Annotated in this window: 53 protein-coding genes, 2 tRNA genes and 1 riboswitch (2 of these 56 cut by a window edge); of the genes, 32 read left to right on the plus strand and 23 right to left on the minus strand. The window is 49.2% G+C overall.

From position 1 onward, the window contains the following. From lptA to hpf, 4 genes are all read left to right on the plus strand, one after another. Positions 1 to 398, plus strand: partial view of a lipopolysaccharide transport periplasmic protein LptA gene (lptA, locus tag ACTHTS_RS06805; RefSeq protein WP_049328829.1) — the 3' portion only. It extends 133 nt beyond the left edge of the window; the window shows 398 of its 531 coding nt (coding positions 134–531); its start codon lies off the left edge, out of view; it ends in the stop codon at positions 396 to 398. 70 nt (positions 399 to 468) lie between these two features. After that, complete coding sequence (gene lptB, locus ACTHTS_RS06810; protein WP_003679854.1) at positions 469 to 1,203, plus strand: LPS export ABC transporter ATP-binding protein; 735 nt, start codon at positions 469 to 471, stop codon at positions 1,201 to 1,203. A gap of 182 nt (positions 1,204 to 1,385) precedes the next feature. After that, positions 1,386 to 2,741, plus strand: a complete 1,356-nt coding sequence (gene rpoN / locus ACTHTS_RS06815) for an RNA polymerase factor sigma-54 (protein ID WP_440369599.1) — start codon at positions 1,386 to 1,388, stop codon at positions 2,739 to 2,741. Between the two features lie 49 nt (positions 2,742 to 2,790). Beyond that, positions 2,791 to 3,105, plus strand: coding sequence for a ribosome hibernation-promoting factor, HPF/YfiA family (gene hpf, locus ACTHTS_RS06820; protein ID WP_003686778.1), 315 nt, complete (start codon positions 2,791 to 2,793; stop codon positions 3,103 to 3,105). Between the two features lie 73 nt (positions 3,106 to 3,178). Here hpf and ACTHTS_RS06825 read toward each other — a convergent pair whose 3' ends face one another. Then, entirely contained in the window at positions 3,179 to 4,456 is a 1,278-nt protein-coding gene (locus tag ACTHTS_RS06825; RefSeq protein WP_254342760.1) for an AmpG family muropeptide MFS transporter, read from the minus strand. A 1,342-nt stretch (positions 4,457 to 5,798) separates the two neighbouring features. On the opposite strand from ACTHTS_RS06825, the gene ftnA (ACTHTS_RS06830) reads away from it, so the two are divergent. Together ftnA (ACTHTS_RS06830) and ftnA (ACTHTS_RS06835) are read left to right on the plus strand one after the other, a co-directional pair. Then, positions 5,799 to 6,284, plus strand: a complete 486-nt coding sequence (gene ftnA, locus ACTHTS_RS06830; protein ID WP_440369600.1) for a non-heme ferritin — start codon at positions 5,799 to 5,801, stop codon at positions 6,282 to 6,284. A gap of 16 nt (positions 6,285 to 6,300) precedes the next feature. Further along, positions 6,301 to 6,798, plus strand: a complete 498-nt coding sequence (ftnA, locus tag ACTHTS_RS06835) for a non-heme ferritin (protein ID WP_003686798.1) — start codon at positions 6,301 to 6,303, stop codon at positions 6,796 to 6,798. A gap of 171 nt (positions 6,799 to 6,969) precedes the next feature. On the opposite strand, the gene pgi is transcribed toward ftnA (ACTHTS_RS06835), so the two are convergent. Beyond that, positions 6,970 to 8,610, minus strand: coding sequence for a glucose-6-phosphate isomerase (pgi, locus tag ACTHTS_RS06840; protein ID WP_440369601.1), 1,641 nt, complete (start codon positions 8,608 to 8,610; stop codon positions 6,970 to 6,972). Positions 8,611 to 8,867: 257 nt separating this feature from the next. Between pgi and ACTHTS_RS06845 the strand changes: the two genes are divergently transcribed. The 7 genes from ACTHTS_RS06845 to ACTHTS_RS06875 all read left to right on the plus strand — a co-directional run bounded on the left by ACTHTS_RS06845 (position 8,868) and on the right by ACTHTS_RS06875 (position 18,811). Then, complete coding sequence (locus ACTHTS_RS06845) at positions 8,868 to 9,911, plus strand: LacI family DNA-binding transcriptional regulator (RefSeq protein ID WP_440369602.1); 1,044 nt, start codon at positions 8,868 to 8,870, stop codon at positions 9,909 to 9,911. 200 nt (positions 9,912 to 10,111) lie between these two features. Next, complete coding sequence (locus ACTHTS_RS06850; protein ID WP_440369603.1) at positions 10,112 to 11,434, plus strand: MFS transporter; 1,323 nt, start codon at positions 10,112 to 10,114, stop codon at positions 11,432 to 11,434. Between the two features lie 208 nt (positions 11,435 to 11,642). Next, complete coding sequence (gene parC, locus ACTHTS_RS06855; protein WP_440369604.1) at positions 11,643 to 13,946, plus strand: DNA topoisomerase IV subunit A; 2,304 nt, start codon at positions 11,643 to 11,645, stop codon at positions 13,944 to 13,946. 70 nt (positions 13,947 to 14,016) lie between these two features. Then, the gene (locus ACTHTS_RS06860) at positions 14,017 to 15,603 is read left to right on the plus strand and encodes a two-component system sensor histidine kinase NtrB (protein WP_222570818.1); all 1,587 of its coding nucleotides are present in this window, start codon (positions 14,017 to 14,019) and stop codon (positions 15,601 to 15,603) included. Continuing rightward, positions 15,596 to 17,224 (plus strand): sigma-54-dependent transcriptional regulator, encoded by a 1,629-nt coding sequence (locus ACTHTS_RS06865; RefSeq protein WP_440369605.1) that lies wholly within the window; start codon positions 15,596 to 15,598, stop codon positions 17,222 to 17,224. Before ACTHTS_RS06860 ends, ACTHTS_RS06865 begins: the two co-directional genes overlap by 8 nt. A gap of 48 nt (positions 17,225 to 17,272) precedes the next feature. Continuing rightward, positions 17,273 to 18,025, plus strand: a complete 753-nt coding sequence (locus ACTHTS_RS06870; protein WP_371460337.1) for a class I SAM-dependent methyltransferase — start codon at positions 17,273 to 17,275, stop codon at positions 18,023 to 18,025. A 102-nt stretch (positions 18,026 to 18,127) separates the two neighbouring features. Next, complete coding sequence (locus tag ACTHTS_RS06875; RefSeq protein ID WP_003679823.1) at positions 18,128 to 18,811, plus strand: 2,3-diphosphoglycerate-dependent phosphoglycerate mutase; 684 nt, start codon at positions 18,128 to 18,130, stop codon at positions 18,809 to 18,811. A 135-nt stretch (positions 18,812 to 18,946) separates the two neighbouring features. Here the strand turns inward: ACTHTS_RS06875 and ACTHTS_RS06880 are convergent, their stop codons facing one another. Beyond that, complete coding sequence (locus tag ACTHTS_RS06880) at positions 18,947 to 19,738, minus strand: DsbC family protein (protein ID WP_004518838.1); 792 nt, start codon at positions 19,736 to 19,738, stop codon at positions 18,947 to 18,949. A 135-nt stretch (positions 19,739 to 19,873) separates the two neighbouring features. Here ACTHTS_RS06880 and ACTHTS_RS06885 point away from each other — a divergent pair, with 135 nt between their 5' ends. Then, positions 19,874 to 22,063, plus strand: a complete 2,190-nt coding sequence (locus ACTHTS_RS06885; protein WP_440369606.1) for a primosomal protein N' — start codon at positions 19,874 to 19,876, stop codon at positions 22,061 to 22,063. 79 nt (positions 22,064 to 22,142) lie between these two features. On the opposite strand, the gene ACTHTS_RS06890 is transcribed toward ACTHTS_RS06885, so the two are convergent. The 3 genes from ACTHTS_RS06890 to ACTHTS_RS06900 all read right to left on the minus strand — a co-directional run bounded on the left by ACTHTS_RS06890 (position 22,143) and on the right by ACTHTS_RS06900 (position 24,310). Beyond that, positions 22,143 to 22,817 (minus strand): hypothetical protein, encoded by a 675-nt coding sequence (locus ACTHTS_RS06890; protein ID WP_440369607.1) that lies wholly within the window; start codon positions 22,815 to 22,817, stop codon positions 22,143 to 22,145. Positions 22,818 to 23,152: 335 nt separating this feature from the next. Next, a complete protein-coding gene (gene erpA / locus ACTHTS_RS06895; protein ID WP_003680162.1) occupies positions 23,153 to 23,491 on the minus strand; it encodes an iron-sulfur cluster insertion protein ErpA in 339 nt (112 codons plus the stop codon). 132 nt (positions 23,492 to 23,623) lie between these two features. Next, entirely contained in the window at positions 23,624 to 24,310 is a 687-nt protein-coding gene (locus tag ACTHTS_RS06900; protein WP_003680158.1) for a S24 family peptidase, read from the minus strand. A 261-nt stretch (positions 24,311 to 24,571) separates the two neighbouring features. Between ACTHTS_RS06900 and ACTHTS_RS06905 the strand changes: the two genes are divergently transcribed. Then, positions 24,572 to 24,847, plus strand: a complete 276-nt coding sequence (locus ACTHTS_RS06905; protein WP_003748371.1) for a hypothetical protein — start codon at positions 24,572 to 24,574, stop codon at positions 24,845 to 24,847. A gap of 77 nt (positions 24,848 to 24,924) precedes the next feature. On the opposite strand, the gene argC is transcribed toward ACTHTS_RS06905, so the two are convergent. Then, positions 24,925 to 25,971 carry an N-acetyl-gamma-glutamyl-phosphate reductase gene (argC, locus tag ACTHTS_RS06910; protein WP_070645868.1) on the minus strand — a complete coding sequence of 349 codons (1,047 nt, stop codon included), beginning with the start codon at positions 25,969 to 25,971 and terminating at the stop codon, positions 24,925 to 24,927. Positions 25,972 to 26,018: 47 nt separating this feature from the next. Further along, positions 26,019 to 26,204: a hypothetical protein gene (locus ACTHTS_RS06915; protein ID WP_440369608.1), complete on the minus strand. Its 186-nt coding sequence runs from the start codon at positions 26,202 to 26,204 to the stop codon at positions 26,019 to 26,021. Positions 26,205 to 27,107: 903 nt separating this feature from the next. On the opposite strand from ACTHTS_RS06915, the gene serB reads away from it, so the two are divergent. Beyond that, complete coding sequence (gene serB, locus ACTHTS_RS06920; protein WP_440369609.1) at positions 27,108 to 27,938, plus strand: phosphoserine phosphatase SerB; 831 nt, start codon at positions 27,108 to 27,110, stop codon at positions 27,936 to 27,938. A 71-nt stretch (positions 27,939 to 28,009) separates the two neighbouring features. On the opposite strand, the gene lpxH is transcribed toward serB, so the two are convergent. From lpxH to rpsT, 6 genes are all read right to left on the minus strand, one after another. Next, positions 28,010 to 28,720 carry a UDP-2,3-diacylglucosamine diphosphatase gene (lpxH, locus tag ACTHTS_RS06925; protein WP_440369652.1) on the minus strand — a complete coding sequence of 237 codons (711 nt, stop codon included), beginning with the start codon at positions 28,718 to 28,720 and terminating at the stop codon, positions 28,010 to 28,012. 152 nt (positions 28,721 to 28,872) lie between these two features. Next, a complete protein-coding gene (locus tag ACTHTS_RS06930; protein ID WP_440369610.1) occupies positions 28,873 to 30,258 on the minus strand; it encodes a PIG-L deacetylase family protein in 1,386 nt (461 codons plus the stop codon). A 239-nt stretch (positions 30,259 to 30,497) separates the two neighbouring features. Continuing rightward, entirely contained in the window at positions 30,498 to 32,306 is a 1,809-nt protein-coding gene (gene aspS / locus ACTHTS_RS06935) for an aspartate--tRNA ligase (protein ID WP_440369611.1), read from the minus strand. Positions 32,307 to 32,370: 64 nt separating this feature from the next. Continuing rightward, entirely contained in the window at positions 32,371 to 33,072 is a 702-nt protein-coding gene (locus ACTHTS_RS06940; RefSeq protein ID WP_314765825.1) for a DUF502 domain-containing protein, read from the minus strand. 153 nt (positions 33,073 to 33,225) lie between these two features. Continuing rightward, positions 33,226 to 34,365 (minus strand): phospholipase A, encoded by a 1,140-nt coding sequence (locus ACTHTS_RS06945; RefSeq protein WP_440369612.1) that lies wholly within the window; start codon positions 34,363 to 34,365, stop codon positions 33,226 to 33,228. Between the two features lie 167 nt (positions 34,366 to 34,532). Then, a complete protein-coding gene (gene rpsT, locus ACTHTS_RS06950; protein WP_002212556.1) occupies positions 34,533 to 34,796 on the minus strand; it encodes a 30S ribosomal protein S20 in 264 nt (87 codons plus the stop codon). Positions 34,797 to 35,104: 308 nt separating this feature from the next. Between rpsT and ACTHTS_RS06955 the strand changes: the two genes are divergently transcribed. Beyond that, positions 35,105 to 36,247 (plus strand): extracellular solute-binding protein, encoded by a 1,143-nt coding sequence (locus tag ACTHTS_RS06955; RefSeq protein WP_036492029.1) that lies wholly within the window; start codon positions 35,105 to 35,107, stop codon positions 36,245 to 36,247. Between the two features lie 74 nt (positions 36,248 to 36,321). On the opposite strand, the gene ACTHTS_RS06960 is transcribed toward ACTHTS_RS06955, so the two are convergent. Next, a complete protein-coding gene (locus ACTHTS_RS06960; RefSeq protein WP_003680126.1) occupies positions 36,322 to 36,753 on the minus strand; it encodes an EamA family transporter in 432 nt (143 codons plus the stop codon). Between the two features lie 178 nt (positions 36,754 to 36,931). Here ACTHTS_RS06960 and ACTHTS_RS06965 point away from each other — a divergent pair, with 178 nt between their 5' ends. Then, entirely contained in the window at positions 36,932 to 38,608 is a 1,677-nt protein-coding gene (locus tag ACTHTS_RS06965; protein ID WP_070608530.1) for a formate--tetrahydrofolate ligase, read from the plus strand. Positions 38,609 to 38,673: 65 nt separating this feature from the next. On the opposite strand, the gene ACTHTS_RS06970 is transcribed toward ACTHTS_RS06965, so the two are convergent. Both ACTHTS_RS06970 and fba read right to left on the minus strand, forming a co-directional pair. Continuing rightward, positions 38,674 to 39,603: a glycosyltransferase family 2 protein gene (locus tag ACTHTS_RS06970; protein WP_440369613.1), complete on the minus strand. Its 930-nt coding sequence runs from the start codon at positions 39,601 to 39,603 to the stop codon at positions 38,674 to 38,676. 128 nt (positions 39,604 to 39,731) lie between these two features. Beyond that, a complete protein-coding gene (gene fba, locus ACTHTS_RS06975; protein WP_003686828.1) occupies positions 39,732 to 40,796 on the minus strand; it encodes a class II fructose-bisphosphate aldolase in 1,065 nt (354 codons plus the stop codon). Positions 40,797 to 40,946: 150 nt separating this feature from the next. Here fba and ACTHTS_RS06980 point away from each other — a divergent pair, with 150 nt between their 5' ends. The 8 genes from ACTHTS_RS06980 to ACTHTS_RS07015 all read left to right on the plus strand — a co-directional run bounded on the left by ACTHTS_RS06980 (position 40,947) and on the right by ACTHTS_RS07015 (position 47,653). Continuing rightward, positions 40,947 to 41,375: an acyl-CoA thioesterase gene (locus ACTHTS_RS06980; RefSeq protein ID WP_440369614.1), complete on the plus strand. Its 429-nt coding sequence runs from the start codon at positions 40,947 to 40,949 to the stop codon at positions 41,373 to 41,375. Position 41,376: 1 nt separating this feature from the next. Continuing rightward, positions 41,377 to 42,273, plus strand: coding sequence for a tyrosine recombinase XerC (locus ACTHTS_RS06985; protein WP_440369615.1), 897 nt, complete (start codon positions 41,377 to 41,379; stop codon positions 42,271 to 42,273). Positions 42,274 to 42,624: 351 nt separating this feature from the next. Then, positions 42,625 to 43,554, plus strand: coding sequence for an energy transducer TonB (locus ACTHTS_RS06990; RefSeq protein ID WP_440369616.1), 930 nt, complete (start codon positions 42,625 to 42,627; stop codon positions 43,552 to 43,554). A 99-nt stretch (positions 43,555 to 43,653) separates the two neighbouring features. Next, positions 43,654 to 44,313, plus strand: a complete 660-nt coding sequence (locus tag ACTHTS_RS06995) for a MotA/TolQ/ExbB proton channel family protein (RefSeq protein WP_049332314.1) — start codon at positions 43,654 to 43,656, stop codon at positions 44,311 to 44,313. A 3-nt stretch (positions 44,314 to 44,316) separates the two neighbouring features. Continuing rightward, the gene (locus ACTHTS_RS07000; RefSeq protein ID WP_003686804.1) at positions 44,317 to 44,754 is read left to right on the plus strand and encodes an ExbD/TolR family protein; all 438 of its coding nucleotides are present in this window, start codon (positions 44,317 to 44,319) and stop codon (positions 44,752 to 44,754) included. Positions 44,755 to 44,886: 132 nt separating this feature from the next. Then, positions 44,887 to 46,548 (plus strand): electron transfer flavoprotein-ubiquinone oxidoreductase, encoded by a 1,662-nt coding sequence (locus ACTHTS_RS07005; protein ID WP_285071206.1) that lies wholly within the window; start codon positions 44,887 to 44,889, stop codon positions 46,546 to 46,548. Between the two features lie 84 nt (positions 46,549 to 46,632). Next, on the plus strand, positions 46,633 to 47,484 hold the full coding sequence (gene folP / locus ACTHTS_RS07010; protein ID WP_440369617.1) for a dihydropteroate synthase: 852 nt from the start codon (positions 46,633 to 46,635) through the stop codon (positions 47,482 to 47,484). Positions 47,485 to 47,577: 93 nt separating this feature from the next. Further along, positions 47,578 to 47,653: transfer RNA gene (locus tag ACTHTS_RS07015), tRNA-Ile, on the plus strand. Between the two features lie 600 nt (positions 47,654 to 48,253). Here ACTHTS_RS07015 and ACTHTS_RS07020 read toward each other — a convergent pair. Continuing rightward, positions 48,254 to 48,712: an RrF2 family transcriptional regulator gene (locus ACTHTS_RS07020; RefSeq protein WP_004518811.1), complete on the minus strand. Its 459-nt coding sequence runs from the start codon at positions 48,710 to 48,712 to the stop codon at positions 48,254 to 48,256. A 146-nt stretch (positions 48,713 to 48,858) separates the two neighbouring features. Between ACTHTS_RS07020 and ACTHTS_RS07025 the strand changes: the two genes are divergently transcribed. Further along, positions 48,859 to 49,239, plus strand: a complete 381-nt coding sequence (locus tag ACTHTS_RS07025; RefSeq protein WP_070459407.1) for a hemerythrin domain-containing protein — start codon at positions 48,859 to 48,861, stop codon at positions 49,237 to 49,239. Positions 49,240 to 49,325: 86 nt separating this feature from the next. After that, complete coding sequence (locus tag ACTHTS_RS07030; protein WP_440369618.1) at positions 49,326 to 50,483, plus strand: NnrS family protein; 1,158 nt, start codon at positions 49,326 to 49,328, stop codon at positions 50,481 to 50,483. 102 nt (positions 50,484 to 50,585) lie between these two features. On the opposite strand, the gene ACTHTS_RS07035 is transcribed toward ACTHTS_RS07030, so the two are convergent. The 3 genes from ACTHTS_RS07035 to ispB form a co-directional block, all read right to left on the minus strand. Continuing rightward, positions 50,586 to 50,660: transfer RNA gene (locus ACTHTS_RS07035), tRNA-Arg, on the minus strand. Positions 50,661 to 50,678: 18 nt separating this feature from the next. After that, positions 50,679 to 51,125 (minus strand): DUF441 domain-containing protein, encoded by a 447-nt coding sequence (locus ACTHTS_RS07040; RefSeq protein WP_070504343.1) that lies wholly within the window; start codon positions 51,123 to 51,125, stop codon positions 50,679 to 50,681. A 4-nt stretch (positions 51,126 to 51,129) separates the two neighbouring features. Next, a complete protein-coding gene (gene ispB, locus ACTHTS_RS07045; protein ID WP_440369619.1) occupies positions 51,130 to 52,104 on the minus strand; it encodes an octaprenyl diphosphate synthase in 975 nt (324 codons plus the stop codon). A gap of 263 nt (positions 52,105 to 52,367) precedes the next feature. Here ispB and rplU point away from each other — a divergent pair, with 263 nt between their 5' ends. From rplU to ubiM, 3 genes are all read left to right on the plus strand, one after another. After that, complete coding sequence (gene rplU / locus ACTHTS_RS07050) at positions 52,368 to 52,676, plus strand: 50S ribosomal protein L21 (RefSeq protein ID WP_002216394.1); 309 nt, start codon at positions 52,368 to 52,370, stop codon at positions 52,674 to 52,676. Positions 52,677 to 52,703: 27 nt separating this feature from the next. Next, positions 52,704 to 52,976, plus strand: coding sequence for a 50S ribosomal protein L27 (gene rpmA, locus ACTHTS_RS07055; protein WP_002212328.1), 273 nt, complete (start codon positions 52,704 to 52,706; stop codon positions 52,974 to 52,976). A 274-nt stretch (positions 52,977 to 53,250) separates the two neighbouring features. Beyond that, complete coding sequence (ubiM, locus tag ACTHTS_RS07060) at positions 53,251 to 54,435, plus strand: 5-demethoxyubiquinol-8 5-hydroxylase UbiM (protein WP_440369620.1); 1,185 nt, start codon at positions 53,251 to 53,253, stop codon at positions 54,433 to 54,435. Positions 54,436 to 54,503: 68 nt separating this feature from the next. On the opposite strand, the gene ACTHTS_RS07065 is transcribed toward ubiM, so the two are convergent. Together ACTHTS_RS07065 and queF are read right to left on the minus strand one after the other, a co-directional pair. Continuing rightward, a complete protein-coding gene (locus ACTHTS_RS07065) occupies positions 54,504 to 55,181 on the minus strand; it encodes a 7-cyano-7-deazaguanine/7-aminomethyl-7-deazaguanine transporter (RefSeq protein WP_440369621.1) in 678 nt (225 codons plus the stop codon). Positions 55,182 to 55,281: 100 nt separating this feature from the next. Further along, on the minus strand, positions 55,282 to 55,755 hold the full coding sequence (queF, locus tag ACTHTS_RS07070; RefSeq protein ID WP_254322376.1) for a preQ(1) synthase: 474 nt from the start codon (positions 55,753 to 55,755) through the stop codon (positions 55,282 to 55,284). Positions 55,756 to 55,758: 3 nt separating this feature from the next. Further along, a riboswitch (PreQ1 riboswitch) is annotated at positions 55,759 to 55,803 on the minus strand. A gap of 147 nt (positions 55,804 to 55,950) precedes the next feature. Here queF and rfaQ point away from each other — a divergent pair. Further along, a protein-coding gene (gene rfaQ / locus ACTHTS_RS07075) for a putative lipopolysaccharide heptosyltransferase III (RefSeq protein ID WP_440369622.1) crosses the window boundary here: on the plus strand, positions 55,951 to 56,931 show its 5' portion. 102 nt of this gene lie beyond the right edge of the window; 981 of the gene's 1,083 nt are visible here — the first part of the coding sequence; the start codon lies at positions 55,951 to 55,953; its stop codon lies beyond the right edge, outside the window.

A 56,931-nucleotide genomic window follows, 5' to 3' on the forward strand; every position in this document is an offset into this window, starting at 1 on the left:
AAAGCACCACCTTCTCCGGCAACGTCATCATCAAACAAGGCACGCTCAATATCCGTGCCGGCAGCGTAACCGTTTCACGCAACGACAAAAGCGAGCAGTTGATGAAAGCTACCGGTTCGCCCGTCAAATTTAGCCAAGAGTTGGACGGCGGCAAAGGCGTGGTCAACGGCCAAGCCAATACTGTAACGTATTCTTCCGCAGCCAGTCTGGTTACCCTGACCGGCAATGCCAAAGTACAGCGCGGCGGCGATGTGGCCGAAGGTGCGGTCATCACTTACAACACCAAAACCGAGGTTTACACCATCAACGGCAGCGCCAAATCCGGTGTTAAATCCGCTGCGAAATCCGGCCGCGTCAGCGTGGTCATCCAGCCGTCCAGCACGCAGAAAAACAAATAAGAAAACACACAAAAAGGCCGTCTGAAAAGGGTTCAGACGGCCTGAGGTCAATATCGAAAGTCAACAGAATATGAGCGCAAACAACAGCCGTCTTGTAGTTCAAAACCTGCAAAAAAGTTTCAAAAAACGCCAAGTCGTCAAAAGCTTCTCCCTTGAAATCGAAAGCGGCGAAGTCATCGGCCTGCTCGGCCCCAACGGCGCGGGTAAGACCACCAGCTTTTACATGATTGTCGGCCTGATTGCCGCCGATGCAGGCAGCGTGATGTTGGACGGACAAGAGTTGCGCCACCTGCCCATTCACGAACGCGCCCGCCTCGGTGTCGGCTATCTGCCGCAGGAAGCCTCGATTTTCCGTAAAATGACCGTGGAACAAAATATCCGCGCCATTTTGGAAATCAGCATGAAAGACAAAAGCCGCATTGATGCCGAACTGGAAAAACTGTTGGCCGATTTGAACATCGAACGCCTGCGCAACAACCCTGCGCCGTCCTTGTCGGGTGGCGAACGCCGTCGTGTTGAAATCGCACGCGTGCTGGCCATGCAGCCGCGTTTCATTTTGTTGGATGAACCTTTTGCCGGCGTTGACCCGATTGCCGTCATCGATATTCAGAAAATCATCGAGTTCCTCAAATCACGCGGTATCGGCGTATTGATTACCGACCACAACGTGCGCGAAACCCTCAGCATCTGCGACCGTGCCTACATCATCAGCGACGGTACGGTATTGGCTTCAGGCAAGCCGGATGATTTGGTCAACAATGAACAAGTCCGTTCGGTTTATTTGGGTGAAAATTTCAAATATTGAATGCATATTTGACAGCAATCGTAAAACCGGTTTCACATGAGGCTCTCATTTCAATTGAGGGTATCTGTAAATATTGAAATAATTACTAAGAATACAAATATAATACCTATAACCTAGTTTTTCAGACGGCCCTCCGTACAAAGGCCGTCTGAAAAACTATCCATACACTTCGAAAAAACGCTATGTCTTCACTCGTCCTTAAACTCAAACAGACCCAGCAGCTCAACCAGCGGCTGCAGCAGTCTCTGCGCATCTTGCAGATGTCGGGTCTTGAGCTTGAGCGCGAAGTGGAAGACTGGTTATTAGACAATCCTCTGCTTGAGCGTCCGGAAACCGATGAGTTTGCCGATAGCGGACTCAACCGTGCCGTCACCATGCCGCGCGCAGGTCAGCAGTTGAGCGGCGACGATGCCGAAGATATTTGGAGCAACATCGCCGAAGAAAAGGATTTCAAACACTATCTGCATGCCCAAGTGTGCGAGCATCCGCTCTCGCAAGTGGAAGCGGCCTATGTTCACGTCTTGATTGATTTTTTGGACGAACAAGGCTACCTCACCGACAGCCTCGAAGAAATCATCGACCACACGCCGTTAGAATGGATGCTGGACGAAGAGGCCCTGCAAAATGCACTGGATATATTGCAAACCTTTGATCCGCCCGGCGTGGCGGCGGCCGATTTGACCGAGTCGCTCATGCTGCAGCTGATGCGTTTACCGGCTTCTCCTGCCCGACAGATGGCCGCACATTTAGTGCAAAGTTCGCTTCAAGATTTAGGCAAAAACCGCAAACAAAACGTTCTGCGTTTCCGCAAACTCTATCCCGATACCGACAGCGAAACCATAGAAGCCGCGCTCGATATGATTGCCAAGCTCAATCCCTATCCGGCCTACGGTTTCGCCTCTGCCACGCCTACGCCTTATATTCAGCCTGACGTTTGGGTCAAAGAGGGCAAGGACGGCTGGGAAGTCATCAGCAATGAGGCGGCTTGGCCGAAGCTACAGCTCAATCAGGAGTATTGCGACCTGATGAAATCAGCGGAAGAGGGCGCACCGGAGTGGAAGGAAAAAATCAACGAAGCCAAGCAGCGCATTGATTCTTTGGAGCTGCGTAAAAGCACTGTCCTCCGCCTTGCCGAGTATATCGTCAAAAATCAGGAAGATTTTTTCATCTTCGGAGAAATCGGACTGTCGCCCATGCTGATGAAAGATGCCGCCGCCGAATTAGGTTTGGCAGAAAGTACCATCTCGCGCGCCGCTAATCAGAAATATTTGTCTTGCTCGCGCGGCCTGTTTGCGTTACGCTATTTCTTCACACAGGCAGTGAATGCCGATGATGACGGCGAAGGGTTCAGCCAAGGCGCAATCAAAGCCGTATTAAGCCAGCTGATTGAAAGTGAAGACAGCAGCAAACCCTATTCTGACGAGACCCTCGTCAAATTATTAAAACAACGCGGCATTGAAATCGCCAGACGTACAGTTGCTAAATATAGAGAATCATTAGACATACCACCGGCACACAAACGAAAATTTACCGAGTAGATATATTCCGATCCGTTTTGACGGACTAATCAACCGAAGGAGCTGTATCATGAATCTGAAAATCACCGGTCTGAATTTTGATGTTACCGAAGCCATCAAAAACTATGTTTCCGACAAGTTGGCACGAATCAATCGCCACGCCGACAACATCATCTCCGTGACCATTACACTCTCGGTGGAAAAAGTCAATCAAAAAGCCGAAGCCGATGCGCATCTGGCAGGCAAAGATTTGCACGTTGAAGCGATCGAACAGGATATGTACGCCGCGATTGATGTTTTGATGGACAAGCTTGACCGCGCTGTTTTGAAACATAAAGAAAAAAGCGGTGATGTCCGCAGTACTGTCAAACCTGAAGCAGAATAAAATTTTTGTATGATAAAGGCCGTCTGAACATTCAGACGGCCTTTTGTTTTACTAGAAGTTTTAGACTGGCAATCTAGTTACTCACTTTTTCGCCATTCCATGGTGCCACTTTAAACAGCAGCAACATGCCCGGTATGCCCAAAGCAAAACACAGCCAGTAAAAATTAAAGTAACCCATCGCTTCAATCAGATAACCTGCCGAAGCATTGATAAATGTACGCGGTACAGCGGAAAGGCTGGTGAAGAGGGCTAATTGAGTGGCCGTAAATACTGGATTGGTTTCACGAGCCATATAGGCAACAAATGCTGCTGTACCTAAACCAACACCAGCTGCTTCTGCACCAATCACGGCCGCAAGCATCATTTGCTCTGCCAGGGTGATGGTTTCAAACTTGCCAAAATTTGCCAGCCAAGCAAAGCCTAGAATCGTTACCCATTGGGCTACACCGAAAACCCATAATGCCCTGTTGATACCGAGTTTCAACATCCAAATGCCGCCTACAATACCGGCAATGACAGCAGGCCATAGGCCGGCATTTTTAGCAATGAGGCCGATGTCGGTTTTGCTGAAGCCCATGTCCAGATAAAACGGCGTTGCCAGAGATGTTGCCATGCTGTCGCCCAGTTTGTAGAGAAAGATAAACAGCAATACCAATATGGCCTGTTTGATTCCTTTGCGGGAGAAGAACTCACTGAAAGGGTCGGAAACTGTTTGGGCAAATGTACGCGACGCAGATGGGGGAGTGTCAGGCTCTTTAGCTAAAAACAGGGTCATCAGCAGACCTGGCAGCATAAATAGTGCAGTAATGATGAATACGTTGTGCCAAGGCATCAAGTCGGCCAAAATCAAGCTGAGCGAGCCGGGTACCAAAGCGGCGATACGGTAGGCATTGACGTGGATGGAGTTGCCCAAGCCTAATTCTTCATCTGACAAAATTTCGCGGCGAAATGCATCCAATACAATATCTTGGCTGGCAGAGAAAAAGGCAACCACCAACGATAAGCCCATAATTACATATAAATGCTGAGCAGGATTTAGGAAGGCGTAAATGAGCAAGGTCAGCAGCAAACCAATTTGCGTAACCAGCATCCAACCGCGCCGCCGTCCTAAAAAAGGTAATCTGACCAAATCAATGACGGGAGACCAGATAAATTTCCAAGTGAAAGGCAGCCCGATAAGTGCCATCAGGCCGATGGTTTTCAAATCGACATGTTCGCTGCGCAACCATGCAGGAATAAGGTTGATCAGAAAATAAAGCGGCAGCCCCGAAGTGAAGCCTGTAAAGATACAAATCAGCATACTGCGCGAGAAAATCTTGCGCCAAGTGCTGGTTTGGGGTGCGGTGGTCATAGTGGAATCAATAAAAAAGGAAAGGGATATTGTAGCAAAGATGGGGGATATGGCGAATTAACTTCTGCTATCTTTATTGAATAAAGGCCGTCTGAAACTTTGACAAATTAAGTTTCAGACGGCCTTTTGTTGGAACAACTGGTTTGGCGGGCAACGGAGACTTCAGGACGGAAGAAGGGTTGCTTGGGTGTATTCATAAAATTGAAGTTAAGAAAGTTTCAGACGACCCCTAGAGATCGTTTGAACGATGAGAAATATCAGTGGTAATTTGTGCCGTCAGTGTAGCCGTTTCCTGATTTGTCCACAGCAAAAGCAGAAATCGGACCGACCGTTACTGTCCCTTTAGGCTGAGTTTCTTGGTAATACTCATATGCTGCAACACCCATACCAGTTGCAGCACCAACAGCAGCACCAATTGTGCCACCGACCATAATAGCTGGTCCGGCAGGAATACTGCCAAAAGCTATACCGACACCCAGACCAATACCTGCACCAATTGATCCTCCTATTTATGCACCATTTGCTCCTCCTTGAAGGATTCTCTCTCCTAAGCCTCCTCCATAAATTAGTTCCAGATCCTCAATGGATAGTTCAATCATGTTATTTTTCCTTTTCAAAAAAATTAGATGTAGAATATTGAGTCAATACACCCAATATGGAAAAAATAATAAAAGCATGAATATAAATCATAAAATCAACATTATCTCCTTGGTAGCTTTCATAAATAAAAACGATTGGTATTGATATACAAATTAAAATGTACAGGTACTTTGAAATTACCAGTAACTTATACACAAATTTTGATTTCATAGCCTAGTCTTTCATTTGAATAAAATCTACCCTAATCAACTTTCCAACCAACTTCCTAACTTCTTCATGCTTTCCCTGATTGAAGTTAACCAGTAGATTTTTCAACAATATGTATATTATGTTAAATAATAAATGGTAATTGTCACATTCAAATATTAAGGATAACCTACTTTGAAACTATATCGCTTTGATGCGTAATTCTATAAAAAACATTGAATTTTCATGTTTTCTATTTATCCAGTATTTTGGAGTTGATAAGTGAGAGCAAAAAACTTTGGAAATCTACGATTCTCCTTCCAACACCTCATCATTTCTCTAGAGAATTTAGGCAAAGGCGATATTGATAACTCATTTCATTAAATGGAACCAAATGAGAATTATTTATTTATAAAATCCTTTTAAATTAATGGGTTACAATAAAAATTGATAAAATAAAATTGACTATTCTCAATAAAATGAGTAAAATTCATCCGCAAATACAAATTTTGTATTGTGATACATCTATTAACCGCATTAAGAAAAGGAGTTAGTTATGCTAAGTAAGTCAATTACAGCAAAATTAAACGAACAAATTAATCTCGAGTTGTATTCATCAAATGTCTATTTGCAAATGAGTGCATGGTGCCATAAACATGGTTATGAAGGCGCTGCAGCATTTTTACTTCGTCATGCCGATGAAGAATTGGAACATATGCAAAAGTTGTTTACTTATGTGAGCGAAACCAGTGGAATGCCTTTGTTAGGTAAAATTGACGCCCCTAAACACGATTACGCTTCATTAAAAGAAGTTTTTGAAACAACATTTGAACACGAAAAACTAGTGACATCTAAAATTAATGAGTTAGTTGAGAGTACTTTTGCAGAAAAGGATTACTCTACTTTTAACTTCTTACAATGGTATGTAGCTGAACAGCATGAAGAAGAAAAATTATTTAACAGTATTGTTGATAAATTCAAACTTCTTGGTGAAAGTGGTACAGCGCTCTACTACATTGATCGTGAATTAAAAACTTTATAAGAATAGGAGAAATAAAATGTTATCAAATAGCGTGATTAAACTATTAAATGATCAAATGAATTTAGAGTTTTATTCTTCTAACTTATATTTACAAATGAGCGCCTGGTGCGAACAACAAGGTTTCGAAGGAGCTGCAAAATTTTTATCAGAGCATGCGGCTGAGGAAATGCAGCATATGCGTAAACTCTTCACTTATTTAAATGAGACCGGCGCATTGGCTATCATCACACAAATTGATGAACCACCTCATCAATTTTCATCATTGAAACAAGTACTTGAATTAACTTATGAACATGAAAAGTTAATTACCTCTAAAATCAATGAATTAGTTGGTAGAACTTTTGAAGAGAAAGACTACTCTGCCTTTAACTTCTTACAATGGTATGTGGCTGAACAACATGAAGAAGAAAAATTATTCAGTGGAATTTTGGATAAATTAAATCTTCTTGGTGAAGATGGTAAAGGTTTGTTCTTAGTTGATAAAGATTTAGGCGCATTAACAACAAACAACTAATCAAGTCTGATGAAAAAGGCTAAGTCATTATCGATTTAGCCTTTTTTTATATCAAAATCTAACTACTTTTGTCTAAAAGTGCGGTGCTTTAACGGTTCATTCTTACCGCCGATTAGGTTTTGAAATGCCCGTAAGACAGGCAGATATGCTTGTCTTACGGGCATTTTATTTTCAGACGGCCTTCGATCTTGCGTTGCAGTTGCGGTAGAAGGCGATCAGACCGTTGGTGGAGCTGTCGTGTGCAGGCGTGCCGCGTTCGAGTTCGGGTTCGATGGTTTTGGCCAGCTCTTTGCCGTATTCCACGCCCCATTGGTCGAAGGGGTTGATACGCCAAATCACACCCTGTACGAAGGTGCGGTGTTCGTAAGCCGCCATCAGCATGCCGAGGTTGAAAGGCGTCAGGCTGTCGATGAGCAGGCTGTTGCTCGGGCGGTTGCCGGGGAATTCTTTTTGCGGTGCAAGGCGGTCGCGTTCGTCTTGGGGCAGGGCGGCCAATTCGATTTGCACTTCGTCTAAGGTTTTGCCTTTCATCAGTGCTTCGGCTTGAGCGAAGGCATTGGCAACGGTAAAGCGGTGTTGGCGGTGGTTGCCGTAGATTGTGGTCATGGGGACGATGAAATCGACGGGAATCAGACGCGTACCTTGGTGCAGAAGCTGGAAGTAGGCATGTTGGCAGTTGACGCCTTCATCGCCAAAGACAATGCCGCCGGTCGTGCAGGAAACGGGTTGGCCGTCTGAAGTACGCTGTTTGCCGAGGCTTTCCATATCGAGCTGGTTGAGCCACGGGGTAAAGAGGCGCATGTTGTGGCTGTATGGGACAACGGTTTGGCCGTCTGAATGTTGGAAGTTGTTGTACCAAACATTGATGAGCGCCATCAGGACGGGAATGTTGCGGCGGAATGATGTCTCGAAGAAATGGGTATCCATCGCGTGTGCGCCGGCCAGCATTTTGCGGAACGCTTTTTCGCCGACGGCAACCATCAGCGGCAGGCCGATGGGCGACCAGACGGAATAGCGGCCGCCGACCCAGTCGGACATGGCGAAGACTTTGTCGGGGGAGATACCGAAGTTTTGGGCAGCGGCCACATCGGCGGAAATGGCGCAGAAGTGGCGGTAGATGCCGGAATCAGGCAAACCTGCATCGCGGTACCAAGTACGCGCCGCGTAGGCATTGAGCAGGGTTTCCGGTGTGCGGAACGATTTACTGGCAATGCTGAATACGGTGGTTTCGGGGTTGAGGCCGAGAAGGGTTTGGGTCAGGTCGGCATCATCGGAGTTGCTGACAAAGTGGACGCGGATGTTTTGCCAATAAGGCTGCAGCGCCTGTGTTGCCATGCGCGGGCCCAAATCGGAGCCGCCGATGCCGATGTGAACCAAGTCGGTAATCGGTTTGCCGGTAATGCCTGCGTGCGTACCGTCTAAAAGTTGGCGTGCGAACTCGAGTGCGCGGTTTAGTTCATGATGAACATTGGGCACGATGTTTTCGCCGTCAACGTAAACAGGTTTGGCATTGGCAGGCAGGCGCAGGGCAGTGTGGAGGACGGCGCGGTGTTCGCTGGTGTTGATTTTTTTACCGCTGCTCATGGCCTGCATATATTGTGGCAAATCGGCTGCTTCGGCCAGTTGGCACAATAAATCAAGGGTGTTTTCATCTAGGCGGTTTTTGCTGTAATCAAATAACAAACCGTGCAGAATTTCGTGCATATTATTGAAACGTTCGGCATCTGCGGTGAAGCGTTCGCGCAGGGTAACGTGTTGAGTAGCGGCATGATGGGCTTCCAAGGCTTGCCATGCATCTGAGTATGCGGACATCTTGTTTCCTTAGTATGTAACGGTAAAATAAGCAGGATAGATAGGTATTTCCTGCTTTTTTGTAGTGGCTTGTAGTTTAACAAATTTGAACAGATTTTGGGAGATGGAGTGGGCGGTTTTGTTTAAGAAATGTATGCAAAATGCAATAGAAACGGTTGATTATCATCAAGTTTCTGTAAAAAAGGGGGTATGACACCGATGTCTGCTGTGTTATCCTATGTAACATTATTGAAATCTTGTCGGGGCGGGTCCGTAAGATGGCTACAATTTATGATGTCGCTGCTTATGCCGGGGTGTCTCCCAAGACAGTCAGCCGGGTGATTAACGGCGATGCGCCGGTCAGCGATAAAACCCGTTCCAAAGTAGAAACAGCGATTGCCGCTTTGGGCTATATCCCGTCTTCTGCGGCGCGGATTATGCGGTCCCACCGTTCCGGCTTGGTCGGCCTGATTACCGGCGCCATTTCGCGGACGGGCGAGAATACGGGCGGACACGGCATACCGGATATGTTCTTGATTAAGGGCATTCAGCAGCAGATTCGCGCACAAGGGAAGATTTTGATGATTGCCGACATCGACAACAAGCCGGGGCAGCCCGGTCAGATGGAGCCGCTGATTCGTACCTTTATGGAGCATCGTGCCGAGGGGATTTTATATGTGGCAGGTTTCCATCAGGAAGTATTGCTGCCGGAAGTGCCCAACCGTTGTCCGATGGTGTTGGTCAACTGCTTTGATTTGGCGGGTACGCCGTCGGTTTTGCCGGACGACGAAGCAGGGCAGTATGGTTTGGTGCGCAGGATTATCCAAAGCGGACACAAACGGATTGCTTATGTGACTTTGCAGCCGGGCGTGGAAGCGACAAGATTGAGATTGGCCGGATACCGCCGTGCTTTGGCTGATGCGGATATTGTCTTTGATCCTGATTTGGTGCAGACTGGTTATCCTGACTTCAGCAACGACAGCGGGTCTTTGATTTCGGCTATTTTGAAGCTGCTGTCTTTGCCGCTTCCGCCGACGGTAATTTGCTGCGGCAACGATGAAATGGCGGTACGCGTGTACGGTATTTTGAGGACGCGCGGCGTGCGGGTTCCCGAGCAAGTCTCTGTTGCCGGCTATGATAACCACAGCGCGATTGCGGAAACACTGTTTCCGCCGTTGACCAGTACTGAGTTGCCCTATTTGCGTATGGGTGCGATGGCGGCGGATTTGCTGTTCCAATACATCGAACATCCGACCGGTACGGCTCAGCCCGTCAAGGTCGTTGGGGAAACCATCTGGCGTCAGTCTGTGATTAATAAATAGTTTCAGACGGCCTGAAAATAATAAGCTTTAAACAACACAAACACACATCAAAATAAGATTCATGTAAACGGTCAAAATAAAGGCCGTCTGAAAACGGAGTTGCCTCAGTAAAAAGGGCAGCCCAAATACAATAAAAGCGTCATACCGCTGAAATTGGAGTTTGTTGTTTCCATAGTTTATTACCCAGGAGTAGCCTTCCTATGAAAATCTCCCCACAAGTGGCGATGACACTTCGCCAGATTATGCTGATGAACTTCGGTTTCTTCGGTATTCAATATAGCTTCGGGTTGCAGCAAACTGCGATTAATCCGATTTTCAGCTTTCTTCATGCCGACCCGAGCCAGTTGCCGATTTTGAATATGGCAGGTCCGATTACCGGTTTGCTGGTGCAGCCGATGATTGGTGCGATGAGTGACCGCACTTGGGTACCGGGATTAGGCCGCCGCCGTCCGTATTTCTTGATCGGCGCCATCGGTTGCAGCCTCTGCCTCTTTATTTATCCGCACGTTACCGCCTTGTGGGTGGCCGTATTGCTGCTGTGGCTCTTGGACATCAGCAACAACACGGCAATGGAACCTTTCCGTGCCTTTATTGCCGATACCGTTCCTGAACACCAGCAATCCACCGGTTTCTTGATGCAGTCTGTGTTTACCGGCTTGGGCATTACCCTGGCCAACGTTTCCCTCTATATCTTCCAACAAATCGGCTGGTTGCAACAAACTTCCGAAGCGGGCATTCCGTATTGGGTATTCGGTTCGTTTTATATTGGTGCGGTCTGCTCCATCGGTTCGGTTTTGGTTACCGTTTTATCAACGGCCGAACACGAGCCCAGCCCTGAAGAAATGGCGGCCATTAAAGCCCAGCCGAGCGGTCCGGCCCATGCCGTTAAAGATATTATCGTTGCTGTCCGCGAAATGCCGACTGCCCTGTGGCAACTGGCCTTGGTGTATCTCTTCCAATGGTACGCACTCTTTATCTATTGGCAATATATTTCCCACAGTATCGTCCAATCCGTTTGGAATTCGACTGTTGAAAATACCGAAGCGTATAGTCAAGCGGTTGCATGGACCGGCCTGGTAAACGGTTTTTACAACGTGGTAACCTTTATCTCTGCTTTCGGCCTGATGTGGATGGCGCGCAAATACGCCGCCAAATATGTTCACGCCTTTGCCGTAACCCTTGCCGCGCTGGCCTTGCTCACCATTCCGCACATCGGCAATAAATACCTGATGTTTGCTCCGATGATCGGTTTCGGTGTCGGCTGGGCAAGTATGATGGGCGTGCCGTTTATGATTGTGGTCGGTTCTATTCCGAAAGAACGTTACGGCGTGTACATGGGTATTGTGAACATGATGATTGTGATTCCAATGCTGATTGAAACCGTATCTTTCGGCTGGGTGTACAAAACCTTCTTGGGTTCAAACCCTGCCAACGCGATGACTTTTGCCGGTGTTTCCCTGGCCATTGCCGCAGCGGTAACCTTAACCATTAAAACTGCGGCCAAACCGGCTACTGCAGAATAACGAAGTTTTGATTTAAAACCAAAATGAAAAGGCCGTCTGAAACATGAAAGGGTTTCAGACGGCCTTTTTTGTTGAAACGGATTTCATTTGCTGCCCCGATTCGGTAAGCCTTATTGTTGCTGCGCTACCGTTCATCACTCAAATTGGCTATGACTACCGATTTTGCTTTACAATATCCGTCTTTAATTTATTTCGTTTTACCATCCTGATGACAGAACACATTTCCGCTCCAAGTCCATCCCCCGTCGGCGAAGACTACCTGCTATTAGGACAGTACGCTGAACGCGCCTATCTCGAATACGCCATGAGCGTGGTCAAAGGCCGCGCGCTGCCTGAAGTTTCAGACGGCCAGAAGCCCGTGCAGCGGCGCATTTTGTTTGCCATGCGCGATATGGGCTTGACGGCGGGGGCGAAGCCGGTGAAATCGGCGCGCGTGGTCGGCGAGATTTTAGGTAAATACCACCCACACGGAGACAGTTCCGCCTATGAGGCGATGGTCCGCATGGCGCAGGATTTTACCTTGCGCTACCCCTTAATCGATGGTATCGGCAACTTCGGTTCGCGCGACGGCGACGGTGCGGCGGCGATGCGTTACACCGAAGCGCGGCTGACGCCGATTGCGGAATTGCTGTTGTCCGAAATCAATCAGGGGACGGTAGATTTTGTGCCGAACTACGACGGCGCGTTTGACGAACCGCTGCACCTGCCCGCCCGTCTGCCTATGGTCTTGCTCAACGGCGCGTCAGGCATTGCGGTGGGTATGGCGACCGAAATTCCGTCGCACAATTTGAACGAAGTCACACAGGCGGCGATTGCGCTGTTGAAGAAGCCGACGCTGGAAACTGCCGACCTGATGCAGTACATCCCCGCGCCTGATTTTGCCGGCGGCGGTCAAATCATCACATCGGTGGACGAATTGCGCCGTATTTACGAAACCGGCAAGGGTAGCGTGCGTGTTCGTGCGCGTTATGAAATCGAGAAATTGGCGCGCGGACAATGGCGCGTGATTGTGACCGAGCTGCCGCCGAACGCCAATTCCGCCAAAATCCTTGCCGAAATCGAAGAGCAAACCAACCCGAAACCGAAAGCGGGCAAAAAGCAGCTCAACCAAGACCAGCTCAATACCAAAAAACTGATGCTGGATTTAATCGACCGTGTACGCGACGAGTCCGACGGCGAACATCCCGTGCGACTGGTGTTCGAGCCGAAATCCAGCCGTATCGATACGGATACCTTCATCAACACGCTGATGGCGCAAACTTCGCTGGAAGGCAATGTGTCCATGAACTTGGTGATGATGGGGCTGGACAACCGTCCTGCGCAGAAAAACCTGAAAACGATTTTGCAGGAATGGCTGGATTTCCGCGTCGTGACCGTAACACGTCGTCTGAAATTCCGTTTGAACCAAGTGGAAAAACGGCTGCACATCCTCGAAGGCCGTCTGAAAGTCTTTCTGCACATTGACGAAGTGATTAAAGTCATCCGCGAATCAGACGACCCGAAAGCCGACCTGATGGTGGCGTTCGAGCTGACCGAAATCCAAGCCGAAGACATTTTGGAAATTCGCCTGCGCCAGTTGGCGCGTTTGGAAGGTTTCAAACTCGAAAAAGAATTGAACGAATTGCGCGAGGAACAAGGTCGTCTGAATATCCTTTTGGGCGACGAAAACGAAAAACGCAAGCTGATTATCAAAGAGATGCAGGCGGACATGAAGCAGTTCGGCGACGCGCGCCGCACGCTGGTGGAAGAAGCCGGACGCGCGGTGCTGACGCAAACTACCGCCGACGAACCCATCACGCTGATTCTGTCGGAAAAAGGCTGGATACGCAGCCGTGCCGGACACAACCTTGATTTGAGCCAAACCGCGTTCAAAGAAGGCGACCGCCTCAAACAAACCCTCGAAGGCCGCACTGTTTTGCCTGTCGTCATCTTGGATTCACTGGGCAGAACCTACACGCTCGATGCCGCCGAAATCCCCGGCGGACGCGGCGATGGCGTGCCGGTTTCATCGTTAATCGAGCTACAAAACGGCGCGAAACCCGTCGCCATGCTCACCGGCCAGCCCGAACAGCACTACTTGCTTTCAGGCAGCGGCGGTTACGGCTTTATTACCAAGTTGGCCGATATGGTCGGACGCGTGAAAGCGGGTAAAGTGGTCATGACCGTGGACAGCGGCGAAACCGTCCTGCCGCCGGTTGCCGTCTATGCTTCTTCGCTGATCAATCCCGACTGCAAAGTCGTACTGGCCAGCAGCGACCACCGTCTCTTGGCGTTTTCCATCGGCGAACTCAAAGTCATGCCTAAAGGCCGCGGTTTGCAGCTGATGTCGTTGGCCGAGGGTGCATCTTTGGAACACATCATGGTAACGACTTCTCCTGAATTTACCGTTGTATCGGTCGGCCGACGCGGTGCAGAACATCAGGAAAAACTGCGTATTGCCGATATTGACGGCAAACGCGGTAAAAAAGGCAAGGTATTGGAAATATCAGGCCGTCTGAAAAGTTTGTCCTGAAACAAGAACAAATATATCTAAATAAATTAAATTTATACGACATTGCATGATAATAAAAAAAGGTTCACTTATGAACAGAGCCAATCTTCAAGAACTGGGTAATCTGAGGGAGCGGATTCCCGGTGTAATCAACATTGCCCGAATAGCCATCGTCTTACCGCTTTTGGTTTTGCACGCTTTCGGCAGCTACACGGGCGGCAACCTGATTGGCGTTTCGTTGCCGGACATTGAGTTTTATATCTGGGTAACGCTGTATTTCTTCCTGATTATGCTCTCTGTGTTCCGCCCGGGCTGGCAGTGGCAGTCTTTGGATTTGCCCAATGCCAGTGCCGTGGTCGATATCACCATGATGATGGTTTTGGTGTATATCTCCGGCGGTACGGCTTCCGGTTTCGGGATTTTGGTTTTGCCGTTTGTCGCCACGTCGTGTCTGCTCAGTTATGGCCATTACCCCATGCTGTATGCAGGTTATACGGCAATGTTGTTTATTTTGAACCTGTTTTTAGACGGCAGTATGCGTTTCGATTCGTTTAATTGGGACGCGAAATCAATGGTAAATTCTTTGATGCTGATCGGCGCAGGCTATCTGGTGGCGATGCTGACATCGTTTGCCGCCCGTTATTTGGAGCAGGCCACAGAGTCTGCCAGCCGCCATCAACTGGCCTATCGCCGTATCAGCGGCTTGAACCATTTGGTTTTGAACCGCGTACAGGAAGCGGTTGTGGTGATTGATGCGACCCAACGCGTGTGGCTGTTTAACAAACAGGCAAAAATCTATTTCCCCAGCCTGATTATCGATCAGCAGGAAATCGTGTTTGGCGAACTGGTCGCACGCTGGCAGCGTCAACCCGACAAACCTTTTGAAACCGATATCCATATTTTCCAACACGCCATGCACGTCCGTGCCGTTCCGCTGATTCAGGAGCAAACCGAGCTGCTGATGTTGTACGTCCGCTCATTGCGTGAAGTGGCTGCGGAAGCCATGTCCACCAAGCTGACTTCGCTCGGACAGTTGACTGCCAATCTTGCCCACGAAATCCGCAACCCGATGTCCGCCATCCGTCATGCCAGCGATTTGTTGCAAGAGGGCGATGAGGCAGATCCGCTCAAGGCCAAGCTCTACAACATCATCGACAGCAATATCCAACGTATCGACAAGATGTTGGAGGACGTATCCCTACTTAACAAACGAGACAACATCAGCCGCCAGCCGATTAATCTGATGAAATTCTGGTTGGAGTTCAAGCAGGAATTTACCTTGAATAATCCCGATGCCATCGGCTGTCTGCGCATGAATATGGACGGTAACAACCTGACCGTATTGGTTGACCCCATGCATTTGCAGCAAGTGATGTGGAACTTGTGCAACAATGCTTGGCGACACAGCCGTCAGGACGAAAACGCCATTACCGTCCTTATCCGCTCTAGCGGCAGGATGCATATTTCCATCGTAGTGGCGGACAACGGCAAAGGCGTACCGCCGGATGTACGAAATCATCTGTTCGAGCCGTTTTACACCACCGAAAAACAAGGTACCGGCTTGGGGCTTTACGTCGCACGCGAGTTGGCACACGCCAATATGGGGCAGCTGCATTATCACCCTGAAATGAACGGGTTTGAACTGATTTTACCGAAGGAGCAAGCGCAGGATGAATAAATTGCAAGAGCCGGTTTTGGTTGTCGATGACGAGGCAGACATCCGCGACCTGATGGAAATGACCCTGATGAAAATGGGTCTGCGCGTCGATACTGCGGCTGGTGTTGAAGAGGCTAAAGACAAGCTGGACAACAACGATTATTCGCTGGTGTTGACCGATATGCGTATGCCCGATGGTTCAGGTCTCGAGGTTGTCCAATACATCGACGAGTTGATGCTTGATACGCCCGTCGCCGTGATTACGGCTTTCGGCAATGCCGACCAAGCCGTTGAAGCCTTGAAAGCAGGGGCGTTTGATTATCTGCAAAAACCGATTACGCTGTCGCAGTTGCGTTCATTGGTTAAATCGGCAGTGTCGGTTTCAGACAATACTGCCGAACCCACGCCGTCTGAAAAAGTCAAATCGCAGCCTGCGCCTGTTTCTGCCGCCCTGTATAAACCCGAACCTCAGCCGGCCAAGCCTGTCGTTACGCCTCCTAAGAGCGTACAGAGCGAATTTAACCGGCCTTTGACTGTTCCGGAAGGGCTCAATTCCTTAAAAGAGCGTTTTTCGGCCGGCAGCATCAATCCTGCTTTGCAACAAGACGCACCTGTATTGGAAGGCGAGGACGATATGCCGCGCCTGTTGGGTACTTCGCCGCAAATGGTCGAAGTACGCCACCTGATTCGTAGATTGGCCCGCAGCCTTGTTCCTGTTTATATCTCCGGCGAGTCCGGTACAGGTAAAGAGCAGGCGGCGCGCACGATTCACGAGCTGTCCGACCGCGCCGACAAACCATTTATTGCCGTCAACTGCGGTGCCATTCCTGAAAACCTGATGGAAAGCGAATTTTTCGGTTACAAAAAAGGCAGCTTTACCGGTGCGGATCAAGACCGTTTAGGTTTTTTCCAACACGCTGACGGCGGCACTTTGTTCCTTGACGAAGTTGCCGATCTGCCGCTTGCCATGCAGGTCAAACTCCTGCGCGCCATTCAAGAAAAAGCCGTGCGCCGTATCGGCGATGCGCGGGAAACCTTTGTGGATGTGCGCATTATTTGTGCAACCCATAAAAACCTCGAAGCTTTGGTTGAAAGCGGCGCATTCCGTCAGGACTTGTATTACCGCCTCAACGTTGTCACTCTGCACATGCCGCCTTTGCGCGAAATGCGCGAAGACTTGGGCGCGCTGATTCTGTATCTGCTGTATAAACACCGTCACGGCAATCAAACCTACAAACTCAGCCCGAAAGCCCAAGAAGCCCTGTTGCATTACAGCTACCCCGGCAACTTCCGCGAGTTGGAAAATATCCTCGAACGCGCCGTTGCGTTGACGGTCGGCCAAGTAATACAAGTGGACGACTTGCAGATTCAAAACGCCCCACAGGTTAAGGCTGAACGCAGCGGCTTCTCCTTTGACGATATTGCCGAACCTGACGCGCGCGAAACTACGCTCAATCATAGCCCCATTCCGCCGTTTGATCCGCGTACCATGCAGATACAGGATTACCTTGACCAAGTGGAACGCAGTATCATCGAGCAGGCTTTGCAGCAAACCCGTTACAACCGTACCCAAGCCGCCAAACTTTTGGGCATCAGCTTCCGCTCTATGCGCTACCGCATGGAACGCTTGGACATCAATTAAAACGTTCAGACGGCCTGAGTTTTCAAGGCCGTCTGAAACATGGGCATCATGTACAAGATTTATTTTGACGAAACCGCATCTGTCGAACTTCGCAGCCTTGCCGCGCCGTTCGGGTTGACCGTTATCGACCGGCAGCCTGAAGAAGGCAGTTTCCTTATCGCTGACGAAAGCGGCATCAGTTTGTGCCGCGCCGGTGAAAAAGGCCGTGTCCGCGTTGATTTTGATGGCGGTGCCGCCCATTATCGGCGCACTAAAGGCGGAGGCGAGTTGATTGCCAAAGCAGTCAACCACACTGTACAACCGACTGTCTGGGACGCTACCGGCGGACTGGGGCGCGACAGTTTTGTGCTTGCTTCGTTGGGCTTGAATGTACAAACTTTTGAACAAAATCCTGCTGTCGCCTGTCTACTTTCAGACGGCCTCAACAGGGCAGGGCAAAGTGAAGAGACACGGGAGATTGCCCAACGCATTACTTTGCACTTCGGCAATGCCGTTGATTTAATGCAGGAATTGTCCACGAAAAACGGCAGGCCTGATGTGGTGTACCTTGACCCGATGTATCCGGAGCGTCGCAAAACCGCCGCCGTGAAAAAAGAAATGGCTTACTTTCACGACTTGGTCGGCTCGGCACAAGACGAAGCCGAGTTGTTGGACGCAGCGTTGAATACCGCCAAAAAGCGCATTGTCGTCAAACGCCCGCGCTTGGGCGAGTTTCTCGACGGGCGCAAACCTGCTTATCAATACACAGGCAAAAGCACGCGTTTTGACGTTTACCTTCCAACAAGGCCGTCTGAAGACTAGAAGCAAACTTGCAACATATCAAAAGAAACCGCCGGCGTTATCAGCGCGGCGGCAAAGTATGATATAAATACCCTTTCCCAAACTTCATTGGAGCAAACTATCATGGAATTAGTATTCATCCGTCACGGACAAAGCGAATGGAACGCGAAAAACCTTTTCACCGGCTGGCGCGACGTCAAGCTGAGCGAGCAAGGTTTGGCAGAAGCCGCAGCAGCAGGTAAAAAGCTGAAAGAGAAGGGCTACGAGTTCGACATCGCCTTTACTTCCGTTCTGACCCGTGCCATCAAAACCTGTAACATCGTTTTGGAAGAATCCGACCAACTGTTTGTTCCACAAATCAAATCATGGCGTTTGAACGAACGCCACTACGGCCAGCTGCAAGGTATGGATAAAAAACAAACCGCAGAAAAATACGGCGACGAGCAAGTCCACATCTGGCGCCGCAGCTACGACACCTTGCCTCCGCTGCTCGATCCTAAAGACCCGCATTCCGCCCACAACGACCGCCGCTATGCCAACCTGCCTAGCGATGTCGTACCTGATGGCGAAAACCTCAAAGTTACCCTCGAGCGCGTACTGCCTTTCTGGGAAGACCAAATCGCTCCGGCCATCTTGAGCGGCAAACGTGTACTGGTTGCGGCACACGGCAACTCCCTGCGCGCGTTGGCAAAACACATCGAAGGCATTTCCGACGAAGACATCATGGGCTTGGAAATCCCAACCGGTCAGCCGCTGGTGTACAAATTGGATGAAAACCTGAAAGTGATTGAAAAATTCTACCTGTAAGGTAAAGGGAAAAAGGACGTGTTGGACACGTCCTTTTTTATATTTGTCAGTATCGAGGCCGTCTGAAGACAGTTGATGGCGGGCGGCATGAAAAAAGGACGCATAAAGCGTCCTTTATGGAGATTAAACCCTGTATTACTGGTTTTTCTCGATGATTTCTTTGAGGTGAGGCATAGGGCTGTAACCGCTTTGGCTGCGACCGTTAGGGAAGACCACGGTCGGTGTGCCGTTGAAGCCGAATTGTTCGCCCAATGAAGTGGTTTCCGCAACAGGGTTTTCGCAGTTTGCTTTGCCGCTTGGGAGCTTGCCTTTGCGCATCCAGTCGATCCATGCCTGGGTCGGATTAGGTTGGCACCACAACAGCTCGGCTTTGCGCGCGGCATCAGGGTGCAGGCTTGGAATCGGCATCATGAAGGTATAAATCGTGATGTCGGTCATTTTTTCAAACTCATGCTCCAAGCGTTTGCAGTACGGGCAGTCCGGATCGGAGAAAACAGCGACTTTCAGTTTGCCGTTGCCGCGAACTTCTTTGATGGCTTTGTCCAAAGGCAGGGAAGCGAAGTCGATTTTGTTCAAATCGGCGGCGCGTTCTTCAGTCATGCTTTGGCGCGTGTTGACGTTGATGAGGTCGCCAACAAGCATATAGTCGCCTTTGGCATCGGTATAGATGATTTGTTTGCCGCTGACGACAACTTCGTAAATGCCTTTAATCGGTGTTTCACTGACGCTCAAAACTTTCAAATCTTGGGCGGCATAGACTTTTTCCAAACGCGCTTTCAAAGAAGCGGCAACGGATTTGTCGGCAGGCGCTTCCGCTTTGGCAGCCGGTGCAGGAGCCGCGTTGGCATTGGATACGGCAGGTTGACCGCATGCCAACAAAGGAAGGACGGCAAACGGCGTTAAGATTTTGATTAACTTGGTTTTCATGCGAGAGACTTGCGTGTGTTGAAAGTAATGCATTGTATCAAACCTCCGTCATGTCTGCATTGTACTCAGGCTCAAATTATCGTCTGAAAATAGCTTTCGGCTGTTAAAATACGAAAAAATAATTTGATTGTTTGTATGTTCTACCACCGTATTGCCGTAAACGTGCCGCTTTCAGACGGCCTTTTGACTTATTCCCATTCCGAGCCGCTTCCTCCGGGAATGCGGGTGCTTGTGCCTTTTCGCAATAAAACCGTGGTCGGGATTGTGTGGGAAACGGATATTGCGCCCGATATGGATACGGCGCGGATTTTGAGTGTTCAGACGTCCTTTGTGGAAGAAAAGCCGTTGCCTGAAAGCTGGCGTGATTTGTTGGCGTTTACGTCGCGTTATTACCACTATCCGACCGGGCAGGCGGTGTTTGTCGCGCTGCCGCAGGGTTTGAAGGAAACGCGTGCGGTGGAAATGCCGCAGTCGCCGTTGTTTTATGCGTTGAACGAAGCGGGCAGGGCACAAACGCCGCCGCCGGCGCGGTTCAACAAAAAAGCGGCTTTGTGGGACGCGCTGCTGTCGGGCGGGATGACGATGGCGGCGTTGAAGCAGGTGAACGCGCAGGCGGCAAAATTAATCGAAGATTGGGCGGAACAGGGTTGGATTGAAACGACGGAAGCGGCGAAACCCGTTTTAAGGTCGTGCCACGGGCAGGCTTCGCACTCTGAATTTGTATTAAATGCCGACCAGCAGAAGGCTTCCGATGAAATTCAGACGGCCTTTGGTAAATTTCAACCGTTTTTGCTGTACGGTATTACCGGCAGCGGCAAGACCGAGGTATATTTTGATGCAATGGCGAAAGTGTTGGCGCAGGGACGGCAGGTGTTGTTTCTGTTGCCCGAAATCAACCTCACGCCGCAGCTTTTGAAGCGGGTGGAAAACCGTTTTGCCGACGTACCGACCGCCGTGTTGCACAGCCAGATGGCGGCAGGCAAGCGCACGCAAGATTATCTGCGCGCGATGTTGGGGCAGGCTAAGCTGGTGATCGGCACGCGGCTGGCGGTGTTCACGCCTTTGCCTGATGTCGGGCTGATTGTGGTCGATGAGGAACACGACGGCTCGTTCAAACAGGACAACGAATTGCGCTACCACGCCCGCGATTTGGCGGTGTGGCGGGCAAAACAGAGCGGCTGTCCCATCATATTGGGCAGTGCCACGCCCAGCTTGGAGAGTTGGCATAAGGCGCAAAGCGGCGCGTACCGCCTGCTGCAACTGACCGAACGCGCCCATACCGCCGCGCAACTGCCGCAAGTAGAAATTCTCAACGTAGGCCGTCTGAAACTAGACAATGGCTTCTCGCCGCAAGCCTTACAGCTTTTGAAACAGAATTTTGAAGCAGGCGGCATGTCGCTGGTGTACCTCAACCGGCGCGGCTTCGCACCTGCGCTGTTTTGCGGCGACTGCGGCCATACCTTCGGCTGTCCGAACTGTTCCGCCAAAATGGTGCTGCACCAACGCGCCCGCCAACTGCGCTGCCACCACTGCGACCACCGCGAACCCATTCCGTTCAAATGCCCCGACTGCGGCAACCAAGATCTGACCGCCGTCGGCCACGGCACACAGCGCGTCGAAGGAACCCTGCGCGCCTTCCTGCCCAAGGCCGCCGTCGTCCGCGTCGATAGGGACAGCACCGCGCACAAAAATGACTGGGCGGATTTGTATCGCCGCATCGCCGACAATGAAATCGATATTCTGGTGGGCACGCAGATGCTCGCCAAAGGCCATGATTTCGAGCGGCTCAACCTTGTTATCGTGTTGAACGCCGACGGCAGCCTGTACAGCGCGGACTTTCGCGCGCCGGAAAGGCTGTTTGCCGAGCTGATGCAAGTGTCCGGCAGGGCGGGGCGCGCCGACAAACCCGGCAAGGTGTTGATACAGACCCAGCTGCCCGAACATCCTGTCTTCGCCGCCGTCAAAGCGCAGGACTATGCCGTGTTTGCCGAAAACGAATTGAACGAGCGGCAAATGTTTTCTATGCCGCCCTTCGGTTTTCAGACGGCCGTCCGTGCCGATGCGCCGCGCGTTGCCGATGCGATGGAATTTCTCAACGCCGCCAAAGAAACCCTCGCCCCGCTTTTGCCTGAAAGCGTCTCCCAGTTTGGCGCCGCTCCGATGCTGATGGTACGTCTTGCCGAACGCGAGCGTGCGCAAATTTTCCTTGAATCAACATTCCGACAAGATTTGCACCGCGCCGTGAGTTTGTGGGTGCAGGTGTTGCAGCAAAACCGCGACGGTAAAATCAGATGGTCGGTGGATGTGGATGTGCAAGAGGCTTGATTGAAATGGTTCAATCAATAAGGAAATAAAAGGCCGTCTGAAAATCTGTTTTCAGACGGCCTTAAGTTTTTGAATCGGTTTAGAAGAATTTTGCAGCGATATAGCCGAGTGCAAGCAGGCTCAAAACGGCGAATACGATAGCCATTGTAAGCAGAAACTGTGTTTTCTTCCTCGCTGCAAGTGCGGCCAGCTCAGGATTTTGGCCTAACTCTTCGCGTAATTGGGATTCCAATTCGGCGCGGATTTTTTTGCGCAGCTTTTTCTCTTCCTGCTCGCGTTCATATTTGAGCTTATGGGCAATTTCGGTTTGTTTTTTATGCTCGAAAGAGATTTTTTCCTGCCATTCAATGCGTTTGCGCTGGATGGCCAGCTCATTTTTTTCTGTCAAATCAAAGTGGCAGGTTTTACATTCCTGTGCGTCTAATTCGTCAATAATCGTCATGCAGACGGGGCATTGGATTGGGTCGGGAGTATTGGCTGCCGACACAGTCTCTTCTTCAACCGCTTCCAATTCCATAGCCTGACGGACGATCACGTCCAAACCTAAATAGCTGAAGTAATGCTGCGCATTTTCGCGCTCGTCTTGGGTGCATTTTTCGGCCACAATGGCTTGCGGACGTTCGGCCAAGGCTTGAATCAGGCTCTCGACTTCGTTTTCAGGCAGGTTCTCATACAGGCAGGCGTGGATGAGCTCCCTATCCGTGTTCGGCGGATAGGAAACGTATACGTCGAAAAATTTTTCTTGTTTGCTCATTGATATCCCATGAGTATTTCGACTGCGTCAACCAAATGGGTTTAGCCTAATGTTTTGTTCTTGTGTTTGAGCTGTCTTGGCTTGTGATACGAGCCAGAACAGAGGCTGCAGTCTCAGGCAGACCAAGTACGGTTTGCCTTTGTGTCGTTAATCGGCTGGACAATAATTTTTTATTTATATGGAAACATGCATGTCCAATGTTATGTCTATTGTAGAGTAAATATTCACGCCCGATATTATTATTATAAGATAAATCCAATATTGTTTAAAATAAATTCACACAAAAGGCCGTCTGAAGATACAGACGGCCTGTTTTTCATGAAGAAACGGATTGTTTATACGGAGAAGGACGAGCCGCAACCGCAAGTCGTTTCGGCATTCGGATTGCGGATGACGAATTGAGAACCTTGCAGGCTTTCGGTGTAGTCGATTTCCGCACCAACCAGATATTGGTAGCTCATTGGGTCAACCAAGAACGTCAGGCCGTTTTTCTGGATTTCAAAATCGTCGTCGTTTTTGATTTCATCAAAGGTAAAACCATATTGGAAGCCGGAGCAACCGCCGCCGTTGACGAATACGCGCAATTTCAAATCGGGATTGTTCTCTTCGGCGATCAGGTCGGCAACTTTGGTGCAGCAGCTGTCAGTAAAGATAATAGGGCTTTCGTCTGACATGATGTGATTCCTTTTATATGAATATTTTTACTATTGTCGCGCAAACCGTTAGTCAAGGCAAGTTTGTGCAGACAGGGTCTGCCAGCTTACATGGAGGGCATGGCAGAAATTTCAAGCACCAGTATGTCAGATTTAGATGCTTCTGCCAAACCATTCTACACGGCCGATGATGGCAACGTCGTCGGTCGGGTTTTTCAAGTCGATTTCAAAAGTAGGGTAGGCTTCGTTGGCGGAAATGACGTTGACGATGCCGCCGGGTATCAGTTGCAGGCGTTTGACTAAAAGGTTTTCGTTGAGGCGCAAAACATAGAGGCCGTCGCGCGGCGTGGTTTGGCCGTGGTTGATGAGGATGGTGTCGCCATCATTAAGCACGCCTTCCATCGAGTCGCCTTTGACTGAGATAACGGAAAGGTTTTTGATGTCGCGCGTCACATAATTTTCTATCCAATAGCGTCGGAACGCCATGGCGAACATGGGCTGTTCATCGCCGACGAGCTGGCCGTGTCCGGCCGCTGCTTGGATGTCGTAACGCGGTACGAAGACAAATTCGTCTATATCGACAGGGTTGCCCAGTGTGTCGGTTGCCGTGGCTTTTGGGGCTTCGGAATCGGGGAAGGGAGAACCTTCGCCTGTCAAAAGCCAGTCTATGCTACAGCCTTTAAGTTGTTTGATTTTTTTTAGCGTTTCCGATTTCGGCAGGCCGCCTTCGTTCCAGATACGGCTGAATCCGGCGATGGTCATATCGATGTCGGCGGCAATTTTGGCTTGGCGGGCTTCATCTTTCCATAAGAAAGCCAGGCGGTCTTTAAAGGTATCCATGTTTATGCCTTTATGGAGGTATGTTTTTTATATGGTTTGGACGATTTGAGTGTATTTTACCTTAGTTTTTATAAAATTGTAAGAAAAAAATTACTCAATCTAAGAAAAAGTATTGCATATTTTATTTTTTCTTAGTACTATTCGTTTTGTCTTAGATAAATCGATATTTCTAGTTTTATATTTGATTTTTCTTAGTTTGGTTTTATTTGGTTTAGTTTTTCTGACTTGAACCTGCTATATGATTATGATGAGAGGTGTGAAATGACTCGTTCGCGTAAAAATATTTTTTGGGTGCTGCTGGCGTTGGTGCTGGGTTTTTTTGCCCTGCCTTTCGGATCTTCGGAAGCGCATGAAGCGGACGGTAATTTGACGGCTTCGGAATGCGAACGCTTGGGCAGTTTGAGTCTGGATCAGATGGACGGCAGGCTGCTTGCCTTCGCCAAAGAATGCGATATGGTGGAGGCTACCCACGATTGGGAGCAACAGTACGGCAACTTGAATGAAGAAGAAATGCTTGCCGGCGTGGTGTATGAGTGATGTTTGTGAATAAATTGATAAAGGCCGTCTGAAAAACCATTGTTTCAGACGGCCTTGTGTTTTTAATAAGGATGATATTAAGGCATCAATGGTGCATTAGTCAGGCCGGTGGTTTCGGGCAGGCCGAACATAATGTTCATATTCTGCACGGCTTGACCGGCTGCGCCTTTAACCAAGTTGTCGATGACGGAAAGAACAATCCACACATCGTCTTGATCGGGCGCTTTTTGAACGCTGATACGGCAGAGGTTGGCGCCGCGCACGCTGCGGGTTTCAGGTGTCGAACCTGAAGGCAGGATATCGACAAAAGGACTGTCGCGGTAGTATTCGCGCAGTAAGGCTTCGGGATCGGTATGTTCTTGCAGGTGCAGATACAGGGTGGCATGCATACCGCGTATCATCGGAACAAGGTGTGGCACGAAAATCAGGCCGTCTGAAACATGGTCTTGCAGTCTGGACAGGGTTTGTTGGATTTCAGGCAAATGGCGGTGGCCGCTGACGCCGTAGGCTTTGAAGTTTTCACCTGCTTCACACAATAGGGCGTGGGTACTGGCTTTGCGGCCTGCACCAGAAACACCGGATTTACAGTCGGCAATCAGCGGCGCGTTGGCTTTCAGACGACCAGCCTGAAGCAGCGGCAATAAGGGCAGAGAAACGCAGGTAGGGTAGCAACCCGGATTGGCCACCAGCATGGCTTTGGCGATGTCGTCTTTGTAAAGTTCGCACAAACCGTACACTGCTTGGGAAACGAGTTGCGGCGCTGCATGGGTCATTTTGTACCATTGTTCCCATGTGGGGATGTCGCGGATGCGGAAGTCGGCAGATAGGTCAATCACGCGTACGCCTTTTTCCACAAGGGCCGGTGCTTCTTTCATGGCTACGCCGTTGGGCGTAGCGAAGAATACGAGGTCGCAGAGGTCAAGCCCGGCCTCTTCGGGCGTTTGGAATGCAAGGTCGTAAATGCCGCGCAGGCTGGGGAAGTAGTCGGCAACCGCAATACCGGCTTCGCTTCGGCTGGTGACGGCAGTGACTTCTGCGTTGGGGTGGCTGCTGAGCAGGCGCAACAATTCGACGCCTGTGTAACCGGTTGCACCAACGATACCAATTTTAATTTTTGTGGTCATGGTGTGGCTCCTTTGTAGGGATGACAATGCGTTTGATTATATAGTAATTAATTGCAGTCGGTCAGCGATGCTTGTGCCAAGCTTTGCAAGGGACGGTTAAACAGGCCGTCTGAAATATGGCATGAATAATATTCGAGAGCGGGTTTCAGATGGCCTGAGCGTTTGGAAAACGCAGTTTGCGGTTCGATTTGTCTGTTGATTTGTGGTGGGTGTTTCGTCTTTATCCTATCCATACGAACACAAAATAAAAATGTAAAAAAATGCCCCCGGGTTGGAGGACCGGAGGCAAGTATCCAAGGAATAGCTCTCATCAATAAGAACTAGTTACTTGGTACTATATTCCTTGTTGGAGTTGAAAGCAAGTACTTTGCACATTTTAACATTTAAATAATTTTTTCATTTAAATTCAGTGAGCTATCAGATAGGGCTCGAATCCTGAGATGATGGTAATAGAGGATAGGCTAGGAACAATTAAAACGGCAGGTATCAGTGATTGGGAGCAGCCATACTCTGAGCATTACTCTGATGTGTGTGTACATGGCCATATTGATTGAGTCGGTCGGGGGTGAAAGCTGAAACCTTCTGACTAACCGAGTTGAGCTAAAGTGAGGCCTTCTTCAAACTGATTGATAAAATAGCTGAAAGGCATGAAATGCGTGCTCAGATGAGGAAGGGTTTGATTTTAAATATAAATTTCCAAATCATTTATTTCATTCAATTTTGATATTGTTAAACCATCGGGCCAAAAAAAGGTTGCCATCGGAAGGGGAGCCGTTGGCAACGAATGGAGGTGGTAATGCAATGAAAGCTAGATATAAGGAGTAGCACCAAACTAGATATAAGTAACTATATCGGAACTGTAAGAAAAATCAACAGACGTTGCCTGTTACTGGCAAAAATTTTTAGTCGACTTGCCTAAAATCAACTTTTTGAGTAATTGCTTGGTTTGTTGATGTAGATATTAGTATTGGTAACTCTAGCTGAATTTGTTTCTAGGCCGTCTGAAAATTGTCGGGGTTGTTCGGCTATAATGCTGTTTTGGTTTTTTAAGGCCTTCGCAAAAATACGGTTTCGGGGTTTTAGGCTGAATGTGTACCCGATATGTTTGCAAAGGTTTGGGGTATGAGGAGAATGAGATGAAGAAAGTTTTGGTGTTGCAGCATGGGGGGGTGGGCACTTGCGATTGGTCGGCGTTTGGTGGTTTGGTGTCTGCGCCATTAGGAAAGTCGGTGTTGCGTGTGCCGGTTGATGATGATTTTGAATTGACGGACGAGATGCGTGCGGCGTTGATTGCGCAGCAGATAGATGGCGCGGTGTTGCCGGATGTGGCTTTTGCTGATTTGGGACTGATTGTCAGCGATATGGATTCGACGCTGATTACGATTGAGTGTGTGGATGAGATTGCGGCCGGTGTTGGGCTGAAGGATGAGGTGGCAGCGATTACGGAGCAGTCGATGCGTGGCGAGCTGGACTTTGAGCAGTCTTTGCGCAAGCGTGTGGCTTTGCTGGCCGGTTTGGACGAGCGCGTGTTGGAAGAGGTGTACGAGAATGTGTTGCAGCTGTCGCCGGGCGCGGAATTTTTGTTGGAAGAGTGTAAACGGAATGATGTGAAGTTTATGCTGGTGTCGGGCGGATTTACGTTCTTTACGGAACGCCTACAACGGCGTTTGGGCTTGGATTTCCATTTTGCGAATGTGTTGGAAGTGGAAAACGGCAAGCTGACAGGCCGTCTGAAAGGGCGGATTATCGATGCGCAGGCTAAGACGGATTTGTTGCGTGAATACCGTGAGCGTCTCGGTTTGGCTCCGTGGCAGGTGGTGGCGATGGGTGATGGTGCGAACGATATTCCGATGATATTGGAAGCTGGATTCGGCATTGCTTATCGGGCGAAACCGAAAACTGAAGCGAATGCGGATGCGTGTGTGCGCTTTGGTGGTTTGGAACGGATACGCGGTTGGTTTGCGTAAACCGTTTGAGGATGTTTGTCAGTCAGGTTATCTGAACAATCGGGAAACCGGTTTTCAGACGGCCTGATGTTTTATAAGGCGATAAAACGGTAGCCTTCGGCATCGACTTCGAGAATGGAGGCGTAATTGTCGCGCCAGTCACCGAGTACGATGCGGGTGTAATCGGCGTTGCGGTGGATGTTTTCGCGGTGGGTATGGCCGTGGATGAGCAGGGGCGTGTGGAAGCGTTGGACGGTTTCGTGGGTAAAGGCCGGATTGACATCCATAATGTCGGCGGTTTTGTATTGTTTGTCCTGTTTGCTCTGCTTGCGGATTTTGGTGGCGATGTTCAGTCGGAGTGTGAGCGGCAGGAGCAGGAACAGACGTTGCAGCCATTTTTGATGGACGTTACGGCGGAATTTTTGATAAGAATGGTCGTCGGTGCAGAGGGTGTCGCCGTGACAGAGCAGGGTGGGTGTGCCGAACAGGTCGATAACGGCGTACTCGGGCAGTAAGGTCATGCCGGTATCGCAGGCGAAGGCTTTGCCGATGAGGAAGTCGCGGTTGCCATGGATAAAATAGCAGGCAATGCCGCGCTCGGTCAGGCCGCGGATGGTTTGTTTGATGGTTTGAACCAAAGGGCTGTTTTCGTCATCGCCGATCCAAAAATCGAAAAGGTCGCCAAGAATGTATACGGCTTGGGCGTGAACGGCTTTTTCTTGGATAAATTTTTGGAAGAGTGCGGTCAGCTGAGGATGGGATTCGCTCAGGTGTAAATCGGCGATGAAGTAAATCGGCATGATGATGTGGGGCGTATGGGAAGGGTTTTATTATAACTTGGGTTGCCGCGTTTGGATTTGGGCTTGGTGTTTTTCGTTGTAATGCGGTGATTTTATTGTTTTGATTAGGTGTGATAAAGGCCGTCTGAAACATTTTTTCAGACGGCCTTTCCGGTTTATTGGGCTTTGCCCTGATAGGTGATTTGTTTCAGCGTCTCTTCTTGGTACAAATCGCTGATGGGGACGGTATAGAAGAATTCGTTGCTGCGGACAAAGCGGTTGACCAAGTCTTTGTCGAGATGGAGGACGTGGTGCCGTAGTTTGTTTAAACCTTTGAATATCATGGTGCTCCAACGCATATAGCCGTCTGAATTGGGGCGGATGTCGTTCATGGCATCAAGGGCGAGAAGTTTGCGGTTTTGTTCTTCTTTATCCAAAGGATGGGAATAGATGCTTTGGAAGTAAAACGGTTGCTCGGAGGACGGCGGCAGGCTGAGGGAAGACCCTACTTTGCCGATAGGGAAGTCGTCGCTCAGATAATGTATGGTGTGCAAAAACAGATTGCCGCGGCGGTAATCGATTTTACGCAGGGCTTCGATGGCGGCCAGCGCAGTATGTTGGTGGTCGGGATGCGTATCAATATTGGGGGACGGCGTCACGATAATATCCGGCTGGAACGTTTCTATCAGATAGCCAAGGTTGTCCACCAAACTGGTCCAAGTCGAGCCGGGCTTGAGGTGTTTCGCCAATGGGGAGGTGTTGGCACGGCGGAAAATATCGACATCGGTTGTATCGATTTTGGTCGATTTAATCTCTTTTTTCGGATTTTGGCGCATGGCTGTCAATGTGCTGTCGAAGTAGCCCAGTTGTAGGATGTTTTCAGACGGTACACCGGCCAAAAGGGGAACGGTCAGGCTGTTCCAAACACGCATTCGGCCTTTTTGCAGATATTGTGCCTGAGTATCGCAGTCGCATGTGCTGTAAAGATTGCCATAGTGAAAGCTGCCGCCCTCGCTGGCGGTTAAAGTGCAGATCATTGAATTGGCCGCGTGTTTTTCATACAAACCGTATGCGCTGAGTTCCGCATCGTCAGCATGAGGCGCGAGGACAAGGATTTTTTTACCGTCGAGGTTTTCACGCGGATAAACAGAGAGTTCGATTTCTTGGTCGGGCAAGGACAGGTATTTGCCTTCCAAGCGGATGGTTTTGTCGCTGTCGGAGAAGGTGTCGCTCAGATTGATATAGCGCACGCCTTTTGCGCCGTATTCGAAATATTGCTTCCATTTGCCTTTAGATGAAATGGTTTCGATAAAAGGCAAGAACAGCAGTCCCATCCAGTTGGACTTGATACGGATTTTGGCAATGATGGTATCCCGTCCGTTGACAGTGGCGGGCAAGGTTAGGCTGCCGCCTTTGAGGGTTGCATGCGCGGTAGAGGGGAGGGAGGGGTAGTTATAGTCTTGGTGTGTGTTATAGGCAAACTGTTTTTTGTGAATAATTGAAGTAATAATAAACAACAAAATAAAAAAAGTCAGTATCAGCCCCGTCAGTATCAGAAACATTGTTTGGTTCCTTTATTGTTGTAACAGTCATGATAGTGCTTGTGGAGCTTATTTGTTTGTTTTTCTTACAAACGGTTGTTTTTTATACTCTAACGTCATTAAAGTGAACGTTTAAAATAAAACAGTTTGCGAGTTGATTATATATAAACGATCAAAATGTAGAAAGGCCGTCTGAAAAGTTTGAAAGAAATTTCAAAAATTTCAGACGGCCTTGATATTTTAAAGGTTAAGCCGATAAATTATGCTTCTTTTGTTTCAACTGCTTTCTGACGCAGACGCAGGCTCAGCTCGCGAAGTTGTTTGTCGTCGACCACATTAGGTGCATTGGTCAGCAGACATTGTGCACGTTGTGTTTTCGGGAAGGCAATCACGTCGCGGATAGATTCGGCACCGGTCATCAGGGTAACCAGACGGTCGAGGCCGAATGCAAGGCCGCCGTGAGGAGGCGCACCGAATTTCAGGTTGTCCAAGAGGAAACCGAATTTCTCTTGTTGCTCTTCAGGGCTGATTTTCAGCGCAGCAAACACTTTCTCTTGTACGTCTGCACGGTGGATACGGATAGAGCCGCCGCCGATTTCCCAGCCGTTCAATACCATGTCGTAGGCACGGGCCAGGCAGTTTGCAGGGTCGGAAACCATCAGGTCTTCATGACCTTCTTTAGGCGCGGTAAACGGATGGTGTACGGCAACGTAGCGGTCGGCTTCTTCGTCGTATTCGAACATTGGGAAGTCGACAACCCACAAAGGTTTCCATTCGTCTACGAAGTAGCCGTTGTCTTTACCGTGTTCCAAGCCGACTTTGATACGCAATGCACCGATGGCTTCGTTCACGACTTTGGTTTTGTCCGCACCGAAGAAGATGATGTCGCCGTTTTGTGCACCGGTACGCTCGATGATTTCTTTCAGGGCGTTTTCAGACAGGAATTTCACGATTGGAGATTGCAGGCCGCTGTCTTCGCCGTTGGAGAGGTTGCTGATATCGTTTACTTTGATGTATGCCAGACCTTTCGCGCCGTAGATGCCGACAAATTTAGTGTATTCGTCGATTTCTTTGCGGCTGAATTTCGCACCGTTAGGCACGCGCAGAGCGACTACGCGGCCGCCTTTCATGTCGGCTGCGCCACGGAAGACTTTAAATTCTTCCATTTTCATCAGGTCGGTCAACTCGGTGAATTTCAAGTTGATGCGCATGTCCGGTTTGTCAGAGCCGTAGTAGAACATGGCTTCAGAATAAGGCATGCGTGGGAAGTCGCCCAAATCTACGTTCAAAGCATCTTTGAAGACTTGTTTGGCCATGCCTTCAGTGATGTCCATGATTTCATCCTCGTTCAGGAACGAGGTTTCCAAGTCGATTTGAGTGAATTCAGGTTGGCGGTCGGCGCGCAGGTCTTCGTCGCGGAAACATTTGGTGATTTGGTAGTAACGGTCGAAACCCGCCACCATCAACAGTTGTTTGAATAATTGCGGCGATTGAGGCAGCGCGAAAAACTCGCCCGGATGAACGCGGCTCGGCACGAGGTAGTCGCGCGCGCCTTCAGGCGTGGAGCGGGTCAGCATCGGGGTTTCGATGTCGATGAAGCCTTGTGCGTCCAAGTAGCGGCGAACGCCCATGGCCACTTGGTAACGCAGGCGCAGGTTGCGTTGCATGGCAGGACGGCGCAAGTCGATAACGCGGTTGGTCAGGCGAACGTTTTCGCTGATGTTTTCGTCGTCGATTTGGAACGGAGGCGTAGCGGCAGCGTTCAAAACTTCGATTTCTTTGGCAAGGATTTCGATTTTGCCGGAAATCATTTTGTCGTTGGTTGTACCTTCAGGACGGTTGAGTACGCGGCCGGTAATGCTCAAAACATATTCGTTGCGGGAAGAGTCGGCAGCGGCAAATGCTTCCGGAGTGTCAGGGTCGATAACGACTTGAACGATGCCTTCGCGGTCGCGCAGGTCGATAAAAATCACACCGCCGTGGTCGCGTCGGCGGTGTACCCAGCCTTTGACGGTAACGGTTTGGTCTAAGTATTGCTCGCTGATAAGGCCGCAATAGTTGGTACGCATAAAATCACCTTTTTATATTGTTCAATTTGAAAAGAAGGAAAGGCCGTCTGAAAAAAAGAAGACCTTAATTGTTGTGTTCGGTATCACCGTCTTTAGACGGTTTTTGGGCAGGTAGGGCTTTAACCGGCAAGTCGTCCGGCATCACCATGCCCAGCGAAATTACATATTTCAATGCCTGATCCACACTCATGTCCAGCTCGCGAACGTCGCTTTTTTTAACCATGATGTAATAGCCGCCGGTCGGGTTGGGCGTGGTTGGGACGTAAACGGAAATATAGTCGTCATCTTGCGGCAGGCTGCCTTTGAGTTTGGCGGGGATATGGCCGGAAACAAAGGCTATCGTCCAAATGCCCGGCTGCGGAAAGGGAACCAGTACGGGGGTTTTGAACGAGCGGCTGCTGTCGGAGAGCAGGGATTCGGAAACTTTTTTAACGCTGGAGTAGATGGATTTGACGACGGGAATGCGTCCCAAAAGGCTGTCCCATGCGCCGAGAATCCGTCTGCCTAATACGTTGGCGGCGAATACGCCGGTAACGAACAAGACGACTGTGGCGGCGACGATGCCCAAGCCGGGTATGTTGAACCCCCAGAAATGCTGGGGCTGCCAGCTTTCCGGTAATAGGTTGATCAGTTTGTCGGCGGCGGAGATGATATAGCTCATCGCCCAGATGGTTACGGCAATCGGCAACCAAACCAGCACGCCTGTAATTAGGTATTTCTTTAAAGCCTTGGCGATTTTTCCGCTTTCGGCTGCGGCTTCTGTCATCTTTGTTTCATTCCGGCAAGTTTTGCCCAAACTTTGCATTATACGCGTTTGGACGCTAGGAAACGAGTATTTTAAACGAATGGCTTGTTTTGTTTCATTGTTTCAGACGGCTGCCTTGATTGCAAAGGCCGTCTGAAACAATATGGGGGTCATTTAGATGCCGTCCCAGTCGTTGAACATCAGGCCGAAGCCGATGCCGTTTTGTTTGTGGTTGTAGTCAATCAAGCTTTCGCCGTAGCCGTGGAAGCCGCGGACAACGCCTTTGAGTTTGCCTTTGATGGGGAAAGTATAGGCCGCTTCAACGGCGCCGCGTCCGCTTTTCGGGTTGTAACGCAGGATGGAATAAACATTTTGTTTGTCATTGAAGCGGTATTGGACTTTCAAGTCGCCGTAGCCCATGTATTTGTTGATGTCCGGATTATCGTCGTCGTCCCCTTTTTGGTCGAAGGCACGCATCCAAACTCTAGGGATGACGGTCAGCTTGCCCCATTCCATGCCGGCCATGGCGTAAACCCGGTTCCATGAGCGTGATTCGGGGCGGCTTTGACCGTTGGATTGGTGAACAAAACCTGCGCCAACCATACGCAGTTTGCCGCCGAAAGGCAGGTCTGCTTTAACAGGTTGGGTAATGAAGATTTCGGGCTCGTAGTCGGTGTTGCGGAACGGAGCGGATTTGCGGCCTTGGTTGAAGATTTGCCAGTCGGATTTTTGGGTGTAGCCAAACCATACGTCGGCACGGGTTTTGAATAAATCTTCGGCAATCTTGCTTTTGAAGGAAACCTGCATTTTAGTTTCGAGGCGTTTTTGCTCGCTGAATTTTTCCTGTGTGGTTACGCCGCGGCTGGGGGATTCCGGGTAATAGTTGGGGCTGCTGTTGTACCAAACGGGCATGAGGTACATAGGGTTGTGTTCGCGTACGCTCAACAGGCCGCGTGTGTCGTTTTTATCCAAATCGTACATCAGGCTTAAAGGTGTGTAGCTGTCGGCAGTTTCGCTTAATACGTCGTCTGAAATATTCGGATGGGTAGGGTTGTCGAATACGATGGCCGCTTCTTTTTTCTCAATGCTCTTGCGCACGCTTTTTTCGAGGTCAACCAGTGTTTTGGCGGTTTCAGTTTGTGCTTGCGGCAGTGGGGATTGAGGGGGGAGTTGCGCCGAGTAGATGTTGTCGTAACATGCCAAACGGGTGGCGTTGTCTTGAATGGTGGTGCAGTGTAGGGCAGTGTCGGCGACGGCCAGTGGGGCGGCGGCAATGAATCCGATACTTAGGGAATGTTTCAACATCTTGTTCATGAGAGTTTCCGTTGTTTTCAGACGGCCTGATGAAAGGGTAAATGGTTTTATTTAGTCAGTTTGGAGTGTGAATACGGCAATGCCCCTGAAAGGCAAGACCTCAGGGGCATCGTATCAGCTCGATTATCCTGCTTTGGTTGTCAGGATTTCCGGCATCTGCGTCAGTATTAAGCCAAAGCTTTTACTTTAGCAGACAGACGGCTTTTATGACGGGCTGCTTTGTTTTTGTGGAATACGCCTTTGTCAGCGATACGGTCGATGACTTTAACGGATTCTTGGTAAACTGCTTGAGCAGCAGCTTTGTCGCCGGCTTCAACTGCTTTTAACACTTTTTTCACAGCGGTACGGAATGCAGTACGCAGGCTGGCGTTGTGGGCGCGTTGTTTAACCGACTGGCGGGCACGTTTGCGGGCTTGTGCGCTGTTTGCCATATTGAATATCTCCTGAAAAATAAATTCTGTAAACGCGCAATTTTAAAGACAGATTTCCTTGTATGCAAGCTTTTTCTCTATAAACGCGCGCAAATCAGCCGTATTTTGCCCAAAAACGACAGCCGGTGCAACGCTTTTGGTAAAAAGATGGTGTTGCTTTGCCTTATTTCAATAAAAATCAGATGGATATTGCTTTGCGTTTGCTTACGTTTCTATTACAATAGCCTAACTCTGCGCCGGGGTGTTTATGGGGGGCAGGGTTTCTTATTTATTGACATTAACCACTCTTTCATCAGGAATCTGCCCGTATGAAAAAATCCGTATTAGCCGTATTGGCCGCATTGTCTTTGGCCGCGTGCGGCGGTGGCGAGAAAAAAGCCGAGCAACCTCAAGCAGGCAGCGCGCCTGCTGCCAATGCCGAAGCAGCCGCTACCGATACTTTGAATATCTACAACTGGTCAAACTACGTTGACGAAAGTACAGTCGAAGACTTCAAAAAAGCCAACAATTTGAAGCTGACTTACGATTTGTATGAAAACAACGAAACGCTGGAAGCCAAAATGCTGACCGGTAAATCCGGCTACGACTTGGTTGTGCCCGGTATTGCCTTCCTGCCGCGTCAAATTGAGGCGGGTGCATACCAAAAAATCAATAAGGATCTGATTCCGAACTACAAAAACATCGACCCTGAATTGCTGAAGATGTTGGAAACCGCCGATCCGGGCAATCAATACGCCGTTCCATACTTCTCAGGTGTGAATACGATTGCGATTACGGCGAAGGGCAAGGAGCTTTTGGGTGGCAAGCTGCCTGAAAACGGCTGGGATTTGTTGTTCAAACCTGAATACACCAATAAGCTGAAATCTTGCGGCATCGCTTTGTGGGATACCCCGAGCGAAATGTTCCCAATTTTGTTGAACTACTTGGGTAAAGATCCTAAAGGCTCGAATCCTGAAGATTTGAAAGCGGCGGCGGAAGTGTTGAAGTCTATCCGTCCTGACGTGAAACGTTTCAGCCCTTCCATCATTGACGAATTGGCGCGCGGCGATATCTGCTTGGCGGCAGGTAACGGCGGCGATTTGAACTTGGCCAAAGCGCGTTCCGAAGAAGTGAAAAACAACGTCGGCATTGAAGTGTTGACGCCGAAAGGCATGGGCTTCTGGATTGAATCTTGGTTGATTCCGGCCGATGCGAAAAACATCGCCAATGCCCACAAATACATCAACTACACGCTTGATCCCGAAGTGGCTGCGAAAAACGGTATTGCTGTAACCTTCGCACCGGCCAGCAAACCTGCACGCGAAAAAATGCCTGCCGAGCTGGTGAACACACGTTCTATTTTCCCGAACGAGCAAGATATGAAAGACGGTTTCGTCATGCCTCAAATGAGCGCAGATGCGAAAAAACTGTCTGTCAACTTGTGGCAAAAAATCAAAGTCGGTTCAAATTAATTGTGAGTTGATTGTTTGAAGCAAAGCAAAGGCCGTCTGAAATTTTTCAGACGGCCTTTTTGATCTTCCAATCTTTATCGTTTCAAAGCCAAAGTCAATACGCCTGCGGTTACCAAGCCTAAGCCTATCCACTCTTGCGTGCTTGGGCGTTCGTCTAAGAAAACGACGGCCATCAGGGCGACCAGGACCAGGCTGAATTTGTCGACGGGTGCGACTTGCGAGGCGTTGCCCAGTTGCAGGGCTTTGAAGTAGGCGAGCCAGGATGCGCCGGTAGCGAGGCCGGATAGGATGAGGAATGTCCAGTTGCGGCCGGTAAAGCCGTTCACGCCCTGCCATTTGCCGGTGTAGGTTAAAAACAGTACCAAAGCGGCGAGGATGACCAAGGTGCGGATAAAGGTGGCGAAATCTGAATCTATGCCCTGTAAACCCATTTTGGCGAAAATGGCGGTCAATGAGGCGAAGCCTGCCGATGCTAATGCCCAAAACAGCCATGCGTTGCTGCTCATGTTTTATTCCTTTGTTTCAAATTGTTGACAATATGAATCCGTTTGTTGATGAAATATCGAAATTTTCACTGCGGTTTGTCTTTGGAAAACGCTATAATAGAACTAATATTCTTTTTCTTCCAGTCGTCTTTATTGTATTGTTTCAGACGGCCTTTCCCTCTCTCAATAAAGGAAAATCATGAGCTTCAAAACCGATGCCGAAATCGCCCAATCCTCCACCATGCGTCCGATTGGCGAAATTGCCGCCAAGCTGGGTTTGAACGTTGACAACATCGAGCCCTATGGTCACTACAAAGCCAAAATCAATCCTGCCGAAGCATTCAAGCTGCCACAAAAACAAGGCCGTCTGATTTTGGTTACCGCCATTAATCCGACTCCTGCGGGTGAGGGTAAAACCACTGTAACCATCGGTTTGGCGGACGCATTGCGCCATATCGGTAAAGATTCGGTTATCGCTTTGCGCGAGCCTTCTTTGGGTCCGGTGTTTGGTGTTAAAGGTGGCGCGGCGGGCGGCGGCTATGCCCAAGTTTTGCCGATGGAAGACATCAACCTGCACTTCACCGGCGACTTTCACGCCATCGGTGCGGCGAATAACCTGCTCGCCGCCATGCTCGACAACCATATCTACCAAGGTAACGAGTTGAACATCGATCCGAAACGTGTGCTGTGGCGTCGCGTGGTCGATATGAACGACCGTCAGTTGCGCAACATCATCGACGGCATGGGTAAACCTGTTGACGGCGTGATGCGTCCTGACGGTTTCGACATTACCGTTGCCTCCGAAGTGATGGCGGTATTCTGTCTTGCCAAAGACATCAGCGATTTGAAAGAGCGTTTGGGCAACATTCTTGTCGCTTACGCTAAAGACGGCAGTCCTGTTTACGCCAAAGATTTGAAAGCGAATGGCGCGATGGCGGCATTGCTCAAAGATGCGATTAAGCCTAACTTGGTACAAACCATCGAAGGCACGCCGGCCTTTGTACACGGCGGCCCGTTCGCCAACATCGCCCACGGCTGTAACTCTGTAACTGCCACCCGACTGGCGAAACACCTTGCCGATTACGCCGTAACCGAAGCAGGCTTCGGCGCAGATTTGGGCGCGGAAAAATTCTGCGATATCAAATGCCGCCTTGCTGATTTGAAACCTGATGCGGCTGTTGTCGTGGCCACTGTCCGCGCTTTGAAATACAACGGCGGCGTGGAGCGTGCCAACCTCGGCGAAGAAAACCTCGAAGCCTTGGCAAAAGGTCTGCCTAATCTGCTGAAACACATTTCCAACCTGAAAAACGTATTCGGCCTGCCTGTGGTGGTTGCCATCAATCGCTTTGTGTCCGACTCAGATGCCGAGTTGGCCATGATTGAAAAAGCCTGCGCGGAACACGGCGTTGAAGTTTCCCTGACTGAAGTATGGGGCAAAGGCGGCGCGGGTGGTGCAGACTTGGCTCACAAAGTTGTCAATGCCATCGAAAACCAACCGAACAACTTCAATTTCTCCTACGATGTTGAGCTGAGCATTAAAGACAAAATCCGTGCGATTGCCCAAAAAGTGTACGGCGCGGAAGATGTTGATTTCAGCGCGGAAGCGTCTGCCGAAATCGCTTCACTGGAAAAACTGGGCTTGGACAAAATGCCGATCTGCATGGCGAAAACCCAATACTCTTTGAGCGACAACGCCAAACTGTTGGGCTGCCCCGAAGGCTTCCGCATTACCGTGCGCGGCATTACCGTTTCTTCCGGTGCAGGCTTCATCGTTGCGCTGTGCGGCAATATGATGAAAATGCCGGGTCTGCCGAAAGTTCCGGCTGCCGAGAAAATTGATGTGGACGCAGAAGGCGTGATTCACGGCTTGTTCTGATTTAGATTGATTTCGAAATAGATAAAGGCCGTCTGAAACCGAGGTTTCAGACGGCCTTTTATAATTTAAGTGAATTTCAACCGGCTTTTTAAGAAATTGAAGAAATTGTCTATCATGTCGAACATGGTATTGCGGTCTTCGCCAAACAATGAAATGCTGCGGTCTTTGCTGATTCTGTCATAAGCGGCAAAAATGGTTTTCAGCTCTTCAGTGGTCAAGCGCAGTTGCTTTTCGTACAAGATGCGGCTTAAGAGCGTTACTTCCGTCGCGTTCAAATCAGGGAAGAGATGACTGATCCACAACTCCATGGTGTATTGGACGGATCTGCTGATTTTGTCTCTTTTTTTGCTTTCTTGAGTTTGATGTATCCTGTATGACAACAAAGGCTCGGGCAGGTTGGCAAAGGTTTTGCCATGTAGGGCGCATTGCACCCACATATGGAAATCGGGAGCGGTTTCTGTCGCGGTGTAGTTTATCCCGAGGTTTTTAATGCTGTCGTGCCGCCACATGGTGGTGGGGTTGAACATGTTTTGGGCGGCAAAGGAGAGAAAGGCTTTAATGTCTTTGTCGAGCAGGGGGAGGTCACTTAAAACGGGTTCTCTTCCGGTTTGGTCGTCGAAAAAGATGGTGGCTTGGCTGCCGACAATATCGATTTCGGGATGGCTGTCTAAGAATTGAATTTGTTTTTCAAAACGATCCAAGGCGCAAATATCGTCCGCGTCCATTCGTGCCACATATTCGACCTCTACGTCTTTGAGCAGATCCATGGCAAATTGGCAGGCAAACGGCTCACCCCTGTTTTCCGGAAGGTGGAAAATCTGCAAACGTGAATCTTTGGCTGCGTAAGCTTCGAGGATTTCACCGGTTTTGTCTGTTGAAGCATCGTTGATGGCGATGACGAAAAAGTCGCGGAATGTTTGATTCAATACCGAATCCAAGCATTCGGGCAAATAAGCTTCGGCACAATAGGCCGGCAAAATAACGGCGAGTTTCATGTTTGCTTTCGATGTGTTTTGATGTGTGGTTGTTGGAAGATTTTACTATAAATTTCCCAAAAGCTAAGGCCGTCTGAAACCTTATTTTCAAGTTTTCAGACGGCCTTAGTGTGAATCCGAGATACGGATTATTTAACGATTTGGTTCAATTCGCCTTTGGCGTATTTGGTTGCCATTTTTTCCAAAGAAATCGGTTTGATTTTGTCGGCTTGGCCTTCGCAACCGAATGCGAGGTAGCGGTCAAGACAGATTTGTTTCATGGCTTCGACGGTTTTGCTCAAGTATTTGCGCGGGTCGAATTCGGATGGGTTTTCTGCCATGAAGCGGCGGATAGCGCCGGTAGAGGCGAGGCGCAAGTCGGTATCGATGTTGACTTTGCGGACACCGTGTTTGATGCCTTCGACGATTTCTTCAACCGGTACGCCGTAGGTTTCACCGATTTTGCCGCCGTGTTCGTTGATGACTTTCAGCCATTCTTGCGGAACGGAGCTGGAGCCGTGCATCACGATGTGGGTATTAGGCAGGGCTTGGTGGATTTCTTTGATGCGGTCGATACGCAATACGTCGCCTGTGGGTGGACGGGTGAATTTGTATGCGCCATGGCTGGTGCCAACGGCAATCGCCAGTGCGTCAACGCCGGTATCTTTAACGAAACGTACGGCATCTTCAACGCTGGTCAGCATTTGGTCGTGGGAAAGTTTGCCCACTGCACCGACGCCGTCTTCTTCGCCGGCTTCGCCGGTTTCGAGGTTGCCCAATACGCCGATTTCGCCTTCAACGGACACGCCGCAAGCGTGGGAGAAGTTGACCACGGTACGGGTGGCGTTGACGTTGTATTCGTAAGAAGAAGGGGTTTTGCCGTCTTCCATCAGCGAGCCGTCCATCATCACGGAGGAGAAGCCCAGTTGGATGGAGCGTTGGCACACATCAGGAGATGCGCCGTGGTCTTGATGCATCACGACAGGGATGTGCGGGAATTCTTCGACTGCGGCCAAAATCAGATGGCGCAGGAATGGGGCACCTGCGTATTTGCGTGCGCCTGCGGATGCTTGAACGATAACGGGGGCGTTGACTTGGTCGGCCGCCTCCATAATGGCGCGCATTTGTTCGAGGTTGTTAACGTTGAATGCGGGCAGACCGTAGCTGTTTTCGGCTGCATGGTCCAATAATTGGCGCATGGATACGAGTGCCATGAGGAGCTCCTGAAGTAGTGAAGGGTAAATTTATCCGATAAATTATAATGTTTTTTGAAATGAAAAACTACAAGCTGTTACATTGTTTTTATATATTAACGAACAGGGTCTCGGTTTATAATGGCAGAGTATTGAAAACGGGTGTGCAAAATGGATAGGATTTCGGTGGCCGAGTGTGATAAGCCTTTGTTTCAGACGGCCTTGACGGTGCAGGTGGGCGATGTGAACTATGGCGGCCATCTGGCGAACGATGCGGTGTTGCGTTTGTGCCATGAAGTGAGGATGCGTTGGCTGGCGAAGCTGGGTTGGAGTGAAATGGACGCCGGAGGGGCAGGCCTGATTATGGCGGATGCGGCGGTGCAGTATTTGGCGCAAGGCCATCATGGCGATGAGCTGTCGGTGGAAATGGGAGCGTCGGGCGTGGCCGGTGTGGGCTTTTCTTTGCTATACCGTATCCGCAGGATTTCAGACGGCCTTGTGTTGGCGAAAGTGCAGACAGGCATGGTGTGTTTCGATTATGGCAAGCAGCGTGTCTGTCGTCTGCCTTCGGCCTTGAAAGCAGCATTGGAGGCCGTCTGAAATGGCGGAATCAAATAATTTTGCGCTTCATTTGGAACGCTATCTGAAAACCTTGCTGCAACAAGGCAAGTCGGAGCATACCGTTTCCGCTTATCGGCGCGATTTGAGTGAGTTGATGCGCCTGTTGCCCGATAATCTGGAAAACGGCCTGCCGACGCGCCGTGATTTTGTGGCGGTATTGAAAAAGCTGTCGCAAAAGGGCTTGAGCGAAAGCAGCTTGGCGCGGAAATTGTCGGTATGGCGGCAGTATTGCAGTTGGCTGGTGCAGATAGAAGTTATGGAAAGCGATCCGACATTTAATATGAAAGCGCCGCGCCTGCCCGAACGCCTGCCCAAAGCGCTGCCGCAAGAACCTTTAAACCATATTCTTGACCATGCTCCGGTTGATGATGAGTTGGACGTGCGAGATAAGGCCATGTTTGAATTGATGTATGGCAGCGGTTTGCGCCTGAGCGAGATACAAGGTTTGAATCTGGACGGTATTGTCTTGGGCGAAGGCTGGGTCAGTGTGAAGGGTAAAGGGGGCAAGCAGCGGCAAGTGCCTTTGGTGGGCAAGAGCATTGCGGCATTGCGCGATTATTTGGCAGTACGTATTGCCAAAGAGGGCGAGCAGGCCTTGTTCACCAATAAGAACGGCGGTAGGCTGGGGCAACGTCAAATCCAAAAACGCCTGCAGGCGTGGGCAGTGCGCGTGGGCAGCGCCAGCCATATCTCGCCGCACATGATGCGCCACAGCTATGCAACCCATCTTTTGCAGGCATCGGGCGATATCCGCGCTGTGCAGGAATTGTTGGGACACAGCAATCTTTCTGCTACGCAAGTTTATACAAAGCTGGATTTTGACCATTTGGCGCGTGTTTATGATGAAGCACACCCAAGGGCGAAACGGAAAAAATGATTTTGTTTGAATCAGGCCGTCTGAAAGAATGTTTTCAGACGGCCTGATGTTTTATGGATAAAAAATACAGATGATTTGAAACCATTTGAATTTTTATCGGTCTGATGAGGTTTCGATATTGGTTTAATGTGCGGATAGCATAAACGCCGGAAGAATAGGCTGTTTTGTCTTACCGCTTATCTTTTAAAACGACCTTTTGTTTGATAATATTAGTAATGAGAGCTAATATCATATTATGATATGCAGCCTTTAAAACAGCAGGTCTATAAACTTTCTCTATAAGCATTAATGCTTATTTTGACTGTAAAACGACTTGCAAACGGGAATTGTTGCTATTAACATAACGGAATTATGGATAAAAAACGAATTTTAACTCCAGCCGTCGTGACTTCCGTTGCGTTGATTCACGTCGGCTTGGTTGCACTTTTATGGCACGCGCACAAACCGCCTCCTGTCGAAATGGCGAATATTGAATTTGTCGATTTAGGCGATTTCGGCGGTGGCGACGGTAGTCCTGAGGGCGAAGGCGCACCTGCCGCCCCCGAGTCTACCCCCGAACAACCTAAACCCAAGCCGAAACCCAAACCTAAGCCTGTCGAGCCGCCCAAACCTGTTATCAAACCTGTGGTAACGAAAAAAGAAAAAGCGGATATCGTACAGCAAAAGGAAAAACCGAAACCTATTGAGAAACCTAAGCCCGAGCCTAAGCCGGAACCCAAACCTGAGCCGAAGCCCGAGCCAAAACCTGAACCAAAACCAGAGCCGAAGGCGGAACCTAAACTGTCTCCAAAAGCATCGGAATACTCAGGCAGCAAAACCGGGCCGAATACTGCTGAAAACGGTAAAGGCAACGGCGAAGGCAAAGCCTTGGGCGGAGAAGGTAGAGGTAACGGCGGCGGTACGAAAGGTACAGGCAGCGGCCGTGGCGAAGGCAGCGGATCCGGCAGCGGTGGTGCGAAAGGCGAACATGGCTCCGGTACCGGTGGCGGAGGTGGTGGCAGCGGTACAGGTGCCGGCAGCAGTAAAGGCAATCCTGCAAAAGGAACCTGCCATATTCCAAGACCTCCGTATCCTTCACTGTCCACTGAAAATGGTGAAGAGGGCTTGGTTGTTTTGAAAGTCTTGGTTGGTCCCGGCGGTAAAGTGGATTCAATTAGTGTGAATAAATCAAGTGGTTATAGTCGTCTGGATAATGCAGCGCGTAAAGCCGTTAAAGATGGTAGCTGTCATGCAAGCGTTTGGACTGAATTTAAAGTACCTGTCAAATTCACGCTCGAATAAGTATCTAGGCCTAAGCTGATTGATTAGAAATATATGCTGTTGGGAAATTTTTAAATGACCCGATAGAAATTTTAATTTTATTTTTAACTTGGAAAAATTATGGATTTAAGTTTAGTTTTCAAATCAGGTGATGTGGTACTGATTGGTGTATTTGTCCTGATGTTGTTGATGAGCGTGGTAACATGGAGCGTTATCGTGATCCGCTGCATCAAATACCGTAAAGCGAAAAAAGGCAATGCTCAGGTAAAAGAGTTGATGTTGAATGCGTTTACGCTGGCCGATGCTGTACAGAAAGCCAAAGCGGTAGAAGCACCGATGAGCAATGTTGCCGATGAGTCTCTGCGCGCATACCAAAACTACCGTCAAACGACAAGCAAATCGCTGATTGACGAATTGCCTTTGAACGAATACTTGGTTGTTCACATCCGCAACAGCATGTCCCAAACCATGCGTCAGTTCGACTACGGTATGACTGCTTTGGCCTCTATCGGCGCAACCGCTCCGTTTATCGGCCTGTTGGGTACTGTTTGGGGTATTTACCATGCCCTGATCGGCATCAGCGAAAGCGGTCAAATGAGCATTGCTGCGGTAGCCGGTCCGATTGGTGAGGCTTTGGTATCGACTGCCGTCGGCCTGTTTGTAGCGATTCCGGCTGTATTGGCGTACAACTTCCTCAATCGCGGTACGAAAACCATCGCGCAAGATATGGACGCATTTGCACATGACCTGCATGTCCGCCTTCTGAACCAAAAGGATTAAACCATGGCTTTCGGATCAATGAATTCCGGCGATGATGCGCCGATGTCGGATATCAACGTTACGCCTTTAGTGGACGTGATGCTGGTGTTGCTGATTGTATTTATGATTACCATGCCGGTGCTGACTCACTCGATTCCTTTGGAGTTGCCGACTGCTTCGGAAAAAGCGGCGAAAGAGGATAAGCAGCAGCCTAAAGATCCTTTGCGTTTGAGCATTGATGCCAGTGGTGCTTATGTCGTTGGTGGCGATTCCGATACCAAAGTGGATTTGGCAACGGTAACTGCCAAGCTGAAAGAAGCCAAAGCGAAAAACGAAGATGTGATTGTGGCGATTGCGGCGGATAAAGCGGTTGAATACGATTATGTCAACCAAGCCCTGCAAGCGGCGCGCGAAGCCGGTATCAGCAAAATCGGTTTTGTAACGGAAACCAAAGCGCAATAATCTTTTGAATACAGTAAAGGCCGTCTGAAATTTGAGTAAAGTTTCAGACGGCCTTTTGTTGTATTTGGTAACTATATGTCCAGGCTGTATAATTAGCGGATTAAATTGAATAATGACAATACAGGAACCACTATGACAGAAACCATCGAGCGCGACAGTATGCAATACGATGTCGTGATTGTCGGCGCAGGCCCGTCGGGTTTGTCCGCCGCCATCAAACTCAAGCAGCTTGCTGAAAAGAATGGACGCGAAATCAGTGTTTGTGTGGTGGAGAAGGGTTCGGAGGCCGGTGCGCACTCGCTTGCCGGTGCCATCATCGATCCGATTTCTTTGAATGAGCTGATTCCTGATTGGAAAGAAAAAGGCGCGCCGCTGACGCGTACAGTGACGAAAGACAGGGTTTTGTTCCTGACCGAGAAAAAAGCCTTCAACTTGCCGGTTACCCCGAATTTCGACAACCATGCGAACTACATCGCCAGCTTGGGCGAAGTTGTCCGCTGGCTGGCGGAGCAGGCGGAAAATTTGGGCGTGGAAATCTATCCGGGCTTTGCCGCTGCCGAAGTGCTGTATCACGAAGACGGTTCGGTCAAAGGCATTGCGACCGGCAATATGGGTGTGGGCAAAGACGGCGAACCGACCGATTCATTTCAGCCCGGCATGGAGCTTTGGGCGCAGCAAACCCTGTTTGCCGAAGGCTGTCGCGGTTCGCTTTCCAAGCAAGTCATTGAACAATTTAAGCTCGACCAAAACAGCGAGCCGCAAACTTACGGTTTGGGCATTAAAGAAATTTGGGAAGTGCCGTCTGAAAAACATCAGCCTGGTTTGGTGATGCACAGTGCAGGCTGGCCGTTGGACAGCAAAACCTACGGCGGTTCGTTTATTTATCATTTTGACGAAAACAAAGTCGCTGTCGGCTTTGTGGTCGGCTTGGATTATCAAAACCCTTATCTGTCGCCGTTTGAAGAGTTCCAACGTTTCAAAACCCATCCCGAAATCCGCAAAACCTTTGAAGGCGGCCGCCGTATTGCTTACGGCGCGCGTTCGCTGATTGAAGGCGGTTTGCAAAGCCTGCCGAAACTCTCGTTTAAAGGAGGCGTTTTGGTCGGCGATGCGGCTGGCTTCCTGAATATGCCGCGCATCAAAGGCATCCATACGGCCATGAAATCCGCCATGCTTGCTGCAGAAGCCGTGTTCCCTTTGTTGGAAAACCTCGAAGAAGTGGAAAGCTTCGACAGCGGCAAAGAAGCGGCCGATTATCAGCAACGCTTTGAACAAAGCTGGCTGTATCAAGAGCTTTACGCCGCGCGCAATGTCCGTCCGTCATTCAAATGGGGCGTTTACCTCGGCTCAATCTATACCGGTATCGACCAAATGATTTTCAGAGGCAAAGCCCCGTGGACTTTGAAACATCACGGCAAAGACAACGAGCAGCTCAAAAAAGCAGCCGAATGCAAGCCGATTGATTATCCGAAGCCCGACGGCGTGTTGACCTTCGACCGCTTAAGCAGCGTTTTCCTCGCCAACCTTGCGCACGAAGAAAACCAGCCCGACCATTTGGTGCTGAAAAATCCGCAGGTCATGATAGACGTAAACTACAAAGAATACGCCTCGCCCGAAACCCGCTATTGTCCGGCCGGCGTATATGAAATCGTCGAAGAAAACGGCAGTCCGCGCCTGCAAATCAACGCTGCCAACTGCGTCCACTGCAAAACGTGCGACATCAAAGACCCGACGCAAAACATCACTTGGATTTGCCCCGAAGGCGCAAGCGGGCCGAATTACGGCGGAATGTAATTGACTGTTTTAAAGTCAAAACCTAAAGGCCGTCTGAAAAGTTTCAGACGGCCTCTATCCTATTATTTCATCAATGGAAGCATTATGAACACGCACATTTGGCAGGCAGGCCGATTTGAAATCGCCTTAGACAAACCGAAAATCATGGGCATCGTCAATCTGACCCCCGATTCATTTTCCGATGGCGGAACCTATTCGCAAAATGTCCAAATAGCATTGGCACATGCCGAGCAGCTGCTGAAAGACGGCGCGGATATTCTCGATATCGGCGGCGAATCTACCCGCCCGGGTTCGGATGATGTTTCTCTCGAAGAAGAATGGGCCAGGGTGCAGCCGGTTTTGGCGGAAGTAGCCAAGTGGAATGTTCCCGTTAGCTTGGACACGCGCCGTACGGTAATTATGGAAAAAGCCTTGGCGCAAGGCGGCGTCGATATTATCAACGATGTTGCCGCATTGAGTGATGAAGGCGCAGTCGCATTGCTGGCACAACAGCCGAAGACAGGCGTGTGTCTCATGCACATGCAGGGTTTGCCTAAAACCATGCAGCTTAATCCGCAATATCAAGATGTCGTCGAAGAAGTCGCACGTTATTTAAAAGCACGCGCGGCAGAATGCGTTCAAGCAGGCATTGCCCCTGAACGCATCACGCTAGACCCAGGCTTCGGTTTCGGCAAAAACCTGCAACACAACATCACCCTGATAAAACATTTGCCTGAGTTGATGGACACAACTGGATTCCCACTTCTGATCGGCGTATCGCGCAAACGTATGATTGGCGAACTGACAGGCGAACAAGATGCCGCCAAACGCGTACACGGCAGCGTCGCAGCCGCATTGGCCACAGTCGCCCGAGGCGCGCAAATCATCCGTGTTCATGATGTCAAAGCAACGGCTGATGCCTTGAAAGTTTGGGAAGCATTGGGCGTATCGGCATAATGCCCGAATAGAAAACCAACAGGCCGTCTGAAACATTTGCCCAGCATCTTGAACAAGCAACAAGTTATGCTATAATCCGCATCTACTCTTGACGGGTCTGTAGCTCAGGGGTTAGAGCAGGGGACTCATAATCCCTTGGTCGTGGGTTCGAAACCCACCGGACCCACCAAATATTAAAAATGCCCGAGGCTTTTGGCTTCGGGCATTTTTGTATTTATTGGTTTGTGAAGGATTGGAATATAATGTCGAGTATAGCAATTCGGTTATGTCGTCCAATATGTTTTTTAGGGAAAATTCTTTTTAAAAAGAAGGAGTAGTTTGGTGGAGTTATTGCCTTATTTTCTGTTTTTTTTTTAGTATTTGTGTATTTTATTGTAATTATCATTAATCTAGTAATGCTATATAAAATATCAAAATTAGAAGGGATGAATGCGGGTTTTTTTGAATATCTGTTTATTGCTAGAAGAATGCAATTTAATTTTTTCAAGGTGCTGTTTGGAGTGCAAAAAATCTCCAATAAATTTTATTTGAAAGTATTAAGAATAAATTTTACGGTTGCTATGATTATTCTTATTTTAGGTTTTTCTATTGTCTTATATTCGACATATTTAGTATAAAAATTAACCTATCGAATGAAAGTCAGCTATTTAAGCTGTAGAGTGTTTTGTAAACCAATGCCGTCTGAAAATCGTCATTTCAGACGGTATTTTTAATTATTTAAGTAATACCATTTCAGTATGGCTGGATTGTTTTCAGACGGCCTGAAGATTTAGTCGGCCGTTCCGCGTATTTCGTTAATCGGGATGCGCGGTGTATAAAGTATGTCGTAAGTCGGCTTGTCCAGCAGATCTTGCAGTGAGTATTGATCTAAATGATTAAAGAAGGCTTTGATGGCGCCGGTGATGATACCGGTCAGTCGGCAGGAAGGGGTGATGAGGCATTCGTTGTTGTCGCCCATGCATTCGACGACCTGCATCGGCTCAAGATGGCGTACAACTGCACCGATATTGATGTTTTCAGGATTGTCTGCCAAGCGCAAACCGCCGCCTTTGCCGCGCACGCTGACCAGAAAACCGCCTTTGACTAATGAGGTAACCACTTTCATCAAATGGCTTTTGGAAATATTGTAAGTCTCGGCAATGGTGCCGATATTGACGAGGGTGTCGTCGTTGATGGCGGTATAAACCAATACGCGCAATCCGTAATCGGTATGTTGGGTCAGATACATGGCTGGCTCTTTAGATATTTTTATTATATGTCAAAAGCGTAGTGCTTGGAGAGGGGCTGTTTGACTTTATGTGGGATTGGGTTTCATAATATCTGAAACATTTGAATTAATCCAGTTTGACAAACTGTTACCATTATAACGAACTTATGAAGCCCTTGAAACGCCATCCTGCCTTAATAGAACTTTCCCGCGAACATCATGGCTCGCTGTCGTTGTGTGTCCGCCTCCTGCGTACGCCGGAGCAAAGCCATCAAGCGGAGCTGGATCCTCATTTTGTGGAGCTTGAGCCACATTTTTTGGAGGAGGAAACCATGTTTGCGCCGTATTGGGATAAGGTTGATCCGGCGTTGAGGCAGCGTTTTGAAGGCGATCATGCCAAGCTGCGTGCGATGATGGCTCATCCTGAATATATGAATGAATCATGGAATAAGGATTTTGCGGTAACTTTGCGCGATCATGCGCGTTTTGAGGAACGCGAGCTTTTTCCTGCGATTGAACCTTTTTTGCCTTTGCCTGAGAATGTGTAATAGGGAAGGGAATCGATGGCCGTCTGAAAAGTTTCAGACGGCCTCTGTTGCTGTTTTATGATGATATAAAAATTGAAGGAACCACCATGAACGATTTGTTCAAACATCCTGTATGGGCAATGGCCTTCCGCCCGTTTTACTCGTTGGCGGCTTTGTATGGCGCATTGTCTATATTGCTTTGGGGCTTCGGCTATCAGGGTACGCCTGAATTGCCGGGTTTGTATTGGCATGCCCATGAAATGATTTGGGGCTACGCCGGATTGGTTGTCATTGCATTCTTGCTGACGGCCGTGGCAACTTGGACTGGCCAGCCGCCTACACGCGGTAAGGCGTTGGCAGGTTTGACCGCATTTTGGCTGCTTGCGCGTTTGTGTGCGTTTATTCCCGGCTGGGGTGCGACGGCAAGCGGTATATTCGGTACGATCTTTTTCTGGTATGGCGCGGTGTGCATGGCTTTGCCGGTAATCCGTTCTCAAAATAAGCGCAACTATGTTGCCGTATTTGCTATTTTTGTTTTGGGTGGCACCCATTTCGCGTTCCATATGAAAATGCAGCCGTTTGATGCCATCGCGCTGATGACCGGTTTGCAATCCGGTTTGATTATGGTGGCCGGATTTATCGGTTTGATCGGTATGCGGATTATCTCGTTCTTTACGTCCAAGCGCCTGAATGTGCCGCAAATTCCCAGCCCTCAATGGGTAGCGCACGCTTCACTTTGGCTGCCTATGCTGACCGCCATGCTGATGGCGCATAACATTTTGCCGGGACTGGCCGCGTTGTTTGCTCTGGCTGCCGGTGTGATTTTTACCGTGCAGGTGTACCGCTGGTGGTATAAAGCCGTGCTGAAAGAGCCTATGCTTTGGATTTTGTTTGCCGGCTATCTGTTTACCGGCTTGGGTTTGATTGCGGTCGGTCTTTCCTATTGGATTTCAAGTTTCCTGAATTTGGGCGTACACCTTATCGGCGTTGGCGGTATCGGCGTGCTGACTTTGGGCATGATGGCGCGAACTGCGCTTGGCCATACCGGCAACTCCATTTATCCGCCGCCTAAAGTGGTTCCTGTTGCCTTTTGGTTGATGATAGCCGCAACGGTTGTCCGTGTTTTGGCAACCTTTGTGAGCGGTACAGCATATACGCACAGTATCCGTTGCTCCGCCGCTTTGTTTGCCGCTTCTTTGTTGTTGTACGCATGGAAATATATTCCTTGGTTGATCCGTCCGCGTTCGGATGGTCGTCCGGGTTAATGGTTTGGCAAAATGAAAAGGCCGTCTGAAAATTTTCAGACGGCCTTTATTTCTTGATAACACAAAAGCCTTTCAACGTATGAAAGGCTTTCATTGAGACTGTGGCCTCGCCAACAGGAATCGAACCTGTATTTTACGCTTAGGAGGCATACGTTCTATCCGTTGAACTATGGCGAGGCGGTAAAGGAGGGGATTTTAAACCTTTCCGGCAAAAAAAGACAATAAGCCGGCGGCAATCAAAGGGCCGACCGGAATACCGCCGATAAAGGCAACGCCGATGACTGTGCCGATTAATAATCCGGTTACCAAAACAGGCTGTTCGCTCATCAATGGAACGCCGCGTCCGGCAAGCCAGGCAACCAAAATGCCGATAAGGACGGCGGCAATCATTTTGAAATTGATAAACTCAGAAACCGGCGGAATTTGGATTTTACCGGAAACCAGCGGGCTCAATACACCGATGGTCAGCAGGATGATGCCCAGGTGCAAACCGTGTTTTTCCACCAAGGGAAGATATTGTGACAAGGCCGTCTGCTGCATGAGCAGCAATACCGCTGCCGAAATCGTAATCGAGTTGTTGTTGCTGACAACGCCCAAAAAAATCAGCGTAACCAGAAACAAAGGGACAAAGCTGAAATTCATCGGATTAAGATACTCGGGCCAAGGATTCTTTTGCCAGTTGGATCATGGCATCTTTGACTTCGCTGTCAGGCAACACGTCCAATGAAGCGATGGCTTTGTCGACGGCTTTTTTCGCCTCGGAAATCGAATACGGCAAAGCGTCGGAGTTGACGACATAGTCGTGGATTTTTTCAAAATAGCTGCGGTCGGCATTTTCCAAAGCGTGGCGCACATCGTTTGCAGCCTGCTCGGAGCCGTTTCGCATCAGGTAAATCAATGGCAGGGTAGGTTTGCCTTCTGCCAAATCGTCGCCGACGTTTTTGCCGATTTCATCGGTTTCGCCTGAGTAGTCCAATACATCGTCAATGATTTGGAAAGCCGTACCGACGTACATGCCGTAGTCTTTCAAGGCTTGCTCGTGTTCGGGGGTAGCCTTGCCCAAAATTGCGCCGACTTGCGCGGCCGCTTCAAACAGTTTTGCTGTTTTGTATTGGATAACTTGGACGTATTGCTCTTCGGTAATATCCGTATTGCCGATGTTCATCAGCTGCATGACTTCGCCTTCGGCGATGATGTTGGTCGCATCTGCCATCACTTCCAAGATACGCATGCTGCCAGAATCAACCATCAGTTGGAAGGCGCGTGTATAGAGGAAGTCGCCGACCAAAACAGCCGCCGCGTTGCCGAAGAGGTTGTTTGCGGTTTTACGGCCGCGGCGCAAATCGCTTTCATCGACGACATCGTCGTGCAGGAGGGTGGAGGTGTGGATGAATTCCACCATCGCTGCCAGCGAGTACAGTTTTTCATCGTCATGCCCGACTGCTTTGCCTGCCAAAATGGTAATAATCGGACGCAGGCGCTTACCGCCCGCGCTGATGATGTATGTGCCGATTTGCGAAATCAGTGCGACATCAGATTGAACAGCTTGGTTGATGACCGCATTAACTTTGGCAAGGTCATCGGGCAGGTGGCGTTGGAAGTAAGGCAGGTTTTCGAGCATAAAACATTCTCTGTTGATAAAACGGAGCGGAGGCTCCAATGAATCTGTTTAAACCCGTACATTCGGTCGGGGTAATAACGTTGCATAAAGATATCAGCAATCCAGCGCGTGATTATATCAGTTAAAAAGCATGCAACATATCTTTCAGACGGCCTTTTCACTTGTAAATAAAATAAATTTTGACAAAACAGGCAAATAGAAATAGAATAGCTCGTTTCGCACATGGTGTGCGGAATGTTAACCTAATTCTCATGGAGTTGAGTATGTACGCGGTCGTAAAAACCGGCGGTAAACAATACAAAGTTTCCGTTGGCGAAAAATTGAAAGTAGAACAGATACCAGCCGAACTCGACAGCCAAATCGAACTGACTGAAGTTTTGATGATTGCTGACGGCGAATCTGTAAAAGTAGGCGCACCTTTTATCGAAGGCGCAAAAGTAACAGCTAAAGTCGTTGCTCATGGTCGTGGCGAGAAAGTACGCATTTTCAAAATGCGTCGTCGCAAACACTACCAAAAACGCCAAGGCCATCGCCAAAATTTCACCCAAATCGAAATCGTGGCAATCGCCTAATTTCAAGTAAGTTCAGGAGTATTACAAATGGCAAGTAAAAAAGCAGGCGGTAGCACCCGCAACGGTCGCGATTCAGAAGCCAAACGCTTGGGCGTTAAAGCTTACGGCAACGAGCTGATTCCGGCAGGCTCTATCATCGTTCGTCAACGTGGTACTAAATTCCACGCAGGTGACAACGTAGGTATGGGCAAAGACCACACTTTGTTTGCTAAAGTCGACGGTTACGTTGAATTCAAAACCAAAGGCGCGCTGAACCGTAAAACCGTCAGCATCCGTCCTTACACCGGTTCTGAAGAATAATCGTTTTACGATTGAAAGCCGCATTCCTTTTCGGAATGCGGTTTTTGTTTGTCAGGCTGTTTTGTCTGTTTGATAAAATCCGTATGTCGTGAAGCTTGATTTATATTAAGGTCAAAGTAAAAACGCGCTTACAATCGATGGCCTTTGTTTTATTCTATCGACTCTTTCTATATAATCTATCAAATGCCTTTGATTTACCCTCATGTAGCTAAACACAGTAAACTTAAGGCCGTCTGAAAAAATCCGTATCAGTTGAATACAAGGAATTCCTCCCATGAGCTTACACAGTGATATTCTCGTCGTCGGCGCAGGCCCTGCCGGATTAAGTTTTGCCGCAGAGTTGGCTGGAAGCGGTTTGAACATAACCCTGATTGAAAGAAGTCCTTTAGAAGTGTTGCAAAATCCGCCGTATGACGGCCGTGAAATCGCACTGACACACTTGTCGCGCGAAATCATGCAGCGATTGGGTATGTGGGATTTGATTCCAAAAGACGAAATTTATCCTTTGCGCGATGCCAAAGTGTTGAACGGCCATTCCGATTACCAGCTCCACTTCCCGCAACCGACTCAGGCGCGCGGCGAGCCTGCAGACTGCTTGGGCTATTTGATTTCTAACCACAATATCCGCAAAGCCGCTTATGAAGTCGTGTCCAAATTGGACAACGTGAAAATTCTGACCGGCACCAATGTTAAAGAAGTCAAAACTTCTGACGATGAGGCGCAAGTTATTTTGGAAAGCGGCGAAGTATTGACCGGCCGTCTGTTGTTGGCCGCGGATAGCCGCTTCTCGCAAACGCGCCGTCAACTGGGCATTTCTTCCGATATGCACGATTACAGCCGTACCATGTTTGTGTGCCGCATGAAGCATACTCTGTCCAACCTGCATACTGCATATGAATGCTTCCACTACGGCCGCACCATTGCGTTGCTGCCTTTGGAAGAACACTTGACCAATACAGTGATTACGGTGGACAGCGATAAAGCTGAAACGATTAAAAATATGTCGCCGGAAGAATTGGCAGCCAGTGTGAAAGAACAACTCAAAGGCCGTTTGGGCGATATGGAATTGGTCAGCACCATTCACAATTATCCTTTGGTCGGCATGATTGCCCAACGTTTCTACGGCAAACGCAGCGCGTTGATCGGCGATGCCGCAGTCGGTATGCATCCAGTTACTGCGCACGGTTTCAACTTGGGTCTGGCAAGTGCTGATCTTTTGGCTAAATTGGTGCTTGAAGCCGAGCAACGCGGTCAGGATATTGGTGCGAAGAGCCTGCTGGAAAAATACAGCACCAAGCATATGCTCCACGCCCATCCGATTTACCACGGCACCAATATGTTGCTGAAACTCTTTACCAATGAAACTGCTCCGGCAAAACTGCTGCGCAGTTTGGTATTGCGTGCAAGCAATAACTTTCCGCCGCTGAAAAAACTGATTACCAAGCAATTGACCGGTTAATCATTTGAAAATATAAAAGGCCGTCTGAACGATTACAGTTTCAGACGGCCTTGTTTTTTATCTACTGCTTATTCGGCTAAAACCGATTCGGGCATTTCTTGACGGACGTTTAAGGAAGTCAGTTTTTTGGTCAAGATGCTCAATACGATGCCGTAGGCAGGCAGGAAGAAGAGGGTGCAGATGGCGAGTTTGAACAGATAATCGACAAATGCGATGCCCTGCCAGTTTGCCGCCATAAATTCATCGTTGCTGGCGTAAAAGGCAATGGCGAAAAATACCAGCGTGTCCAAAGCGTTGCCGACAACGGTGGAAGCGGTGGGGGCAATCCACCATGATTTCAGACGGCGTAATCTGTTGAACACAAAAATATCGAGGATTTGCCCGAGCGCATAGGCGGAAAAGCTGGCCAATGCGATACGACCGACGAAGGTGTTAAATTTGGTTAAAGATGCCCAGCCTGTCCAGTTGCCGTCATGAAAGAGGACGGAGAAGACGTAAGAGAGCAGCAGGGCGGGGAACATCACCCAAAAAATAATCCGTCTTGCCAACGGCGCGCCAAAAATGCGTACGGTCAGGTCGGTAGCGAGGAAGATAAAGGGGAAGGAAAATGCGCCCCAAGTGGTAAAAATACCGAAAATTTGAAAGGGGAACTGCACCAGATAGTTGCTGGCGGCAATAATAAAAATATGGAAAAGCACCAGCCAGAAGAGCGCTTTCTTCTGCTGTGCGGCAGTAAATTCGTACATGGGAATCTTTCAGAAGTTTTTCAGACAGCATGAAGCCTTGCGAGACTGTGCAATAGAGAAAGTCATGCAATGAAAAGGGCGTTAGGCCGTCTGAACGGGATTATTGTGCATCGTGTTTAAACAGGCGTTTGCGTGCCAAAGCTTCAAACTCTGTGCCTGCTTTGCCGTAGTTGGCAAACGGATGAATGGCGATGCCGCCGCGCGGTGTGAATTCGCCGAATACTTCGATGTATTTCGGATCCATCAGGGCGATGAGGTCTTTCATGATGATGTTGACGCAGTCTTCATGGAAGTCGCCGTGGTTGCGGAAGCTGAAGAGATAGAGTTTCAGTGATTTGCTTTCCACCATTTTGATATGGGGGATGTAGCGGATGTAGATGGTGGCAAAGTCGGGCTGGCCGGTCATCGGGCAGAGGCTGGTGAACTCGGGGCAGACGAATTTGACGAAATAGTCGTTGTCGGGGTGTTTGTTGTCGAACGCTTCCAAAATTTCAGGCGCGTATTCGCTTGGGTATTGGGTTTTCTGGTTGCCCAAAAGGGAGATGCCTTGCAGCTCTTCATTGTTGCGGGACATGAGGTTTCCTTAGTTTTTTAATGTGGGAGGTTTTCGAACCACGGGGTGCGGATTGTAATATAAATTGCATGACTTGTGCGGATTTTATAGCGATGAATCAGCAGGATAGGTTTCAGACGGCCTGTTTTGTATTTTATGAAACCTGTTTTCCGCTTTACAATAGCAACCAATCAACAGGCCGTCTGAAAGTTTTGTATGTCTTTAGCTCAACCCAAACGTATTCTGATCATCAAATTGCGCCATCATGGCGATGTGCTGTTGAGCACGCCAGTGGTCGATGCGCTGAAAACCCGTTTCCCCGATTGCGAAATTGATATGCTGGTGTATGCCGGTACGGAGCAGCTGATTGCCGATAATCCGCAGATTGCGCAGATTTTTACCATTGATCGAAATTGGAAGAAGTTGGGCGTATTCAAGCAGTTGGCGTGTGAGAAAAACCTTTTGTCTAAGCTGAAGGCACGCGATTACGACTGGGCTTTCAACCTGTCCGACCAATGGCGCGCGGCGGTAATCGCCAAACTGTGCGCCCGTTGTAGCGTGGGTTTGGACTGCATCAAGCGTGACGGTTTCTGGTGGCGTTTCTGTCATGATTTTATCAACCATGAGCTGGATACCAGCCATCATATCGTTGAAAACCAATTGAATATCCTTGCGCCGCTTATCCAGCCGGAAAACGTGGCCGATGCGAAGGTACGCCTTTGGGTGGCACAAGATGCAAGGGAAAGTATGCGGCAGAAATTGCATGAGCAGGGGTGGAGCGGCGAAGATTATGTGTTGCTGCACCCGGGTGCGCTTTGGCATTTCAAATGTTGGGAAGACGGCAAAAACGCCGCCATCGTACAGCTTCTGCTCAACAGCAGACAGAATGTCGTATTGACTGCTTCTCCAGACACTGTCGAGCAATACATGCTTCAGGAAATTATAGGTCGTCTGAATATTCCGGAGGGCAGAAAAGTATATGTGTTGTCCGGATGCTTGAGCCTGCGTGAATTGGCGGCGGCTATTGAGGGCGCCAAGCTGTTTGTCGGTGTCGATTCCGCACCGATGCACATCGCCGCTGCTTTGGATAAACCGCAAATCGCCTTGTTTGGCGCGTCATGGGTGGATAAATGGCGTCCGTATTCTGAGCAGGCCGAAGTCATTTATGCCGGCGATTATGCCGAATTACCCAACCCC

This window comes from Neisseria sp. P0019.S003 (assembly GCF_051957115.1).
GTDB lineage: Bacteria > Pseudomonadota > Gammaproteobacteria > Burkholderiales > Neisseriaceae > Neisseria > Neisseria flavescens_D.

Bases quoted from the DNA above. Each gene is read 5' to 3' on its own strand.
- ACTHTS_RS06940 (WP_314765825.1), bottom strand. From the start codon at position 33,072: ATGACAGAAGCCGCAGCCGAAAGCGGAAAAATCGCCAAGGCTTTAAAG.
- ACTHTS_RS06905 (WP_003748371.1), top strand. From the start codon at position 24,572: ATGACTCGTTCGCGTAAAAATATTTTTTGGGTGCTGCTGGCGTTGGTG.
- argC (WP_070645868.1), bottom strand. From the start codon at position 25,971: ATGACCACAAAAATTAAAATTGGTATCGTTGGTGCAACCGGTTACACA.
- hpf (WP_003686778.1), top strand. From the start codon at position 2,791: ATGAATCTGAAAATCACCGGTCTGAATTTTGATGTTACCGAAGCCATC.
- ACTHTS_RS07030 (WP_440369618.1), top strand. From the start codon at position 49,326: ATGAACGATTTGTTCAAACATCCTGTATGGGCAATGGCCTTCCGCCCG.
- ACTHTS_RS06880 (WP_004518838.1), bottom strand. From the start codon at position 19,738: ATGAAAACCAAGTTAATCAAAATCTTAACGCCGTTTGCCGTCCTTCCT.
- ftnA (WP_440369600.1), top strand. From the start codon at position 5,799: ATGCTAAGTAAGTCAATTACAGCAAAATTAAACGAACAAATTAATCTC.
- ACTHTS_RS06915 (WP_440369608.1), bottom strand. From the start codon at position 26,204: ATGGATAGGATAAAGACGAAACACCCACCACAAATCAACAGACAAATC.
- rpsT (WP_002212556.1), bottom strand. From the start codon at position 34,796: ATGGCAAACAGCGCACAAGCCCGCAAACGTGCCCGCCAGTCGGTTAAA.
- rplU (WP_002216394.1), top strand. From the start codon at position 52,368: ATGTACGCGGTCGTAAAAACCGGCGGTAAACAATACAAAGTTTCCGTT.
- ACTHTS_RS06860 (WP_222570818.1), top strand. From the start codon at position 14,017: ATGAACAGAGCCAATCTTCAAGAACTGGGTAATCTGAGGGAGCGGATT.
- ACTHTS_RS06845 (WP_440369602.1), top strand. From the start codon at position 8,868: ATGGCTACAATTTATGATGTCGCTGCTTATGCCGGGGTGTCTCCCAAG.
- lptB (WP_003679854.1), top strand. From the start codon at position 469: ATGAGCGCAAACAACAGCCGTCTTGTAGTTCAAAACCTGCAAAAAAGT.
- fba (WP_003686828.1), bottom strand. From the start codon at position 40,796: ATGGCACTCGTATCCATGCGCCAATTATTGGACCATGCAGCCGAAAAC.
- rpmA (WP_002212328.1), top strand. From the start codon at position 52,704: ATGGCAAGTAAAAAAGCAGGCGGTAGCACCCGCAACGGTCGCGATTCA.
- queF (WP_254322376.1), bottom strand. From the start codon at position 55,755: ATGTCCCGCAACAATGAAGAGCTGCAAGGCATCTCCCTTTTGGGCAAC.
- ACTHTS_RS06890 (WP_440369607.1), bottom strand. From the start codon at position 22,817: ATGAGCAAACAAGAAAAATTTTTCGACGTATACGTTTCCTATCCGCCG.
- ACTHTS_RS06960 (WP_003680126.1), bottom strand. From the start codon at position 36,753: ATGAGCAGCAACGCATGGCTGTTTTGGGCATTAGCATCGGCAGGCTTC.
- ispB (WP_440369619.1), bottom strand. From the start codon at position 52,104: ATGCTCGAAAACCTGCCTTACTTCCAACGCCACCTGCCCGATGACCTT.
- ACTHTS_RS06985 (WP_440369615.1), top strand. From the start codon at position 41,377: ATGGCGGAATCAAATAATTTTGCGCTTCATTTGGAACGCTATCTGAAA.
- ACTHTS_RS06865 (WP_440369605.1), top strand. From the start codon at position 15,596: ATGAATAAATTGCAAGAGCCGGTTTTGGTTGTCGATGACGAGGCAGAC.
- rpoN (WP_440369599.1), top strand. From the start codon at position 1,386: ATGTCTTCACTCGTCCTTAAACTCAAACAGACCCAGCAGCTCAACCAG.
- ACTHTS_RS06825 (WP_254342760.1), bottom strand. From the start codon at position 4,456: ATGACCACCGCACCCCAAACCAGCACTTGGCGCAAGATTTTCTCGCGC.
- ACTHTS_RS06955 (WP_036492029.1), top strand. From the start codon at position 35,105: ATGAAAAAATCCGTATTAGCCGTATTGGCCGCATTGTCTTTGGCCGCG.
- serB (WP_440369609.1), top strand. From the start codon at position 27,108: ATGAAGAAAGTTTTGGTGTTGCAGCATGGGGGGGTGGGCACTTGCGAT.
- ftnA (WP_003686798.1), top strand. From the start codon at position 6,301: ATGTTATCAAATAGCGTGATTAAACTATTAAATGATCAAATGAATTTA.
- erpA (WP_003680162.1), bottom strand. From the start codon at position 23,491: ATGTCAGACGAAAGCCCTATTATCTTTACTGACAGCTGCTGCACCAAA.
- ACTHTS_RS07020 (WP_004518811.1), bottom strand. From the start codon at position 48,712: ATGTATCTGACCCAACATACCGATTACGGATTGCGCGTATTGGTTTAT.
- ACTHTS_RS07040 (WP_070504343.1), bottom strand. From the start codon at position 51,125: ATGAATTTCAGCTTTGTCCCTTTGTTTCTGGTTACGCTGATTTTTTTG.
- ACTHTS_RS06885 (WP_440369606.1), top strand. From the start codon at position 19,874: ATGTTCTACCACCGTATTGCCGTAAACGTGCCGCTTTCAGACGGCCTT.
- ACTHTS_RS06850 (WP_440369603.1), top strand. From the start codon at position 10,112: ATGAAAATCTCCCCACAAGTGGCGATGACACTTCGCCAGATTATGCTG.
- ACTHTS_RS06990 (WP_440369616.1), top strand. From the start codon at position 42,625: ATGGATAAAAAACGAATTTTAACTCCAGCCGTCGTGACTTCCGTTGCG.
- aspS (WP_440369611.1), bottom strand. From the start codon at position 32,306: ATGCGTACCAACTATTGCGGCCTTATCAGCGAGCAATACTTAGACCAA.
- ACTHTS_RS07000 (WP_003686804.1), top strand. From the start codon at position 44,317: ATGGCTTTCGGATCAATGAATTCCGGCGATGATGCGCCGATGTCGGAT.
- ACTHTS_RS06945 (WP_440369612.1), bottom strand. From the start codon at position 34,365: ATGAACAAGATGTTGAAACATTCCCTAAGTATCGGATTCATTGCCGCC.
- ACTHTS_RS06965 (WP_070608530.1), top strand. From the start codon at position 36,932: ATGAGCTTCAAAACCGATGCCGAAATCGCCCAATCCTCCACCATGCGT.
- ACTHTS_RS06995 (WP_049332314.1), top strand. From the start codon at position 43,654: ATGGATTTAAGTTTAGTTTTCAAATCAGGTGATGTGGTACTGATTGGT.
- ACTHTS_RS06930 (WP_440369610.1), bottom strand. From the start codon at position 30,258: ATGTTTCTGATACTGACGGGGCTGATACTGACTTTTTTTATTTTGTTG.
- ACTHTS_RS06875 (WP_003679823.1), top strand. From the start codon at position 18,128: ATGGAATTAGTATTCATCCGTCACGGACAAAGCGAATGGAACGCGAAA.
- ACTHTS_RS07025 (WP_070459407.1), top strand. From the start codon at position 48,859: ATGAAGCCCTTGAAACGCCATCCTGCCTTAATAGAACTTTCCCGCGAA.
- folP (WP_440369617.1), top strand. From the start codon at position 46,633: ATGAACACGCACATTTGGCAGGCAGGCCGATTTGAAATCGCCTTAGAC.
- pgi (WP_440369601.1), bottom strand. From the start codon at position 8,610: ATGTCCGCATACTCAGATGCATGGCAAGCCTTGGAAGCCCATCATGCC.
- ACTHTS_RS07005 (WP_285071206.1), top strand. From the start codon at position 44,887: ATGACAGAAACCATCGAGCGCGACAGTATGCAATACGATGTCGTGATT.
- ACTHTS_RS06980 (WP_440369614.1), top strand. From the start codon at position 40,947: ATGGATAGGATTTCGGTGGCCGAGTGTGATAAGCCTTTGTTTCAGACG.
- ACTHTS_RS06900 (WP_003680158.1), bottom strand. From the start codon at position 24,310: ATGGATACCTTTAAAGACCGCCTGGCTTTCTTATGGAAAGATGAAGCC.
- ACTHTS_RS06870 (WP_371460337.1), top strand. From the start codon at position 17,273: ATGTACAAGATTTATTTTGACGAAACCGCATCTGTCGAACTTCGCAGC.
- ACTHTS_RS07065 (WP_440369621.1), bottom strand. From the start codon at position 55,181: ATGTACGAATTTACTGCCGCACAGCAGAAGAAAGCGCTCTTCTGGCTG.
- ACTHTS_RS06970 (WP_440369613.1), bottom strand. From the start codon at position 39,603: ATGAAACTCGCCGTTATTTTGCCGGCCTATTGTGCCGAAGCTTATTTG.
- ubiM (WP_440369620.1), top strand. From the start codon at position 53,251: ATGAGCTTACACAGTGATATTCTCGTCGTCGGCGCAGGCCCTGCCGGA.
- parC (WP_440369604.1), top strand. From the start codon at position 11,643: ATGACAGAACACATTTCCGCTCCAAGTCCATCCCCCGTCGGCGAAGAC.